The sequence below is a fragment of the Photorhabdus sp. S10-54 genome (genome assembly GCF_963878145.1).
GTDB classification, from domain to species: domain Bacteria; phylum Pseudomonadota; class Gammaproteobacteria; order Enterobacterales; family Enterobacteriaceae; genus Photorhabdus; species Photorhabdus kayaii.
The window spans coordinates 1-53,360 of the sequence record NZ_CAWNXG010000035.1; the positions used below are offsets into that span (position 1 = coordinate 1).

Genomic DNA, 53,360 nt, shown 5'->3' on the forward strand with positions numbered 1-53,360 from the left:
CGACATCGCAGAAGAGTTCAACTAGTTTATCCATGCCTGTTCCTAATAAGATCGTTTTTTTCTTGGTCGAAAATTTTGATCTTGGAACAGGCACTTAGTTCCATTTTTTTATCCAGAGTTCAGGTTATTTAATTCCTTCCATTTGAATCAAATACAGTATTGCGGATTCAATAAAATGTTACGAATAGTTTAATTCTGATGAATTCGGATATAACGCCATAACCGATTCAGGTCGAAATTGAATTAGCGTCAGGATAAATTTAGCCCTGCATAATATGATTACTATGGCTAAATACTCTGATGAACTCATAAGTGTCGCCCGTTCTTTATACCTGCGGCGATATACTCCGGCAGAAATTGCCCATGAATTAAATCTGCCGAATCGGCGGATCATTTATTATTGGGCGGAAAAATGGCATTGGGCGGATATGCTCAGCTATGAAAGTGTATCGAAGCCATTAACCGCCGGATTGCCGTGCTCAGTGAACGCAATAATAAAACCACACTGGAATTAGACGAACTCGACCGATTAATTGCCCATCATATAAAACTGATGACACAGGAAAATAAGCATAAAGAAAAGCTGGCCGAAATTAAGGTGCAAGAAAAATCAGGCGGTGATTATATCCTATCCAGTGATGGTGAACCCAAGAAAAAGAAACGCTATCGTAAAAATGATATTTCGACACTGACTAAAGAAGATTTACAGAAATTTGTCGATAAGACGCTTTTCGGCTATCAAAAACATTTGCGCAATAATCTGGCAAAACAGATTAGAAATATCCTCAAGAGTCGGCAAATTGGCGCGACCTGGTATTTCGCCTTTGAAGCATTCGAAAATGCCGTGTTAACTGGCGATCCTCAAATATTCTTATCCGCCTCAAAACCACAAGCAGAAGTTTTTCGCTCGTATATCGTCAATATCGCTGAACACTTCTTCGGTGTAACGCTGACAGGCAACCCTATTCGACTCAGCAACGGCGCCGAACTGCGTTTTCTGTCAACCAATAAAAACACGGCACAATCCTATTCCGGCCATCTGTATTGTGACGAATATTTTTGGGTTCCCGACTTCAAGCGGCTAAATGAAGTTGCCTCCGCAATGGCAACCCATGACAAATGGTGTACCACCTATTTTTCAACCCCTAGCGCCAAAACCCATCCCGCCTATCCATTTTGGATGGGTGACGAATGGCGCGGCAATGATCCCAAACGTAAGAACATTGAATTTCCCTCTTTTAATGAACTGCGTGACGGTGGTCGTGATTGCCCTGATGGTCAATGGCGCTACGTCATTACGCTGGAAGATGCCATTAAGGGCGGATTCAACCTGGCATCCATTGAAAAACTGCGGAACCGCTATAACCCAGATACATTTAACATGTTGTATATGTGTGTGTTTGTTGATAGTGGCGCCGCTGTTTTCAAATATCACCAACTGGAAAAATGCGGCACTGATATCCATCTCTGGGAAGACCATGATCCTAACGCACTGCGTCCCTTCGGGGATCGCGAAGTCTGGGGCGGCTTCGACCCGGCCCATTCTGGCGATACTTCCACCTTTGTCATTGTTGCCCCGCCCATGATGGCGCCCGAAGTTTTTCGGGTATTAGCAACGTTCTACTGGCAAGGCATGAACTGGAAACATCAGGCGAAACTGATCGAAGATCTCTTCAAGCGCTACAGATTCACCCACATCGGCATTGATACCACGGGGATTGGTCATGGTGTCTATGAAATGGTGCAAGACTTCGCCCCCCGACAAACCCACGCTATCCACTACAATCCGCAAAGCAAAAACCAACTGGTCATGAAAATGATTGATGTGGTCAGTGAGGAGCGTATCGAATGGGATGTGGAACAAAAAGAAATTCTCGCCTCATTTCTGGCTATTCGGCACACCACGACAAAAAAAGGCGGCAGCATGACCTTTGTCGCTGACCGTTCGCGGGAAACCGGACACGCTGACGTCTTCTGGGCAATCGCTCATGCCCTGATAAATGAGCCATTAAATTACGACAAGAAACGCACCTCTAAATACACATTTGCAAAGGTTGCATGATGAAGAAAAAGTTAAGGAAAACCCGTGCACATTCCCCACGCACAAACGACCGTCAACGGAAAATGAGTTTAATCACACTGGGCAAACCAGAACCAATACTCACCACTAGGACGGATTACCAGGAAATCTGGTATAACAATGATTATGACCACTACACACTACCGATTGATCGTTTAGCCCTAGCACAACTGGCTAACATGAACGGTCAACATGGCGGTGTACTCTATGCCCGCCACAATATGATTGCTTCAGACTATCTCGGAGTTCGCGGCGGAGTAAGCCATGAACAATTCAAATCCGCTGTGATTAACTTCCTGATTTTCGGTGACGTAGCGATCCTGAAAGTCCGTAACTTCTGGGGTGATGTAGTCACACTAGAGGTCTTACCCTCGCTATACCTGCGCCGCCGTAAGGATGGGGATTTTGTGGTATTACAGGAGGGAGAGCCGTTGGTTTACTCACCGGAAGAAGTCATTTTTATCAAGCAATATGACCCACAACAACAAGTTTACGGATTGCCGGATTATATCGGCGGAATTCATGCGGCACTGCTCAACTCAGAAGCCACCGTCTTCCGCCGTCGCTATTACCATAATGGCACCCACACTGGCGGTATCATTTACACCAATGACCCGAATATCTCTGATGAGACCGAAGAGGAAATTATCCGAAAATTGCAACTCAGCAAAGGGATCGGGAATTTCGAAACTATGTTTGTCAACATTCCCAACGGCGACCCTGACGGCATTAAATTTATTCCGGTGGGTGATATTTCAGCCAATGATGAATTTGCCAATGTGAAAAGTATCAGCTCGCAAGATGTGCTGACCGCTCACCGATTCCCGGCGGGACTGGCGGGGATTATCCCGACCAATGTCGGCGGGTTGGGTGATCCGGAAAAAGCCCGTGAGGTCTATCGCCAGGATGAAGTTATCCCCGTTCAAAATATGTTCATGAATGCGATAAATACCTATGATGTGCCCGAAATATTACATATCCGTTTTAAACAAGATCGCGTAAGTTCGTGTGCAAAACGCGCAAAAAACAGGTAAAATTACCGAAAATGGATACTTTGGGAATGAGGAATATGCGCGTATTAAAAATTATCTGCCCTGAGTGCGGCGCTAAGGCGGTTATTCGCAAGACGAATCGGAAGCACTGTGAAATTGCTGATCTGTACTGCGCGTGTTCCAGTGTTGAATGTGGTTATACATTTGTTATGAATTTGACGTTTTCGCACACGCTAAGTCCCAGTGCAAAAACAGGTGATAAACTGTTGCAGACCGTGATTAACAACCTCAACCCGCAACAGCGTCAAATGGCATTGGATCTATTAAAAGTCCGTCCTACTGCATAATTCTGAGCCACTACTTAGTGGCCTTTTAGTTTTTACATTTGAGATTATTTCTTTTCTGACCTGCTCAGCAAGTTCTGCAATCCAATCAAATGCCACTTGCCGTTCTCGACTATTACAAATACCTGAACTACCAACTTTAGCAATTAATTCAATCCGTTCCAGCACAGCCAGCTTATTCAGATAATCTGACATCATATTTTTACCGTCCCATTTACTGTATTTATATACAGTTTAATTTAATATAATTAACAAATGCATCAATTTCATTGAGAAATAATTAGTTATGTGACCTCAATCGGCCCTCGGTTAATTTTTCGCAACATAGTCAAATAATGACCTTTTGGATCACGGAATATCCCGGAAATATCACCCCCCAATTTTTCACTTAACCTACTCATTATCATTTTTATTGTTTCAGTATGCGTTTTTTTAACTTTATGTAGATGACCGAACATAGATAAACAATAACGCTGTCCATCTACGACTATGCGACTCCCCAGGGCAAGATCACGAACGTTTATTAACCACAAAATGATTAATTAACGCACTGACATTGATTGATTAATGAACTTTGTTAGTCATTAATGAGCCTTGAATGTTCAAAATTTAACCAAAATGAATGATAAATGCACACTTATGCTATCGCCCTGAATAACACACTCGTTGCCTTGATAAGATTTACTGCTCGAATCAGATTACACATTTCCTCATTGGTTAATTGATATAATTCCAGTTCATGCCGATCTATAGGAATGCGAGCAAGATAGAAGATAGCCGCTAACAAACGCTTGTGATCAACGTAGCGCTCATTACGTTTATCATGCATTTCATCAATAAAAATAGCCAACTCTTTATTATCAGAGTTAAAATGCTGCGCTCTTATCTGAGCAATTTTATTTAAACCATTAACGCGCATTTTAAAGGGCATTTCGAAAGCTCGCTGTTCTGTTGATTCAAATTGGTATTCCGTGTTCATATAAACCTCATCGAATCAGGAACAGAATAAAATAAGAAAAAGCAAACAAAACGATTGGATAGATAAATCTATCTTTTTTGGGTTTAAATGACTCACCAGTCAATTTATATTGGTGTTCTTGCTGCTCTAATGCATTCATGCTGACCTCACACTAACAATGCTCCCATACCTGCAACAACATCAACAGCCGAACTGGATGCAGGATTAGTATGCAATCTTGATGAAATGGTGATACCCGCGAAAGTTAATAATCTGATCGCGTTATTAACCGACTTCTTAAACTCAGCCACACGGGCATGGTTGAAATGACCACCAGAAACAACAGCACTTGCCAGTTTTCCCACTTCTGCCGTTGCACCTAACAAATAATTCGACATGTTGGAATCACAAATCTCATTCACCGGTACCGATGAGCTGACACTGCAATTGCTCCAGTAATCCATCCAAAATAGATGCGTCTTGCGTTGCATCGGTTAACTTCATTAAGTCAATACAAGTCAGTATGTGAGGCTGTTCAGGATTTAACTTGTTACGCAGCATTTGCGGATTCATTCCGATAACTCCCGAAATTTGAGCTAAGTTGCCCCTATGAACGTTGGCGAATGCCCGGCAAGCGTGATCAAAGTGTGCTTGTTTGGAAACTTGATAATCACACATTGCTATTTTTCTCCAAAAGCGAAGAATTATTACGCTTCAAGTGAAATATCATAGCCACTGAGAGCCTGGATAGTGAGTGCAGCCATGTTGACTTCAACAAGCCCCTTTTTCTGCTGTCCCTTGGGCTTGATTGGCAGTTTGCCATATCCAATCAAACGACGAGCAGTACCGATAGGTGTTCCAGTTCTACGGCAATACTCTGCCAATGGAAGGAAGGGTTCCGGGATAGTAATTGTAATGTTAGGGCGCATAAGGCAAAATCCTCTTGTTAAATATTTTGCAATATTAATAAATATTACTTATTTCTATAATACAGGATTAGATTATCTCGCATTTTGAGAACATCCAACAAATAAGTTGCATTTTGCCGAGATTAAACATGTGAACGATATGGCTAAATTCAACATTGATATGACTGGAGATAGTGCTCCCGTCTTAGACCGAATCATTGAAGCGTATGGATTTACAACAAAGCTGATGCTAGCAGATCATTTTGATATGGCGTCAAGTAGTCTATCCAGCCGGTACAAAAGAGGAGGATTTCCTGCTGATTTAGTTGTTAAATGTATGGCCGAAACAGATGTAAGGCTGGAATGGTTAGCAACTGGACAGGGTAAAAAATATGATGACGATGAATTAGGCATCATGAAGTTATCAAGCCACAAACTAATAGATAGGCAACTGCATCAGTCTGGCTATGTCATGTTTGATGAGGAGATGTTTACCTCTGGCATTCCTCTGCCTTCTGACCCTATTTGTGTCATAGATAACAAAACCCGCTACATTATTGACCGCAAATTTGCCGATGTTTATGACGGTGAATGGCTAGTTAAGATTGAGGGAAAAATCAGTATTCGCGAATTAACTCGAATTCCGGTTAAACGTGTCCGTGTTTCTGGTGTGGGTATGGCTTTTGACTGCGATCTAAATGACATCACAGTCATTGGCCGTGTTGTCACAACAATAAAAAATCACATCTAAGGAATAGTAATGAAAAAATTACTTATGGATTAACTATTTTTTCAGTTTCTACATTTGCTAAGTCAGAAAATTGCCAGAAGACAAAAATCTCATTTCACCAATCAAGGAATCACAAGATAATATGAGTAAAGCATATCAAAAGCTAGTAGAAGATTGTGGAAAATAAGACAATATCAATAAATTAACAAATTCAGGTAAAACTAATTCGTAGTCATGACTTGTATTCTAATTAATTGGAATTTTACTCATGCCAGTCAAAAAACTACCATCAGGTCAATGGGTATCTGATTTTTATATTGAAAACCGTGCCGAAGGCAAACGAGGTAAAAGAGTTCGTAAAAAGTTCGCAACTAAAGGCGAAACGTTGGCCTATGAGCGTTATGAACTTGATAAACTAGGTGGTAAACCATGGGTAGAAACTAATACTAAAGATACCCGTAAATTACGTGACTTGGTTGAAGCCTGGTATAAAGCGCATGGAATTACGTTAAGCGATGGCTCAAAGCGCCATACCACTATGCTCTGAGCGTGTGGGTGTATGGGTGATCCACTTGCTATTGAGTTCACTGCACAACTATTTTCCAAGTACAGAGAACAAAGGCTATCCGGCAAACTCTCCAGAACTAAGCGAGTGGAAAAAGTTTCCACTGGTACAGTCAACCTTGAACTATCCTATTTTCGGGCTGTTTTTAATGAACTAAAGCGATTAGGTGAATGGGAAAGAGCTAACCCTATTGAAAATGTTCGAGCATTCAGAACTGATGAATCCGAAATGGCGTTTTTAACCCATGAACAAATTGATACTTTATTCAAAGCCTGTGAAGAAAGTAGCTCTCAAGATTTATCTCTGATAGTCAAGATAGCGTTATCAACTGGCGCAAGATGGTCAGAAGCCGAAACCCTAACACGCTCACAAGTAACCCAACATAAAATCACATTCGTGAAAACCAAAGGTAAACGCAATCGTACCGTACCCATTAGTCAGGATTTATACAATGAGATTCCCAAGAAGAGAGGAAAGCTGTTTACACCTTGCTATTACGCATTCAAGTCAGCAATAAACAGAGCTAAGATTGAATTACCTGACGGCCAATTATCTCACGTTCTCAGACACACATTCTCATCACATTTTATGATGAATGGTGGCAATATTTTAGTACTACAAAGAATCCTAGGTCATACAGATATAAAAATGACAATGAGATATGCTCACTTTTCACCTGATCACCTTGATGATGCACTGAAACTCAACCCCCTGGCAAAAAGTGTCGCACGAAAAAATAAATATTGTATAATTTTGAGCTTTATTTACACCTAAGGCATTGTTTTTATTGTTAACTTATTATTTTTACAGTCCCTATCACAGTTCTCATAATCGCTTGGTCACTGGTTCAAGTCCAGTAGGGGCCACCAGATTTTTCCTGTAAAAACAGATGGATAGACCACTCAAGCAAGAGTGGTTTTTTTATATCTTTTAGTCAGTGTCTCCTTTTTGTCCCCTGAGAAAATTTTCATACCCCAGTTGTGCCATTGTTCATACACAAGGAAGATTATTTTTTGACCGAACGAACCAAACGCGAAAAAAATTTTCTGCCAATGAAAATATATTTACTTAACTTAGTTGATTTCAATTTTCTAATAGCCACGAGACCGCGCTATTACTGTGTTTTGAAATTTCCTTCGGCTTATCTTCGTGATCTTACTTCTTACGTAATATAGTTACCTGTTTTTCTAATTGCGGGCAAGACCTCGGTTGTTACCCATTTACGAATTCGATAAGGAACGGTTCCTTGTTTGATGGCATCACGGCAGCGGAGTATTAAGATGTACATTCCTGACTCATTGATAATATTGACTCTACCTTGACGACCTAGATTAAATCTAGCCCGTTCATCGTTATCTAAGACTTTCAGTGAATCGGAAGGATTTTTAATACTAAGAATATTACACACATCAATTGCAACAAACCATGCTTCACCGTCAATGTTCATTGCTCTAATTTTGTGAGATTCAAATGCAAATGGAACTACTGAATATTTAGTCATTGCTGATTCCTGTTTGTTTTCTTTGAGATTTTGGTAGACACAAAATGGTGTCGGAAGGCTCAAAACGGCAGTAAGAAACCGCGGATTTATTCCCCTTTTGGGTGTTGTATTAGTCGCCCTCCCGACTTTGAATCGGAGAAATGATAGCCGTACAGTTACCATTAAAAATTAGGCATAAAAAATCCAACACTGACGGGGTTGGTTCTAACCGTGTTTATTGAGGTTTTGAGTCCTCGTGCGACAAACGATAATGAATTGCTATCAGAAGGCCAACTACAATTTTCCATGTGCATTAAGATCTAGTCTCCAGTACGATTTGATCTTGGCTGTCGTACCACGTACGAATACCATATTTCCATATATAGGCAAGGATGTTTTTTATGGAATATCCGGTTGTTATCGAAACTCCCGTATTTAGTAGAGAACGAGTAGAACTGTTAACCGATGATGAATTTAGGCTATTACAGGAACACTTACTAATTTTCTGGATTACCTCCAAATTACAGGTGTGTAAAAGCCCAAAAACTGAAATTTATTAAAAACTTTTCAGTTGGCAATTTCTTCTTGCGCCATCCATGCTGGCGCGATCTGATGAGGCTACTCCGTAAAAAAGTGGCTTTTTTATTTCCAGGGATCAGTAACAACAAAACCGTGACAAAAATTTTCTTAACGGCCCTACTCTTCAACCAAGAAAACAAAGCTACTTTCTAAAGTCTCTGTGCAATAACACTATAAGTCGACACATAGTTTTTCACCTGAGCAACCGAAAAGTTTTCAGCCAGCACACGCAATTCTTCCAGAGGACCATTAACGCCTTCAGGAAAGTTTCGTTCGATGTTGGTCTTAACATCCAACAACCAATGCACCACATCAATATTAGACGGCAATACCCTCATATCCTTAATAACGAAGCCACTTTTCTCCAATACTTGTCTGAAATAACTGGGTGTTTTGCGGTTAGCACAAGCGAGACGATCAATGGTGTCAGGAATATCCGATTTATAGTTATCCAACCCCATATTATAGAGATTATCAGAAATAATCACCTGGCCACCAGCGCTCACCCGTTTGAACAATGCACTCATAGCCTTTTCATACAACAAGTTCGGAAAATGCGAAATGACACCACGAATAATCACCAAATCATAGAGCTCTTGTGGATCAGGTAAACGATCAATATCCTGGGCATTACACAGATACAAGTTAATACGCTCAGAAAGTCCATATTTTGCGTGAAACTTAGCACAATACTGTAACTGCTGCTCACTGATATTCACACCATCCAAACGTGTACATTCAGGAAAACGTTCAGCCAGATATTTTAGGATATAACCCCAGCCACAGCCGATATCCAAGATACGCCGAATTGATGGCCTTTCGGCCTTTGTTTCCAAGCCAGCCAATAACAGCTGACGATCAAAATAACGAATACCTGACTCATCCAATGAAATTGGTGGCTTTGAAGCAGGATCATCGTAAATACCAAACTGGAATAACAGTGTATCGCCAATCACCTTACGCCAGCGTTCTGGATCTTCACAATAAGTTTGTACCACTTTACTTTCGTAGTCGTTGGTGGTTTCCCCCGGGATGATGTGATAGGGCGAGACAGACTCAACATTAGTGCAAAACACATTATCAAAGCTACTCATTAGCTTTTCCTTATTAAACGGTTTTTAAAAGCGTCGCACCCTTAATTTGTCAGGATTTGCGGCGTATTGGTAAATTTCAATGAGATATTCATATCTAATTAATCCAATGCTATGGCTACCGATAAATTACATTGCTATCAAATCAGCCTTTGCCACCCCTCAATATCTTGATACGAAAGGCCATTAATGATTTTTTTGAACCAAACCGTATACACATCAGGAGCATTATTAATTAGCTCTCTCAATTTCAGAGGATTAACCCATTTATAATCGGACACTTCGTCAAGGTTAATTATCGGTTCTTTATCAAAGCGTCCAATAAAAATATGATCATACTCGTATTCAATCAAATCATTAGGAAGTATCGCGTGATAAATAAATGACGAAACCTTTTTCAATGGACAGTCAAAACCCATCTCTTCGCCAAGACGCCGATGTGCAGCGGCCTCCAGAGCTTCACCAACCCTAGGATGACCACAACAGCTATTGGTCCAAAGTCCGGCTGAATGATATTTGGTTGCCGCTCGCTTCTGTAAGAGTAAGTTTCCTTTATTATCAATAATAAAGATAGAAAAGGCCCGATGTAACATACCTTTCTGATGAATATCAGCTTTTCTCGCTGAACCAATGGGATTATCATGTTTATCAACAAGAACAAGCATCTCATCCATTATTAATGGCCTTTATGTGAATTGAATCATATATACCCGTTATCTTTCAAGTTGCCTCTTTGTTGGCTGCACTCACTCACCCCGGTCACATAGTTTTCTATACTCCCGGGGATTCGCTCCCTTGCCGTCGCGATGCATCTTAAAATCCATGGGCATAAAATCATAAATTTTAATTAACAATAAAGTATAATCCATATTCTGCAAGTCCCAAATTAACTTTGCAAGAATAAGGAAATTTTTTCATAATAACATGATATAAATCACAAAATAAAAATATTTTATCCATTCCATTCTGACATTAATGTAAAAACAAAACAAATTAATAGAATAATTATTAATGTTTTAATTAAATGGATTCAAAAAAGAATATATCCAACATTAATCATTTATCGCCGATACTCACCTACTAAATTTGTTACAGATCATGAGCTCGGGTATCACACCAAGTTATAGCCGTTTCTCTCATCTTTCTGGATGTGCTTTTACAACAAAAAACATCACAGAAAACTAAATGAATAATAAACGAATAATAAAAAAACACGAGAAAATCCCCTTAATAACTAAACATTCATTAAACAGCTGTTGATTTTTTATCTTAAAAAAACATAAATAAACATCCGTTGAAGTTTTGTTTAATATCGAAGGAGTATACTCACGGTTTGCAAGTCTTCATTCCCTCCAAGTATTTTTTAGAACTAGATAAAGAAATGAAATATATGTATCAACCTGCCAGTTCAGGAATTCGGCTGTTCACAGATTTAGTCGGAAAAAAAATTAGCCCTAGCCCTCATTGGTATTCTGCCCAGAATCGCACTAAATTTGCCTTACGTAGCGCTCTGATGCCAATATCGACACTAAAACTATTAAACCAGATAGTTAATACGCCGTTCTATCTGGATATTTTGAAGAAACAACCTTGTTTACCTTCTAAATTACATCGCCCTTATCTAAGCATTAACTTCAATAGAGGGCAGACGTTACGTGCAATAAATGAACATTACCAGCTATTATTTACTGGGTTAAATCAGTCTATTGTTAATAAAATATTTCGTTCCAATGCATATCCATTAGCGGTTATCAATGGTAAGAGTGGAACTTACACTATTTTTCTAGATTCTATGGACTGTTTTAATAAAGAAGGTGAGCTTACTCTATTTATTACAACAGAAGATAATAAAACCTTGGCAAGATGCGCTTTCACACTACTCACTATTGCTGGTAAAAAAACACTGTTCATCGGTGGACTACAAGGTTCCAAAGGCGATGCAACCCTTGAAATTATCCGCGATGCAACGAAAGATTGTTATGGATTATTTCCAAAACGCTTACTGATTGAATCCATTTGCCGTCTCGCAGCCCACTTTGAATGCCAGCAAATTCTGGCAGCTAGCAATGATACTCACATCTATAAGAGTCTACGCTATTGGCATAAAAAGAAAGACAAATTAGTCGCTGATTACGACTCTTTCTGGGAATCATTAGGTGGAGCAAAGAGAAAAAATAAGGATTTCCATCTCCCCTTATCCATTGAAAGAAAACCGCTTGAAGATATAGCCAGTAAGAAGCGGGCAGAATATCGCCGCCGCTATCAATTACTAGATGAACTGGATAATGGAATGCAGCATTCTCTGCCTTCAAATTAAATCAGAATCAGGCCGCAACCTTTCACAGGACGGCCTAATTTTTGAGATGACTCTTATCTCGGTTTAACCATCAGCCATTCAAGATGTATTTTAACCGCAGGCCATTCACCACTGATAATGCTGTAAACACAGGTATCCCTGATACTGCCATCTTTAGATACACCATGACTACGCAGAATTCCATCAAGTTTTGCACCCAGTCGTTCTATCGCTTTTCGACTCTGATGATTAAAAAAATGAGTGCGAAACTCCACTGCAATACACCCTAATTCTTCAAAAGCGTATTTCAATAGGAGATATTTCGCTTCCGTATTAACATGTGTCCGCTGAACAGAACATGCATACCAAGTATAGCCGATTTCCACCCGGCGGACATCAGAATCAATATTCATATACGTGGTCATGCCAACCGCTTTACTTGTTCGATGATCAACAATCGCAAAAGGCAGCATAGTACCTTTTTTATGTAGCAATAAACGACGCTCAATCTCGCTACTCAGCTCAGCCGGTGAAGGAACACGGGTGTACCACAATTTATGCAATTCACCCTCTTCAATTGCTTGTAAAAATTCATCGTGCCGTTGATGTGTCAGAGGTTCTAAAGTCACCCCTTTTCCTGCCAAAGTTACCCATTCAGTTATCTGTTTTTTCATAATAACCACTGATGTTATAAATTAAGTCAGAATAGAAGAACTCACCCTATTCCGGAATCAAAACCGGAATCGAATTAATATATGGAAAATCAACCCCCTATTAAAGCAAAATCCGCACTTTTAACATCTCAGGTGGCTGTCGCATCATTCAGAAAAAAATACTAAAACTGGGTAAACAAATCGCCTGACTGAATTAGCAAAAACCGCCGTAAACCCTTGCCCAGTGCAGACGGGGATATCAGGCGAAAAGCCCAAAGGGCTTTGAGGCCAGCGTAAATCCGTTGCATCGACGGTTGCGGCCTGAGAAGTGGGAAGCCTCACCGTTTTTTACGGCGGGGAACAGTCACTCTATTCTCTCCATGTAAGAATACAAAACCATGCTACGGACTATCTGGGAAAGTGAACGACTGAAATCGATTATGGCCCACAGTGTGATCTATTTAACCTTTCTAGAACCAATCAACAAAGAGTACATCAACAACTTTTGCATTCAGATTATTTTCACTAACTCTATGACAAAACCTGATTTCATGACCTTCATCACATTCATTTAACATTTTTTTCCCAATTGACCTTATTCCATCTAAATTTGAACCATTACTCATCCGACCACCTGGCGTTTTGTTCCGTGGTTTAAAACACAATAATAATCTGGTTATGATTGACAAACACCCGATGGAGATTGCAATGAGCCATTATCCTCACCTGTTCGCCCCTCTAGACTTGGGGTTCACCACACTAAAAAACCGCATTTTGATGGGATCAATGCACATTGGGCTAGAGGAACATCCCGACCGCGCCCAGAGGCTTGCCCGCTTTTACGCTGAACGGGCAGCCGGAGGCGTGGCATTGATTGTCACAGGCGGCATTTCGCCAAACAAACAAGGTGTTATAGGGAAAGGCACTGCATTCCTGGTAGATGAAAAAGATCTTATTCACCATAAAGTTATTACAGACGCAGTTCATCAGGCTGGTGGAAAAATTGCAATGCAAATCTTACATACCGGCCGTTACAGCTATCAACCTCACCTTGTCGCCCCTACTGCCATTCAAGCACCAATTAATCCATTCATGCCTCGTGAAATGACAGAAGAGGACATTCAGCAAACCATTGCTGACTTCGCTCATTGTGCACAACTGGCGCAACAAGCAGGTTATGATGGCGTAGAAATCATGGGTTCTGAAGGTTATCTGATTAACCAGTTCCTGACTACTCGCACCAACCACCGCCAAGATAAATGGGGAGGAAGTTTTGAAAATCGAATGCGCTTTGCCGTGGAGGTTGTTAAAGCCGTCCGTCAAGCAACAGGAAAAGAATTTATTCTAATCTACCGGCTTTCGATGTTGGATTTAGTCGAGGATGGTTCTAATTGGCAAGAAATCGAGCAACTCGCTGTTGCTATTGAGCAAGCGGGAGCATCTATTATCAATACCGGTATCGGCTGGCATGAAGCTCGAATTCCAACGATTGCCACTATGGTTCCCCGCGCCGGATTCAGTTGGGTAACGCAAAAGCTAATGGGGAAAGTTTCTATTCCACTGATCACAACAAACAGAATTAATGATCCCAACATTGCAGAGCAAGTGCTAGCACAAGGTTGTGCCGATATGGTTTCTATGGCACGACCTTTTCTGGCTGATGCTGAATTTGTTATGAAAGCCCAACAAGGACGGGCCGATGAGATTAACACTTGTATTGGCTGTAATCAGGCATGTCTGGATCAGATTTTTGTCGGTGAAATAGCCTCTTGTTTAGTTAATCCCCGCGCCTGCCACGAAACAGAAATGGCCGCCGAACCAATCACCACACCGAAAAAACTGGCGGTTGTCGGTGCCGGACCTGCCGGATTGTCATTCGCGGTGACCGCTGCCAGTCGTGGTCATCATGTCACTCTGTTTGAACGAGACGGACAGATTGGCGGACAATTTAATATTGCCAAACAGATCCCAGGTAAAGAAGAATTTCATGAAACACTGCGTTATTTTCAGCGTCAGTTAGCAATCCATCATGTTGATGTACGGTTGAACCAGACTGCCACAACCGAAGCACTCTCTGATTTCGATGAAGTAATTATCGCCAGCGGCATTGCGCCTCGCCAACTCACAATTGATGGTATCCATCACGAAAAGGTACTGAGCTACTTAGATGTATTAAGAGATAAGAAAAATGTCGGTCAACGTGTCGCTATCATTGGCGCAGGTGGCATCGGTTTTGATACCGCAGAATATCTGAGTCAACCAGGAAAAAGTTCTAGCCTTGATAGCACCGCTTTCAGTGAAGAGTGGGGTATTGACCATAATCTGACACATCGTGGTGGTTTATCCCCTCAAGGCCCCAAACCGGAATCTTCTCCCCGGAAAATTTATTTATTGCAACGTAAGCCGACAAAGGTTGGTGAAGGACTAGGTAAAACAACAGGTTGGATACACAGAACCAATCTACACCTGCGTGGTGTGAAAATGCTCAACAATATGCAATATTTGAAAATAGATGATCAGGGATTACATATTAGCAGCAATGGTGAACAGCGCTGCCTTGCCGTAGATAATATCGTTATTTGTGCCGGACAAGAGCCACTGAGAGAATTATATCAACCGTTACAGCAAGCGGGAAAAACAGTGCATCTTATTGGTGGGGCAGATGTTGCAACGGAATTGGATGCCCGACGGGCTATCGATCAAGGTACTCGGTTAGGCCTTAAAATTTGATGATAAATAATGACGGTCATAGACAGGCCGTAAAAACAGAGTAAATCCTCAAACCGCGCCTTCCTGGCGCGGATATTTTACTCTTTCTTACCTAATCTTTTTTTAAACCAAAATACTTCAATCAATTAATTACGTTGAGTTAGTTGATCCGATGCCAGACGATCATCCTCAGCCTGACAAACAGCGGCAGTGAACAATACATCGGTAGAAGAGTTCAGACTCGTTTCCGCGGAATCCTGTAATACACCAATAATCAAACCAACTGCCACAACCTGCATAGCCATCTCATTGGAAATCCCAAACATGCTACACGCTAAAGGGATCAACAATAACGATCCCCCAGCCACACCAGAAGCACCACAGGCACAAATTGCAGCAACCACACTCAGTAGAAATGCTGTAGGCAAATCAACCGATATACCTAGCGTATTGACCGCAGCCAGAGTCAATACCGTGATGGTCACCGCAGCGCCTTCCATATTGATAGTTGCGCCTAATGGAATAGAAACTGAATAAGTATCTTCATGCAGATTCATACGGCGGCACATCGCCATATTCACTGGAATATTTGCAGCCGAACTGCGAGTGAAAAATGCAGTTACACCACTTTCACGCAGGCAAGCAAATACCAGCGGATAAGGATTACGACGAATTTTCCAGTAAACAATCAACGGATTTACAATGAGTGCCATAACCAACATACAACCCAGTAATACAACCAGCAGTTGAACATATCCCAGTAAGGCACCAAATCCCGTTTCTGCAATTGTTGCAGACACCAGACCAAAAATACCAATCGGTGCAAGACGAATGACCACGCGAACAACCTGAGTAACCGCCTCAGACATGTCATGAATTAGAGACTTAGTTGAATCCGTTGCATGACGCAGGGCGATACCCAAACCAATAGCCCAAGCAAGGATACCGATATAGTTACCGTTCAGTAACGCGTTTACTGGATTAGCGACAACATTAACCAGTAACCCTTTAATCACCTCCATAATGTTTTCAGGCGGAGACATTTGAGCATCATTGACAGCTAGCACCAGTTGTAACGGGAACATAAAGCTACCGACTACGGCAACCAGAGCAGCAAAAAATGTACCCAAGATATAGAGGATAAGGATTGGACGAATATTGGTTTTTTGGCCTTTTTTATGGTTAGCAATAGAAGACATGACCAGAATCCATACCAATACCGGGGCTACTGCTTTCAAGGCGCCAACAAACAACGTCCCAAGTAAACTGACTGATTTGGCAACCGAAGGTGTCAACCACGCTAACAGTATCCCTGCAATTAAACCTATCAAAATTTGTTTAACCAGGCTCCCTTGTACAATGTAATGCACGAAGCCACGTTTTTGTTTTTCCATAGCTGATCCATTTTATTAACAGTTCTGTTAAGCCTATATTTTTTGTGTTTGTTTCTTCAGTATAGGGAAACCAAGAGTAGTGAAAAGCTACGATAGTTAAAATATACAACCTCGCCAGCACTTATTAACAATACATTCACATTTGTGTGATCAAAACGGCAATTTACACATTTACAAAACACAATTATTTGTTTTTATGTTTAACCATTTCGCAGCAATTTAAGACAATAAGAAACCATATCTCCCCATTCAAGAAAGATATGGTTATCTGTTAAAAAATAGTTATCTAATTACTGTATCTCTTTAGTTCTGTATTTATTTACCCAAACATTAATAATCATTGTTATTGTCAAAATACTCGCTACAGTTCCCAGAGAAATCCCCATAGGAATATGACAAAAATCCATTATTAGCATTTTCATACCGATAAATACCAGAATGACTGATAAACCATATTTCAGCATTGTAAATTTCTCTGCCACCCCTGCCAGCAGAAAATACATCGCACGTAATCCTAAGATAGCGAAAAGATTAGAGGTCAAAACAATAAAAGGATCTGTAGTCACAGCAAAAATAGCAGGAATACTGTCTACCGCAAAAATAACGTCACTAATTTCAACCAGAATCAGGACCAAGATTAGTGGAGTCGCATATAACAACCCCTTTTCTTTCACAAAGAAACGTTCTCCGTGAAGATTATCAGTGATGCGAATATGCGCTTTTAGCCAACGGACAAAAGGTTTATCGCCTATCGGGGAATCATCCTCTTTCGCCAACGCCATCTTAACGCCGGTAACCAGCAGAAAGATGCCGAACAAATAGAGTATCCAACTGAATTGAGAAACCAACCAGCTCCCTGCAAAGATCATCACGGTACGCAACACAATTGCGCCTAAGACACCGTAAATGAGCACCCGACGTTGCAAATTTGCCGGAATAGCAAAATAGCTAAATAACATCAGCCAAACAAACACATTATCAACAGCAAGTGCTTTCTCAAGTAAATACCCGGTAAGGAAAGCCATTGTCTGACTATTGGCAACAACTTCCCCTGCGGTTTCTCTGCAATACCACCATAATCCTAATGCAAATAAGAGCGATAAACTTATCCAGATCACACTCCAGACAGCAGCTTGACGAAATGACATTGCCTGCTCTTTCTTACGCCCCTGTAAGGATAGATCCAGCAACAACATAATCGTAATTAAGACAGCAAAACTTCCCCATAAAAGAGGGCTACCCACAGAGTTCATTTTCTTTCTCTCACAAACAAAAACGGCTGAAGTCTCAGAAGACGCCAGCCGCTGCTATATTTCTTCCCCACATCGTGGAGATGGATGTATTGCAAGCAACCCTCGCCTTCTGGCAAGGTCTCACTTACAACACAGAAAATGTACCATCAGGTATAAGTTCAAGGTTGCCCGGCTACCGGATGCTGTTGCATCGTAATGACGATAAACCGGCAAGGAAGTTACTCCCCTTTGCTGCGGTGAAAAATAAATCAAATTCAGACAAGAATCAATCTACCACTGAAAAAATAAAAAAATGACAATAAAAACAGTAGGAACAAACGCAATTCATCCAACCTCATAGACCCATTTCTTATCCTATTTTAATGAACGTTCAATTGATCACCAAAATTTTCTGTTTAGTCACCCCTGATTTTGTTACAGTGGCGCAGGCTGCGTCATTTGCCTTTTTCAACGGTGAAAAGGCATGAAAACCAACCAAATAACGTAAAATAGGATGTAATTTAATCGGTTTAGCCTCATGCTTTCAGGATGAACGAACAAAGGCATTTTAGGAACACCTGATGGAAATAGTAAAAGAACTTATATATGCACTTTGGTACCAGGATTATGAAACTCTGGCCAACCCATCCCTATTATGGGCCATTTACATCATGCTATTCTTGATTCTCTTCCTTGAAAATGGCCTCCTTCCTGCTGCATTTTTACCAGGAGACAGCCTGCTTATACTAGTTGGCGTATTGATTGCCAAAGGTGCAATGAGTTTCCCCCTAACGATTGTAGTATTAACTGCCGGAGCAAGCTTAGGTTGTTGGATTGGTTATCTCCAAGGAAAATGGTTAGGAAATACCAAGACAGTACAAGGCTGGCTATCTCACCTTCCAGCTTATTATCACCAAAGAGCTTACAATCTTTTTCACCGCCACGGCCTATCAGCTTTACTTCTTGGCCGCTTCCTCGCATTTGTCAGAACCCTCTTACCAACACTTGCAGGACTGACAGGTCTACAAAACAGTCGTTTCCAGTTTTTTAACTGGCTCAGCGGCTTCCTGTGGGTCATTATCCTTACTTCTTTAGGTTATGCATTTGGTAAGACCCCCATTTTCCGTCAATATGAAGACTTGGTAATGAATTTCCTGATATTACTGCCACTTGCTTTACTCATTATTGGTTTTAGCGGCAGTTTGTTAGTTGTATGGCGTAAAAAAACTTGCCAACCCCCTCAAAAAAAGTAATTAATTCCAATAAAATCCAATATCCCTCCCTGCTGCAGATGAAAGTATCGTTTGCAGCAGAATAGTGAAATAACGCTAATGTTTTTTATTCACCTTCCAAAATATAAGCTATATTTAGTGATAGTCTTTTCCGGCATTAGGAAAAGCAACTGACTAAGTCAAATACACACACCTTACATTGAGGAGTAATCTACATGTCAAAGATCAAAACTACTGAAGATCTACACGTTGAACTAAAATCACTCGCAGATACACTGGAAGAAGTAATCAAAAGCTCTGGTGATAAATCCAAAGTCGAGCTGGAAGAACTTCGCGGCAAAGTAGAGGAAGTCATCAAAGATACTCGTTTTAAACTCAGTAATGCCAGTGATATGGTTGTTAAGAAAACAAAAGATATGGCGGGTCGTGCTGATGTCTACGTTCACGATAAGCCCTGGGTAAGCATCGGTATTGGTACTGTTGTCGGTGCCATATTAGGTGTAGTGTTAGCTAAACGCTAATATGATCAACTCATCCAAATCTCAAGGCCCCGGTAAAGGGGTCCTTGACATTCTCCAACGCATTGCCGCTGTTGTTATCGAGATAGTAGAAACTCGTTTGCAATTGATCGTTCTAGAGTTGGAAAAAGAAAAAGCCACTTTGATACAGCTAATAGTCATAGCCAGTCTGACACTACTGCTTACCGCTTTCGGCCTCATGTGTCTGCTTGTTATGATTTTTTGGGCTATCGATCCTAGCTGGCGCTTTATTGTATTAGCTAGTACCACTAGCACACTACTCATTCTGGCGCTTATTGGCCTTATATGGACCATTAGGAAAGCGCGAAATTCAACATTACTTAGTGCAACTCGCGAGCAATTAAAGATAGATAGAGAAATGTTGGAGGATCACAGTAATGAGTAAACAACGTCAGGAAAAAAAGCTTAAAAAACAGCAACTACTCAGAAATATCCAGCTACAGCGACTTGAACTTTCCAACAATACACAGCTCTGGAAGAGCTTTACTGAACCTTATGACAAAAGCTGGCAAAAGCTTTTGTCATTAAAACCCTATCTGCGACCCGCAATCCACGCTATCTCTTTATATAGCCTGCGTCATCCTATGAAATTTTATCGTTTGTCGCGCCACATCATTCGAATATTGAAATGGAAATAATTCTTCATAATATATCTCATTGATGATAACTTTAGTTACCTACATTCAAAAACTTTGTATAAAATTGTTAATAATCCTTGCTTACAACTAAGCTCACCTACCTTTAGTATACATTCCATCCGTTAATGATTAGCAAATCGTGCTATTTCGAGTTAGTACAAGTTAATCATCAAAAAAACTATTATTATTTCTCTGCGTTTTAGGAGTTGTTAATGAAAAAATTTGAAGATAGTGCCCTACTACTGGCTCGCATTTTGATGCCGATTCTGTTTATCGTTGCAGGTTATGGAAAATTAGGTGATTCCTACGCGGGTACTCAACAATATATGAATGCTATGGGCGTCCCTGGCTTTCTATTACCACTGACAATCTTACTTGAATTGGGTGGTGGTCTGGCAGTTCTATTTGGTTTCTTAACTCGCACCACCGCGTTATTTACCTTTGGTTTCTGTGTCCTGACTGCCGTGCTCTTCCACAGCAATTTTGCTGAAGGGATGAACCAGACTATGTTTCTTAAGAACCTGACTATCGGAGGAGGTTATCTGTTACTGTCTATCACAGGTCCAGGTAAATTCAGTATCGATCGTCTGATGAAGAGAAACTGGTAATATTCTGCTGTGGCTGTTCTGAATCTGAAAAATAACAGTTTTCAGGTAGAAGGTGAAACGATCAAAACCTCACTCTCGCTCAAGGATTTTATCAGCCAGATATCCAATATTCAGCCTAAAGGTAAATAGCAAGCCGAAAGATCCCAAAGATCTTTCGGCTCACTTTAATCAATAAGCTAAACTTCTATTGAATCACAGTGACTCTGATAAAATAGTTATTTCATCAAAATAAATAATCATCTCACCTCTCGGCAAGAAATAATTAAATCCATGCTCGATAATAAATTAACACATTAAGATAACTCTTAATAATTTAATATAAAGAGTATAGAATTCGCAGTGTAAATTCTATTAACATCCACAATGCTAATTTAAATAAACAACAATTAACTTAAATATATTTAAAGATTATTTAATCCAATTAAATTTTTTAATCACAAAAATAAGATCATGTAAAATATAGTTAAAAACGCAAAAACGAATTATCATCACACCATAAATTAATAATAGCAACACTGTATTTATTGATTATATTAAGCTCTATCACAATATAATTATTTAAATTTATTTTACTAATAGATAATTTCGATGAAGACAAATACTCAAGCGATGGAATTGGGGTATTAGGAATACGTTGGAGACTACAAATAAAAGATTATAAAAGAAAGAGCAAAGACAATGCTAAACATAACACAACAATTAACATAAGTAGCTGTTCTGTCACATACGATAATACCGATGATCTTCTCAAACAATATCATATGGCAAAAAATCATTTTGGCTAAAAATAATAAATGGAGACAGATTCGGCTGATAAGTACAATTTTTCAGAAAGTCAGGTAGTTGCTATAATAGCATCTTTCTTGCCAAAGAAAAATGCACTATGGCCTGTCCTATTTGTTGCCATTGACTAAAGAAAAGATACACAATAATAGAGACAACAACCCTATAAGAATATATTGACATCAGGACAACCATTCTGACCTAGGGAAAAGCCGTTCTGGTGTTATTAATAAATACGAAAGTCTCCCTGTTTTTATCACTGTCTGGCACCAAAAAAATAGAACCATCAATATTCAGCGAATAGAGATCACAAAATTTACACCTACCAGTGATGACAACTCTGCTCAAAAAGAGCTTGGTAGCAAAGCCGCCAAGCTCTTTCGGCAATCAAATTAAGGGCACAGGAAGACACAGGTTAAGCAATCATCGAATCATGTTTTTTTCAGCCTGTCTTCTAATTTGATTGCTCACATCGCTTCTACTTACCGACTAACAAACAATTTAGGGATTTCCCGCAAACACCAAGACTTAGCTTCCCCCATGCTGTCTCGTCGCCATGCCATAATGACATTTGTGTCATGGCTATATTCAGAACTAATCACCCGTAAACGACCCTCTGCAATATCTTGTTCCACCATAGGATAAGGCATGGTAGCAACGCCCAACCCAGCCAAGAGAGCACGGCGTTTATCTTCCAGAGAACTGACTGTCAAACGCTGTTGTTTATCTAACAATTGAACCGTCAATACCGGGCGCTCCCTCGCTGTATCCGCCACAGCAATACCACGATACTTCACCCTCGTGACATCGGACAAAGGCTCTGGCTCCTGATGTATAGGGTGATCAGGGCTAGCGACATAAACATTGGTAATGCTGTAAAGCTGACGTGAATTAATTTCTGCCGATGCGCGAAAATGCATATCTGGTGCAATAACAATATCCGTCCGACCAGTTTCCAACCTCTCCCATGCACCAGCCAAAACCTCAGTCAATAAAGAGAGCTGAGTATTCGATTTTTGAGCAAGCTTACCTACTAACGGGAATAATGAAGAAGCAGGAACCAACGCTTCACAAACAATTGTCAGGTGAGTTTCCCAGCCTCTCGCTAACGCTTCTGCATCAGCCGTTAATTTATCAGCAGCTTCAAGCAATTGACGTCCACGCTCAAGCAACATGCGACCGACATTGGTGAATTTAGTTCTGTGACCCGAACGGTCAAACAGCACCACATCCAGCTCCTCTTCTAATTTTTGCATCGTATAGCTAAGTGCAGAAGGAACACGACCAAGCTCATCAGCGGCCGCAGCAAAACTTCCCCGCCGGTCAATCGCATCCATGACCCGGAGAGATTCCAGTGTAAGCGCTCGTTCTTTGCTCATATTTTTCTCAATCAGGAAATTTGAATATGCTGACCAGATTAACTGGCTAACATTTCGCCGTCCAGATAATTACTATCCTTAGTGTGTGTTTTTTTAAGGTAACCACCATCATGATTATAAATAGAACAGCAAAACAATGTGGGAAAGCTGACTATGGTTGGCTACAGGCTCGTTATACATTTTCATTTGGTCACTATTTTGACCCAAAGTTTTTAGGTTATGGCGCGCTACGTGTACTCAATCAAGAAGTCATCGCCCCCAAAGCCGCTTTCCAACCTAAATCCTATCCACACGTGGATATATTGAATATTATTCTACAAGGTGAAGCAGAATACCGTGACAGCGAAGGCAACTACATCAGAGCGCGCAAGGGAGAATGTTTGCTATTTTCTGCCCGTCAAGGCATCAGCTACAGTGAACATAATGCCAGTACTAATAAGCCACTGACGCGCTTGCAGCTTTGGCTGAATGCCTTTCCTCAGCAGGAAAGCTTACCATTGCAACGAATGGAATTACCAGAACAACCATTGGCTATGCTAGCTTCTCCAACCGCAGAAGATGGCAGTATGCAATTACGTCAGCAAGTGTGGGTAAATTATATTTTCCTTAATAAAAATCAATCTCATCATCTGCAATTGAAGGGAAAAAATGCCTATCTGCAATCCCTAAACGGAAATATAAAAATAAGAGGCAATTCTAAGGATAACAATTTAATTAAATGCGGAGATGGCGCTTTTATTCATGAAGAAAGTCGTCTGGTTTTAAAAGCAGATACGGAATTCCAGGGGCTGTTAATTGATCTGGCTGCTTAAAAAAGTGAAAGCCCCGTCAGATTCCAATCTAACGGGGCTAAATTTGTGAAGTTGACCGATAAGCCGGGTTCTGTCGTGGACAATCATTCATCTAGGCCAGCACTTACGCACTGGCTCAAGCAGCCTACCCGGGTTCGATACGGGCCGTACCTAATGAACCCCTATTTGGCCTTGCTCCGGGTGGAGTTTACCGTGCCACGGACTGTTACCAGCCGTGCGGTGCGCTCTTACCGCACCCTTTCACCCTTACCTGATCCTACATTAAATAGGCCATCGGCGGTTTGCTCTCTGTTGCACTGGTCGTGGGCTTTCACCCCCCAGACGTTATCTGGCACCCTGCCCTGTGGAGCCCGGACTTTCCTCTCCTCTACCCATCGTCCAAAGGATTAATGGTAAAGCAGCGACTGTCTAGTCAACTCCGCGGCGGATTATAAGAGGTTTGTCCAACGATGTATAGGCGTTTACTGATAATCTGCCCTGTTTATCAGCAATTGCCATTATTCTTCGTTCTGTCCCAACCCATGACGATAAAGCGCATTTTTCTTCACACCATGAATCTCTGCCGCCAATGCCGCTGCTTTTTTCAATGGCAGTTCTTGTTGAAGAAGCGCCAGTGTTCTTAATGCCTCTGGAGGCAAAACATCGTCATCCGGTTTTTTATAACCTTCAACGATCAATACCATTTCACCACGGCGACGGGTTTCATCTTCCTTAACCCACGCCAAAAGTTCACCTACTGGCATCCCTTGAATGGATTCCCAAGTTTTTGTTAATTCCCGTGCCAAAACGATGTAACGCTCAGTTCCCCACACCTCAACCATATCTTCTAAACTTTCGATCAGACGATGAGTGGATTCATAAAAAATTAATGTGCGTGGCTCCTGTTGCAAAGCCCGTAAAGTATCTGTCCGACTTTTACGCTTTGCGGGCAGAAATCCTTCGTAACAGAAACGATCTGATGGCAGACCAGCAGCAGACAAGGCGGTTATCGCCGCACAAGGCCCTGGAAGTGGGACAACATGAATACCAGCTTCACGGCAACGGCGAACCACATGATAACCAGGATCATTAATCAAGGGCGTTCCTGCATCAGAGACTAATGCAATACTTTGCCCTTGTTGGAGTTTTGTAATTAATTGATCTGCTTTCTGCTGTTCATTATGATCATGAAGTGCGAACATGCGTGCATTAATGGCAAAATGTTGAAGCAACAAGCCAGTATGTCGCGTATCTTCGGCTGCAATCAGATCGACATGCTCAAGAACTTCAAGCGCACGCTGAGTGATATCACCCAGGTTTCCAATGGGGGTTGGTACAACATATAGCGTGGATGTCGTAACCACTGCTCGATTAGGTTGATTCATTGTTTCATCCGAATGGCCGATTTAAAATTGAGCATCTTTGAAAAAAACATCGCTGGATACAGTATGCTTTCCTCAATTTTTGTGCGTATCAAAACTGGTTTAGTCTGTTCAGCTATGCTGGCAGTCATGATCATCGCAGGATGTACCGTACCTGATCAACAGGGGCGACAACCTTCGCAAACTCAGGACAAAATCAGTACAGAAATCGCCCGTTATCAATCCATCATTGATGCCGCCCATGGCGAACCTTCTCTTGATGTCATCCGTGCTTATATCGCTCAGGAACCACTTGTGAAAGAAAGTGCGGCTCGTCAAAAAAATATTGATGATACCTGGCAAATGCTGACCCGTCTTTCACCACAAGAGCGCCGTGGATTGGTCATCAACGCTGATGAAAATGTTCTGCAAGGCTGGCTGGACTTACTCAGTGCCTATCAGGATAACAAACAGGACTCCGACAAACTACAGGCAGCTATCCGTGACTGGAAAATTCGTTATCCACAAAACCCTGCCGCACAGTCACTCCCAACTCAGTTACAACAGGCAGCCATCCAACAGCAAGATACGAATATCCGTATTGCTCTGTTCCTGCCATTAAGTGGTCAAGCAAAAGTATTCGGTGAAGCCATTCGCCAAGGTTTTCTTGATGCTCAGGCCGGTTTACCCAGTCCATCATTACCAACAGAAAACCCGGAAAATTTATCTATAGCAGACAACGATAGCGCGTCAGATAGCATGGTTTCTACCGATATGTCCCCTAGTGAAGTGGCGATCATAGACTCAGCAAGACCAACCACTCAAACAACACCTGTCATAGCCAATGCACCAATTAACACACAACAGGTCAAAATCTATGACACAGCCAGCCAGCCATTGGAAAACTTATTCATTCAGGCTAAGCAGGATGGTGTGAATTTAGTTGTCGGGCCGTTACTTAAGCCAGATGTGGTTAAACTCGTTCAGATAGATACTGCATTAAACATGCTAGTACTAAACGAGTTAGACAATGCTCAACCACACTCTAATATCTGCTATTTTTCTTTGTCACCAGAAGATGAAGCGAAAAATGCTGCGGAACATATTTGGCAGCAACAGAAACAGAATCCTCTGATTTTGGTCCCCAGAGGGACTTTTGGTGATCGCATTGCCAAAGCCTTTGCACAGGAATGGCAAAAACAAGGGGGACATGCTGTTCTGCAACAAACTTTTGGCTCTTCCGCCGAACTGAAACAATTAATTAATAGAGGTACCGGTATTCGCTTGACCGGAACAGCCGTCAATGTCACAAGCAATCAACCTACATCAATCGCTATTGGTGATCTGGAAATCCCCCAGATAAACACCGATGTCGTTCCTACTTCTACTGGCGGCTCAGTGGATGCAGTTTATATTGTTTCTACCCTGGATGAACTGACGCTAATTAAGACAATGATTGATATGGCAATCAGCTCCCGCGATAAGCCCGCCCTTTACGCAAGTTCCCGCAGTAATCAGGCTGGCGTTGGTCCCGATTTCCGCCTGGAGATGGAGGGAATGCAATTCAGTGACATTCCCTTAATCGCCGGTGCTAACTTGTCACTGATGCAGCAAGCAGCCAGTAAATTTACAAATGATTACTCTTTGATGCGCCTTTATGCTATGGGTATTGATGCCTGGTCATTAGCAAATCAATTCAGTCAAGTTCAGCTTCAAAGTGATTTCCAACTCAATGGTGCTTCCGGGGTGCTGTCTGTTCAAGAAAACTGCACCATTTTCCGACAGCTCTCATGGATGCAATATCATCAAGGCCAAATCACGGCTATTTAGCAACTTGCCGCTTGCTACCAAGCGGCCTTTCAATTCAAATGACTCATTTCAGAATGAAAATAAAAAAGCAGGATGAAAATAAAAAAGCTGACAAGTTATCTGCTAGGACGCAACTATGAAGCGCAGGCAAAGTTGTTTTTACAAAAACAAGGATTATCTTTTATCGCCGCAAATGTGAAAGTTCACGGTGGTGAAATTGACCTGATTATGAAAGACAAGCAAACTTGGGTCTTTATTGAAGTCCGTTTTCGCAAATCAGGACAATATGGAGATGCATTGGTGACAATCACCCGTAGCAAGCGTAAAAAATTATTACACGCTGCCGCAGTATGGCTGTTTCAACGAGGTGAATGTTTTGAAACCTCTTCTTGTCGCTTTGATATTTGTGCTATTACTGGTCAACAATTTGAATGGTTGCAAAATGCCTTCAATCAAAATGAGTTTACTCGTTAAAATGATACTGAGTAGGTTATAAACGTGCTGGATAGAATTAAAGTCTGTTTTACAGAAAGTATTCAAACTCAGATTGCAGCCGCAGAAGCATTACCTGATGCTATCTCGCGAGCGGCAATGATGATGGTTCAGTCATTACTGAATGGTAATAAAATCCTTTGCTGTGGTAATGGAGGCTCAGCAGCGACTGCCCAACGGTTTGCTGCCAATATGATTAACCGGTTTGAAACTGAGCGCCCAAGCCTGCCCGCATTGTCACTTAATGCAGACAATGTGGTCATCACTGCGATTTCAAGCAATAAACAGCATGATGAAATTTATGCTAAACAGGTACGGGCATTAGGTCAGCCAGGCGATGTGTTATTAGCGATTTCTACACATGGTAATAGCCGTGATATTGTCAAAGCCGTTGAAGCCGCTGTAACCCGCGATATGACAATTGTCGCCCTTACTGGCTATGATGGTGGTGAGCTTGCCGGCTTACTCGGGCCACAAGACGTAGAGATTCGTATTCCATCTCATCGCAGTACCAGAATTCAAGAAGTTCATATGCTAACAGTTAACTGCTTATGTGACTTAATCGATAATACACTTTTTCCCCATCAGGATGACTAAGGAGCCAATAATGCGATTTTTCTCCCTATTAGCTACGATTTGTGCTGCTGTAATATTACAAGGATGTATTGGTGCGGTCGTGGTCAGTTCTGCTGCCGTAGCGACTAAAACCGCAACCGATCCCCGAACTATTGGTCAACAGGTTGACGATAGTACTCTCGAAGCCCGTGTTAGTAATGCGCTTAACAAAGATAAGCAGCTCAAAGAGCAAACCCGTATTATTACCACTGCCTATCAAGGAAAAGTTTTACTGACAGGTCAAAGCCCAGACTCAAGCCTTTCAGACCGTGCTAAACAGATAGCCTCGCGTGTTGATGGAACACACACCGTTTACAATGAAATTCGTCAGGGGAAACCTGTTGAATTAGGTACTGCTTCTAAGGATACCTGGGTTACAACTAAAGTACGCTCAAAAATCCTGGCTAGTGACTCGGTTAAGTCTTCTAACATAAAAGTCGTTACGGAAAACGGCGAAGTCTTTTTACTGGGCATTCTGACCAAACAAGAGGGTAACGCCGCAGCGAAAATTGCCAGCGAAACTAACGGTGTTAAACGGGTAACAACCGCATTTACTTATTTGAATTAAATATATTGATTGAAAGTGATGACACGATAAATCAGTCAAACATTCAGGTATCAGGCCGCGTCATTTTTTGGCGCTGGCGTTTTACCCTTTTCATCATCCCACGTCAAACTGAATAACCTCTCATTCTTCCTTCAATCATTTTTCTTTTCATTAACCCATTTTTTTCAAGATAACTTACCCCGCCCAACAACCGCATTTGCCGCAAAATCCATTGCTGACGCTGTAAGACATAAGCCGAAGGTGAGTTAACTTTATAGCGGTGTGGATTAGGCAATACAGCAGCAAGTAAAGCGGCTTCTGATGCCGTCAATTTACTGGCTGATTTATGAAAATAGCGTTTAGATGCCTCTTCAACACCAAAAATGCCATCACCAAATTCTGCTACGTTAAGGTAAACCGTCAGAATTCTACTTTTTGACCATCCCAGTTCAATAGCAAAGGTCATCCCGGCTTCCAACCCTTTTCTTACCCAGCTACGTCCGTCCCACAAAAATAAATTTTTGGCCGTTTGCTGAGAAATCGTTGAAGCTCCTCTGAGTCTTCCAGAATTATTTTGGTTACGCGCAAGTACACTTTCGATAGCATCAAAGTCAAATCCCCAATGCTGTGGAAATTTTTGATCTTCCGCAGCAATAACAGCCAATGCGATATTTGGCGATATTTGTCCTTGCCCTACCCAGTTAGAATGAGACACATAAGAAAAATTAACTGATAACCAAGCACTAATCTGGCGTTCAACCATAACCATAGAAAAAGGCACTGGCAAAAATGAAAATGCAACAACAGAAACTATCCATAAGATAGTAACTGAGATTACGATTTTTTTAAGCCAGTACCATAAAAATTGAAAAGGATTTCGCATCCAGTTACTCAGTCATTTCCAATACTTTTCTGACAAGTTTATCAATTCCCACTTCTGCCTGAGAAATAGATTCAGCAAGCATGTAGGCTGGTGTTGTCACAATTTTGTTTTCTAAATCAACAACAACATCATTTACCTCACAAACTATATGGACACCCCCCATTGCTTCTACTTGAGCAACCGTTTCAGGATCATTGCCGACCGTTAGTTTCACCGGTTTATTAAGTAATTTTGGCAACATAACAGGCGCAATGCACATAAATCCCATCGGTTTATGTTGCTTATGCATAGCCCTTACCAAACTTAATAAATCCTTATTTATTTCGCAATCAACTGTCTTAACGGCAAAGTCACATAAATTCTTTGCAACACCAAATCCCCCAGGAATTATCAGGGCATCAAATTCATCGGCATTTGCTTGTGATAAAGGCTTAATTTTTCCCCTTGAAATACGGGCAGATTCCTGTAGAACGTTACGTTCTTCGCCAATTTCTTCACCGTTAATATGATTAATAACATGAAGTTGTGGTTCGTCAGGCGCAAAAAAGCTCGTTTTAACACCTAAACGGTCTAAAGAAAGCAGAGTTAATACTGACTCATGAATTTCGCTACCATCGAATACACCACATCCACTTAAGACAACCGCAACTGATTTCATACCTCACTCCATTTGTAGTAGATTATTGCTTAACCCTTTAGGGGGTTAAACACCAATCTTCATCACAGATTTTAATGAATCTTGTAACAAAAAATCTTATCTTTGCTATGTTGGTACTTGTATGATGTATGGAGAATTCCTCATTTACTCGCCGCAACCAAATATTAGATAGGCGTGTAAAAAGTTTTCCCTGGTGTTGGCGCAGTATTCGCGCACCCCAACCTCGGTTGGGGTTATTTTTTTTCAGCGTCCGTCAACCATTCTCCCAAAATTTCCGTATCGTTTCTCCATTCTTGCTTTAACTCATCAACCCATTCCTGAACATTATCCCACCATGCAGGTAAATCAGGTGATTGAATCTGCTGGGCCAGTTGCTGTAAATGACGCAATCCAACCGATCCCGCAGCACCTTTTATCTTATGCGCTTCCTCCGTAATGCCTTTCTGGTCTTTAGCTGTCATGTTTGAATCCAGAACAGATAAGTAACCCGGCATCATCTTTTCAAACACACTCAGACTATTGCGAATCAATTGAGGCCCAACGAGCTCGATGTATTGGTTAAGCATTTCTGTATCAAGTAAATCTTCACCTTTTTTCACCAATCCTGACTCCTCTTCTTCCGGCTGCATATGATGCACAGACTGTTCCCCCCAATATTGTTCAATAATGGCGGTTAACGCATTCACAGAAAGCGGCTTACTCAACACACCATTCATACCTGCATCCAGATACTCTTTTTTGTCTTTTAAGACATTTGCTGTCAGTGCAATCAGCGGGGGCAGATCCTTTTTGTCATATCGCTGACTTAATTCCCGGGAGATATCTAACCCGGTCATATCGGGTAGCTGAATATCAAGCAGTACCAGATCGAACTCTCCTGGCTTAAACACTTCTAGCGCATCTTTACCATTCATAGCGACTTCCACGCTGTTACCCAATTTCTCCAATACAGAGCGAGCAACAATCACATTCAGCTCAATATCTTCTACCAATAAGATATGCAACGCTGGAAGTGGATAATCTTCTGTATCTTCTTTGCATAAAAGATTCTCCTCCATAGCCGGTGCAATGATAGACAGTGTAAATCGAGAACCTTGTCCCGGCTCACTTTCCACCACAATATCCCCTCCCATACTTTGAGCCAAACGTTTGGATACCGCCAATCCAATACCGGTTCCCGTTGCTGGACAACCACCATGACTGCCTTTCACTTGATAATACATCGCAAAAATCTTCTCCAGCTCATCATGTGGGATACCAATCCCCGTATCTGTGACTTCAAACAGCAAACGTTCTCCCTCTTCGTACCAGATTCGAACAGTAATCTCACCTTTTTGCGTAAATTTCACCGCATTGCCAATCAAGTTCCACAGAATTTGGCGCAAACGAGTACCATCTGTCATGATTCTGGCAGGCAGTGGCAGTTCTGGGTTCATTACAAATTTAATATCTTTCGGTTGCACCAGCAGCCCAGAGAGGTTTTCCAGATCGGATATAAAACCGGTAAAATCAATTGGCTGATTATCAATTTGCACTTTACGCCGTTCAATTTTATCCATTTCAATAATGTCATTGAAAATATTACCAAGCGTGATGGCACTGACATGAATCGTTTTCAGATAGTCATTTTGCTCAGATGTCAACTCAGTATCGAGCAGAATACGGCTCAAACCAACAATGCCATTTAAAGGCGTACGAAGCTCATGGCTAATCGTTGAGATAAAAGTGGTCTTATCCCTACTTGCATTCTCCAAAGCGTCCTGATAACGCTTACGTTCCGTTATATCGCGCCCAAATCCCATAAGCCCATGTCTTTTTCCTACCCGATCATAAAAAGGGACTTTCCGAAGCTCAAAACAGGCTTTTCGACCATCGGGATAAACTAGCCATTGTTCATAAGTGAGCGCAACATTATGACGGAACACTTTTTCATCGGTTTTCATTACCTTGCGAGCAACCTCTTTGTCATAAACATCATTTGGCGTCAGCCCGACAAGTTGTTTCTGGCTTTTACCCGTCAGCAATTCCATCGCCCGGTTACAACCAGAAAACTCATTATTTTCATTACGGTAATAGACCAAATCAGGAGAAGCATCGAGAAAAGATTTCAACAATACAGATTGTTGTTCCAATTCAATCTGCGTCTGCTCACGGTGTTTCATCTCTTCTTTGAGTTTATCCAACAATATCAGATGAGCCTGCTCAGCTTTTTCTCTTTCTGAGATCTCCTGATTAAGCTTAATAATGTTGTCTTTTAATTGCTGATTAAGTTCCCGATCACGCTGACGCATAACTTCCAACTTTTCAACTAATTTAGATAATCGCTGACGGGACTCTTCGAGCTGTTCAACAACAACCGAAAGAAAATAGACAGCCCAAGGTGTAATCAACAAACCAAAAAATATTGAGCGAACTAAATCAATACTTTGCACTCCTCCCTGAAGCAGAAAAGTGACTACCATCTGTACACCCATAGCAAGAACGACCAGTGCAGATGCAAGCAGTAATGAAAAGCGCACTAGCCCCAATTTCATCATTAAATCAACATAATATTGGGCCAGGCCCCTGAGCAGCTTCATTTCATAAAGACTCCCGTTAAATATGACCATTCCGGATCATACCGTAAAAAACCGGCCACTTCGTTGAAGGAATAACAGAAATTGTTGACCTGGTAAAACAATAGTATTATTTAATAGTTTTAGTTATGACTTCCCAAACATTATTCTGGCTTTTTACTCCTGCCGGTCTTTCCGCACAATCTAAGCATGAATAAATAATCAAACACATTGATAAAATAAGCATAAAATTCTTTTTTACTCTTTTAATACCCCAAAAAGATAAAACTTTATTCTCATAAAGAAACAAAAATACATATTAATTCCATAAAGTTAGCATTAGTAAGATTTTAAATCTAATAAATAAAAGTTTAACAGCATATACAAAACAGATATTACACTAATATTAGTGATATAAATCACATTAAAATCCTAACATGATCTATATCACACAACACTAATGTTAATTTTTCTACTTATAAATCATAGCATTAACTTTATTTATCACCTGTCCTGACCTTATCCCGGTGATATTTGACCTGATTTATATTTCTAGTTAACTTGGAAAGTCACTGGAAATCATCTGTCAGATTCTCATCTGAACCATAATTATGCAGTGACACAATATCATTTAAGTCACCACCTGTTTATCACAAATAAACAAGTGGTGGTTGATTGAGGGCGCAATTCAGACGCCAGTAAAAAATATTAATCTCACAAATGTCTGTGAGTTTCTGTGAGAGTCGGACAGAACCTCGGGAGGTTCACACTATGCTATATAACAAATCTCAAGAAAAGGATAACTGTGGCTTTGGACTGATAGCCCATATTGAAGGGGAGCCAAGCCACAAAGTAGTACGTACCGCTATCCATGCCCTGGCCAGAATGCAACATCGTGGGGCAATCCTGGCAGATGGCAAAACCGGTGACGGTTGTGGTTTATTGTTGCAAAAACCTGACCGCTTTTTTCGGATGGTCGCACAGGAGCAAGAGTGGCATTTAGCCCGCAATTACGCCGTCGGTATGCTATTTCTCAGCCAAGATCCTCAGATTGCACAACACTGCCGGGCAATCATCGAACAAGAGCTACAAAATGAAACCCTGTCAGTCGTTGGCTGGCGTGAAGTCCCCATCAACAGTGATATTCTGGGCGAAATAGCCCTTTCAAGCCTCCCTCATATTGAACAGATTTTTGTTAATGCTCCGGCTGGCTGGCGTGCACGTGATTTAGAACGCCGCTTGTTCGTTGCTCGCCGCCGAATAGAAAAACGCATCAATGACAGCGACTTTTATGTTTGCAGTTTGTCTAACCTAGTGACTATCTATAAAGGGCTGTGCATGGCGGCAGATTTGCCCCGTTTCTATCCCGATCTGGCTGATTTACGTTTGGAATCGGCAATTTGCCTATTCCATCAACGCTTTTCAACCAATACCGTCCCGCGCTGGCCATTGGCACAACCTTTCCGCTATCTTGCCCATAACGGTGAAATAAACACCATCACCGGTAACCGCCAGTGGGCACGAGCAAGATCCTATAAATTCAAGACACCGCTTATTCCCGATCTGCACACTGCGGCCCCTTTTGTCAATGAAACAGGGTCAGATTCCAGCTCGCTGGATAATATGCTGGAACTGTTTCTCAACGGCGGAATGGATTTAATCCGTGCTATGCGATTGCTGGTTCCTCCCGCATGGCAAAACAATCCTGATATGGATGAAGATCTGCGGGCTTTTTTTGATTTCAACTCTATGCACATGGAACCGTGGGATGGCCCCGCGGGTATCGTTATGTCAGATGGACGCTACGCTGCCTGTAATCTGGATCGTAATGGCTTGCGCCCAGCCCGTTATGTTATCACCAAAGATAAGTTGATCACCTGTGCTTCCGAAGTCGGTATCTGGGATTATCAACCGGATGAAGTGGTGGAAAAAGGGCGAGTTGGTCCCGGTGAACTTATCGTGATTGATACCCGCCAAGGCCGTATCCTTCATGCAGAAGAAACAGACAATGACTTGAAAAGCCGCCATCCCTATAAAGAATGGATGGATAAAAACGTCAAGCGTCTGACTCCATTCGAAGAATTACTGGAAGATCAAGCGGGTCATCGGGATCTGAACGATCAATCCTTAGCGGTCTATCACAAACAATTTGCCTACAGCAACGAAGAGCTAGATCAAATCATCCGTGTCCTGGGAGAGAATGGTCAGGAAGCAACCGGTTCAATGGGAGATGATACGCCGTTAGCCGTCCTTTCCAGCCGCCCACGGATTATTTATGACTATTTCCGCCAGCAATTTGCTCAAGTCACTAATCCGCCAATCGACCCACTACGCGAAGCACATGTTATGTCTCTCACCACCTGCATCGGGCGGGAGATGAACGTATTTTGTGAAGCAGAGGGACAGGCACACCGATTAAGTTTTAAATCTCCTATTCTGCTCTACTCTGACTTTCATCAATTAATAACGCAGCAAAGTCCACACTATCGCGCAGAACAATTAGACTTAACTTTCAATCCACAAGAAACCAATCTGCAAAATGCCTTGTTTGCATTGTGTGATCAGGCTGAACAACTCGCCAGAGATGGTGCGGTATTATTGGTATTATCTGACCGCAACATTACGTCGGAGAAGTTACCTATACCAGCTCCTATGGCTGTTGGCGCTATTCAACACCGTTTGGTAGAAAAAAGCCTACGCTGTGATACCAACTTGATAGTAGAAACAGCGAGTGCCCGTGATCCACACCATTTCACTGTACTACTGGGATTTGGTGCAACAGCGATTTATCCCTACCTGGCTTATGAATCCCTCGCCAAAATGGTCGATAATGGCACAATTAATAAACCTTATGCTGATGTCATGCTTAACTACCGCAATGGTATCAATAAAGGGTTATATAAAATCATGTCAAAAATGGGCATCTCGACTATCGCCTCCTATCGCTGCTCTAAACTATTTGAAGCTGTCGGCTTACATTTCGAATTAACTGAATTCTGCTTCAATGGCGTCGTCAGCCGAATTGGCGGTGCTAATTTCAGCGATTTCGAGCAAGATCTGCAAAACTTATCTAAACGTGCATGGCTTGCTCGTCAACCACTCGATCAGGGCGGATTGCTGAAATATGTTCATAACGGCGAATATCACGCTTATAACCCAGATGTTATAAGCACTTTACAGTCTGCGGTTCATAGTGGCGAATATAACGATTACTTGAAATATTCTCGTCTGGTTAATCAGCGTCCAATTACCACAATCCGTGATTTGCTGGCGATAAAAACAAAAGGTGAACCTCTACCTATTGAAGAAGTAGAACCTGCCGAAGAGCTGTTTAAACGCTTTGATACCGCAGCGATGTCGATTGGAGCATTAAGCCCGGAAGCACACGAAGCTCTGGCTGAAGCTATGAATACGCTAGGTGGTTTTTCCAACTCCGGCGAAGGTGGAGAAGATCCTGCACGTTATGGAACAAAAAAGGTTTCCCGTATCAAACAAGTTGCTTCCGGTCGGTTTGGTGTGACACCTGCTTATCTGGTCAACGCTGATGTGATTCAGATTAAAGTCGCGCAAGGTGCTAAACCCGGAGAAGGTGGGCAATTACCGGGTGATAAGGTAACACCGTACATTGCAAAACTGCGTTATTCCGTACCCGGCGTAACACTTATTTCTCCACCACCACATCACGATATTTACTCTATTGAAGATTTGGCTCAGTTGATTTTCGATCTAAAACAGATCAACCCCAATGCGCTGATCTCAGTAAAACTGGTTTCAGAACCCGGTGTTGGTACTGTTGCCACTGGCGTTGCCAAAGCTTATGCCGATTTAATTACTATCGCAGGCTATGACGGCGGTACCGGCGCCAGTCCATTATCATCAGTGAAATATGCAGGATGCCCGTGGGAATTGGGGCTGGTGGAAACCCAACAAGCGCTAGTTGCTAACGGATTACGTCATAAGATCCGCTTACAAGTTGACGGCGGGTTGAAAACAGGCGTAGATATTATTAAAGCGGCCATTCTTGGCGCTGAAAGTTTCGGTTTCGGTACTGGGCCAATGGTTGCCCTTGGATGCAAATATCTGCGTATTTGCCATCTTAATAATTGTGCAACCGGGGTTGCCACTCAGGATGAGAAATTACGTCGCGACCACTACCACGGATTACCTGAACGGGTAATGAATTATTTCCGCTTCATCGCCCGTGAAACCAGAGAAATCATGGCTACATTGGGTGTCAAAAATCTAACTGATTTAATAGGCCGAACTGACCTGTTGAAAGTACTGGAAGGTATTTCAGCAAAACAGAGCAAACTCAATCTTGATCCGCTCTTGGCAACCGCAGACCCCCATCAGGGCAAAGCCTTATATTGCACTGAAAGCAATCCGCCATTTGACGACGGAACAATGAATAAAAACTTACTGGCTCAAGCTTCCAGCTATATTGAGAAGCAACAAAGTAAAACTTTCTATTTCGATATCCGTAATACCGATCGTTCAGTGGGCGCTTCCCTTTCCGGTTTTATCGCTGCTCGATATGGTAATCAGGGGATCGCCGCGGCGCCCATAAAAATTCATTTCAATGGTACTGCCGGTCAAAGTTTTGGCGTCTGGAATGCCGGCGGTCTGGAGCTGACACTCATCGGTGATGCCAATGATTATGTCGGTAAAGGTATGGCTGGCGGTCGCATTGTCATACACCCTCCTGTAGGTTCTGCTTTCAAAAGCCATCAGGCAACCCTCATTGGCAACACATGTCTCTACGGTGCAACCGGAGGCAAGCTGTTTGCAGCCGGGCGAGCAGGAGAACGCTTCGCCGTTCGTAATTCAGGTGCTATCACGGTTGTGGAAGGTATCGGAGATAACGGCTGTGAATATATGACAGGAGGTATCGTCTGTATTCTCGGACGCACTGGAATAAATTTTGGTGCAGGAATGACCGGCGGCTTTGCTTATGTCCTGGATGAAAATGATGATTTCCGCAAACGGGTTAACCTAGAGTTGGTTGAAGTACTGGCAGTAGATGCCTTAGCTATCCACGAAGAGCACTTGAGAGGGCTTATCACTGAACACGTCCACCTGACAGGCTCCCAACGCGGTGAAGATATTCTTGCTAACTGGCAACAGTGGCTGAGCAAATTTGCGCTTGTGAAACCAAAATCCAGTGATGTGAAAGCCCTATTGGGACATCGCAGTCGTTCTTCCGCAGAGTTGCGAATTCAAGCGCAATAAGGAGCCAAGATGAGCCAGAATGTATATCAGTTTATCGACTTACAACGCGTCGATCCGCCTAAAAAGCCGCTAAAAATCCGTAAAATAGAATTTGTGGAAATCTATGAACCATTTTCAGCAAATCAGGCACAGACACAGGCTGATCGCTGCCTTTCTTGTGGTAACCCTTATTGCGAATGGAAATGTCCTGTTCATAACTACATTCCCAATTGGCTTAAACTTGCCAATGAAGGACGTATTATGGAAGCGGCTGATTTATCTCATCAAACAAACAGCCTGCCGGAAGTTTGTGGTCGTGTTTGTCCACAGGATCGCCTTTGTGAAGGCGCTTGCACTCTGAATGATGAGTTCGGTGCAGTAACCATTGGTAATATTGAACGCTACATCAATGATAAAGCGATTGCTATGGGCTGGAAGCCCGATATGTCACAAGTTCAGCCAACGGGCAAACAGGTTGCGATTATTGGTGCTGGCCCTGCTGGGCTAGCTTGTGCTGATGTATTGACTCGTAATGGCGTACAAGCCGTTGTTTTTGATCGTCACCCGGAAATCGGTGGATTACTCACCTTTGGCATACCGGCGTTTAAACTGGAAAAAGAGGTCATGATACGCCGCCGTGAAATTTTCTCTGAGATGGGAATTGAATTCCGGCTCAATACTGAAATAGGCAAAGATATTGCCTTATCTGAACTGACTGAGCAGTTTGATGCGGTATTTCTTGGTGTAGGAACCTATCAGTCAATACGTGGGGGGCTGGCAAATGAAGATGCTGATGGTGTTTATGATGCTCTGCCATTTCTGACTGCCAATACCCGGCATTTGATGGGTTATCCCGCCCTACAATCGCAACCTTTCATCAATATGCAAGGTAAGCGGGTCGTGGTGCTTGGTGGCGGCGATACTGCAATGGATTGTGTCAGAACGGCTATTCGCCAAAAAGCAGCTTCAGTTACCTGTGCTTATCGTCGTGACGAAATCAACATGCCAGGCTCTCAGCGTGAAGTCAAAAATTCCAAGGAAGAAGGTGTAGAATTTCTGTTTAATCTGCAACCGGTCAGGATTGAAATCAACCATTCAGGTCAAGTTTGTGGCATAAAAATGGTACGGACTCAATTAGGTCAACCTGATGAGAATGGACGCCGCCAAGCTGAAATTATCGCAGGTTCGGAACACCTGCTTAAGGCCGATGCAGTGATCATGGCATTTGGCTTTAAACCACATACCATGAACTGGCTAAGTGATCACCAAGTAACCTTGGATAAACAAGGACGCATTGTCGCACCAGAGTACTCAGACACTCCCTTTCAAACTAGCAATCCGCAGATATTTGCTGGTGGAGATGCTGTTCGTGGCTCAGATCTCGTTGTAACCGCAATTGCCGAGGGGCGTAAAGCCGCGCAAGGCATTCTTGATTATCTCAATATCTAATCAACCAAGGGAGCTTTTCAGCTCCCAACTCTTTCTATCATCAGTTCGATAATTTATATTAATTGAATTACTCTTACACAAAAAACAAGTGTATTTAATGAACATTCCACACTTATTACTGTCATACATAATATTTTGGAATATTCATTCTCATTAGTGTGGGTTTTAAATAAAATATTCTAATTAACCGACACAAATATCACGATGCTTATTCAACTATAAATACTGGAAATATTAATGAAGCTAATAAAAACCTTAACTTTATTATCTCCAATGCTGTTTATCAGTCATACAGCACTTGCTTTATCACAGCCCTTAACATCTGAAAATATTAATAAAGAAATTATGAATAGAGGTACCAATTCTGTAGTGGCAGAATTAGGTGAAATAGGAGCCAAACAAGAAATCACTCACAACATTTCTACTGGTGATAGTAAATGGATAAAACTGGCTTTTAAATTAACGCAAAGCATACACCTAGGTTTTGCCAAAGAAGTTCGCTACGCATTATCCCTAGCATTAATTAATAATCCTGTTGAAGTCCTTGCTAACGTAGATAAAGAAAACAATATATCATTGGCTGATATCTGCACAATCCCACCAGAACTGGGGACCAGAGAGAATAAAATAGAATTTGTAGATAAGGTTAAAAAGAGCTTAGGCGCTATCACAGATTCCAAAGCTAAAAACGGAGCAGAAGATTGTTTTTGGGAATTAGAAAAAGCCTACAATACAGAATTCTAATCAATGAATTTGAAAAAATAAGGAGGCAAACCGCCCCCTCTTTTAACGCTTATTTTACTACCCGTAAAGCAGGGCGCCCTCTTGTCGGTTTTGGTGGCTCATCATCAGGTGAAGCTCCACTATCATCTCCAGCACCGGGCAATGCATCCGTAACTAATACCAGATTATCTGTCGCGGATGCAGAGGTATCAGCCTTATCCTGATCTGAAGCGGATTTAAAAAGATATTCATCTTTATAAGCTGCTTCAGGCTCAAACATCATTCCCGCCCCATTTTCACGGCCATAAATCGCAATAACTGCCGCCATCGGTACATTAACCCGACGGGGAACACCACCAAAACGGGCATTGAAGCGTACTTCATCATTGGTTAACTCAAGATTACCAACAGCTCTCGGCGCTATATTCAGCACAATTTGCCCATCACGGGCATATTCCATTGGTACATTAACTCCACGTAAAGTCACGTCTATAACTAGATGCGGAGTCATATCATTATCGAGTAACCACTCATAGTGAGCACGCAACAAATAAGGACGACGGGGAGACATTTGAGACAGCTCCATAAATCAGCTCCTGGATTGCAAGCGCATTTCACGTTCAGCTTCGGTTAATGAAGCCAAGAATGCATCACGCTCAAAGACACGCTGCATGTAAATTTGTAAATCTTTAGTACCAGAACTCGGTAATTCTATACCCAATACCGGCAAACGCCACAGTAAAGGAGCAAGATAACAATCAACCAAACTGAATTCTTCGCTCATAAAGAATGGCATCTCTTTAAATATTGGCGCCACTGCTAGCAACTCTTCTGCTAATCGTTTACGGGCAGTATTGGCCTCTTGAGAATTGCCTTCCTCAATAGTATGCATCAGGGAATACCAGTCTTTTTCGATGCGGTGCATCATCAAACGGCTGGAACCACGGGCAACTGGATATACAGGCATTAATGGTGGATGAGGAAAGCGTTCATCCAGATATTCCATAATGATGCGGGAATCATATAGCGTCAGCTCACGATCAACCAAAGTCGGAACTGTCTGATAAGGGTTCAGATCGATAAGGTCCTGTGGCAAGTTACCTGCCTCAACCTGCTCAACTTCAACACTGACACCTTTTTCCGCCAATACAATTCGCACTTGATGGCTAAAAATGTCGGCCGGGCCTGAAAACAGAGTCATTACCGAACGTTTGTTGGCAGCGACAGCCATGAAAACCTCCAAGTTTATCTAAAAAGGGAATGAATAGCCCCACACGACCACGACTATTCTTACTCATTCATTCTCATCCCTTATGTTTCTACGCCACAACGGTGAATACGGAATGCGCTACTCAACACAATTACTTTCGTTTCAACGCAATCATTACCGTTTCAACGCAATTACTACCGTTCAGATAGTAGGCAGACAAATGGATGAGGCAAAAATTGGCACTAGTTTACCAGATTTTGTACATTTTGGGGGAAGTGTGTGGATAATTAAGTAAAAAACCCGCCACAAAGACGGGTTTGCACATTAAATAATTGCCATAAAGACAAAAAATTAACGTTTGGAGAACTGTGGACGACGACGTGCTTTACGCAGACCAACTTTCTTACGTTCAACTTCACGAGCATCGCGGGTAACGAAGCCAGCTTTACGAAGATCAGAACGCAGAGTTTCGTCATACGCCATCAGTGCGCGGGTGATACCGTGACGGATTGCACCTGCTTGACCAGAAATACCACCACCTTTAACAGTGATGTACAGATCCAGTTTACCCAACATATCAACCAACTCCAGCGGCTGACGAACAACCATGCGCGCTGTTTCACGGCCGAAGTAAACTTCAAGGCTGCGTTTGTTGATGACGATATTACCGCTACCTGGCTTAATAAAGACACGTGCGGAAGAGCTTTTGCGGCGACCAGTGCCGTAGTATTGATTTTCAGCCATTGCCTATAATCCCGATTAAATGTCCAGAACTTGCGGTTGCTGTGCCGCATGGTTGTGCTCGCTACCTGCATAAACTTTCAGTTTACGGTACATTGCACGGCCCAGCGGCCCTTTTGGCAGCATGCCTTTAACCGCGATTTCAATTACACGCTCAGGGCGGCGGGCAATCATCTCTTCAAAGGTCGCTTGCTTAATACCACCGATATGACCGGTGTGGTGATAGTAGATTTTATCAGAACGCTTGTTGCCGGTGACTGCAACTTTTTCTGCATTAACGATGATGATGTAATCACCGGTATCAACATGCGGAGTGTATTCCGCTTTATGCTTGCCGCGCAGACGGCTAGCCACTTCAGTTGCAAGACGGCCTAAAGTTTTGCCATCTGCGTCAACAACATACCAGTCGCGTTTTACGGTTTCTGGTTTAGCTGTAAAAGTTTTCATTAAAGCTTACCCAATAATAAGTTACACGTTGGTGAACACTCAAGGTTCAGAAACTTGCTGAGGTTCACACGACTCTTGTCCAGCAAACCTACCCCTTCGAATAGCCTATGCCGGCACTATTGCAAGTTTTTGGGAAAAAAACATTGCCGTAACGTGGGGTTGCAAGATTATAGAGAAGTCAAAAATAAAAATCGACCCCAATTTGAATATTTAAAATCAGTTTTGAGTCTGAAATATACGGGTGAACACAAAATTAAGGTAAATGAGGTAATTTCAGATACTCTTCACTTTGCATCTCTTGCAAACGGGATAAGCAACGCTGGTATTCGAAAACCAACAACACCCCTTGGTAAATTTGCTCCATCGGCACCGCCGCATTAATTATCAATTTTACCCGGCGTTCGTAAAATTCATCAACCAGTGCCAGGAAACGGCGAGCAGCATTTTCATTACCCGGCATTATCGCTGGAACCTGATATAACAAAACCGTGTGATAAAGTTTTGATAAAACAATATAATCCATCTGACTACGCGCATCTTCACACAAAACTTTAAATCCAATTGCCAATACACCGTCAGCATGACGAATCGCGGGCATCTGCCGGTGGTTAATTTCCAATACAGCGGCTTGTTCACCGCTATTACCGGCTAAAAGAGTAAACATTCGATCCATCGCGCGTTCATTATCTTCATTCAGCGGTGTGAAATAGAGATGAGCTTGAGTCAACGTGCGCAACCGATAGTCAATACCCGAATCCACATTCATCACGTCACAATATTTTTTGATCTGCTCAATAGCAGGCAAAAAGCGAGCTCTCTGTAAACCATTACGATAGAGTTCATCAGGAGGAATATTTGACGTTGCAATCAAGGTAATCCCCCTGACAAACAGCGCTTCCAACAATGTACCAAGAATCATAGCATCAGTAATATCGGAGACAAAAAATTCATCAAAGCAAAGTACATCTGTTTCCGTTTTAAAACCATCAGCCACAATATCCAGCGGATTTTCATGCCCTTGCAATACCTTTAATTCTTCATGTACCCGCAGCATAAAACGATGGAAATGCAAACGTAGTTTTCTTTCACCGGGTAAACTCTGGTAAAACATATCCATTAACCAAGTTTTCCCTCTACCAACGCCCCCCCACATATAAAGCCCTTGAACAGGCGCACAGCTCATTGAAGCCTGCTTTCCTAACAGTTTACTCAGACGCCTTTTCAAGCTTTGTCGCCTTACGGGATTGCCGGGAGAAGCATTAATCAGAGTATTGTGAATGGTATCCAATTGCGCTACAACTTGGCGCTGAACATCATCTGGTTGGTATTTACCCTTAGAAAGGGCTTCTTGATAGTATGATGAAGGGGTAATCAATGATGGCATAACAATAACAATCCTTAAAATAATCGCCCGTTTTTTATCGTTTTTATGATTCAGATTGACCTTATTACCGGATCAATTGTCTACAATAAGGTCCACAATAAGATCTACAAGCAAATGTAAATCATGATCAATATTCCACTCTAACTAGATTAACGGTTATAGTGACGATAATTAAGTGAAACATTCTGCGGAACAACGATGTCGATGAAGGAGTAGCTATGACTTGGGAGTATGCACTGATTGGCTTGGTGGTTGGTTTTGCTATCGGAGCGCTAGTTATGCGTTTTGGTAACACTAAGCTGCGCCAGCAAAAAGCCTTACAAACTGAACTGGAGAATAATAAATCAGAACTGGAAGAGTACCGTAAAGAATTAGTTGGTCATTTTGCCCGTAGTGCAGAATTACTCGACAATATGGCTCGCGATTATCGTCAGTTATATCAACATATGGCTAAAAGCTCTCATGAACTGATGCCGAATATGCCAGCACAAGAAAATCCATTTAATTATCGATTGACTGAGTCAGAAGCGGATAATGATCAATCTCCGGTTAAAATGCCACCAAGAGATTATTCCGATGGCGCTTCCGGCCTGTTTCGTCCGATGAATGAAAAAAACCAGTAAATACCCTGCTGTGGCACATCGTGTGCCACAGCATTAATTCAAATGTAAAATCTATTATCTACCTACAAGTTTTGTTTTTTTGTTTTTCAATCATGTAAATACCTGTAAAGAATCATGCTAAATCTGTTTGCCCGATGAACTTTATTTAATAATTAACAGTCATAGAGTAATCATGGCAGCTTGCCAGAATTAACTCAATTAGCCTTCGGCTTAGGTATACAAGAGAACAAAATTAGATGAAAAGAAAACACTTATTCCTTAGTGCATTAGCCATCAGTATCGGATTGTCTACAATTTCTGTCCCTACGATTAGCAATGCTGCTTTGCCTGCTGCTATCGCCGGTCAGGCGTTGCCAAGCCTCGCACCGATGCTTGAAAAAGTCCTGCCTGCGGTTGTCAGCGTGCATGTCTCTGGTACGCAGGTACAACAGGAACAGAGTATACCTGAAGAATTCAGGTTCTTCTTTGGCCCAAATCTCCCAATGGGCCGTGAAAGTACCCGCCCATTCCAAGGGCTTGGTTCAGGTGTCATCATTGACGCTGCCAAAGGTTATATATTAACCAACAATCACGTTATTGAGAATGCAGATAAAATCCGTGTGCAATTGAATGATGGCCGTGAATATGAAGCCAAATTATTAGGCCGCGATCCTCAGACAGATATTGCCTTGCTGCAACTGAAAGATGCTAAGAATTTAACTGCAATTACTATGGCCGATTCTGATAAGCTCCGAGTTGGCGATTTCGCTGTTGCAGTTGGTAATCCATTCGGCCTTGGTCAAACTGCAACTTCCGGCATTATCTCTGCGTTAGGGCGTAGCGGTTTGAATCTGGAAGGATTGGAAAACTTCATCCAAACAGATGCCTCTATTAACCGTGGCAACTCCGGTGGCGCACTGGTTAATTTGAATGGTGAATTAATCGGTATCAATACTGCTATTCTGGCCCCAGGCGGCGGTAACATCGGTATCGGCTTTGCAATCCCAAGTAATATGGCAAAAACCCTGAGCGAGCAGCTTATCGCGCATGGTGAAGTAAAACGCGGTATCCTCGGTATTAAAGGTACTGAAATGAATTCCGATATCGCTAAGGCATTCAATATTGACGCCCAGCGCGGAGCATTTGTCAGTGAAGTATTACCAAAATCCGCAGCAGCGAAAGCAGGTATTAAATCTGGCGATATTCTTATTTCCGTTGAGGGTAAGAAGATTAGTAGCTTTGCTGAACTGAAAGCCAAAATCGGCACAACGATACCAGGTAAAGAAATTAAAATTGGTTTATTGCGTAAAGGTAAGCCAATGGAGGTTTCTGTTACGCTGGAAAACAGTGAAGGTCAAACAACCAAAGCCGGAAATCTAACCCTTGCCCTGCAAGGTGCAACCCTAAGCAATGGTGAAGTGAAAGGGACTTACGGTGTGAAAATCGATAGTGTTGCTCAAAACTCACCGGCGGTGTTATCTGGCTTACAGAAAAATGACCTGATTGTTGGGATCAATAATGAACGGGTACAGAACATTAATGAACTGCGCAAAGTTATTGATTCTAAACCACCCGTCATAGCTCTGAACATTCTTCGCGGAGAAGAGAGTATCTATCTGTTACTGAGAAATTAATACTTTTAGTAAAAATCGATCCAATTCCATTTAAGGCACAGCGTAACGCTGTGTCTTATGGTGCTGATCAACCTATTTAAAATAATGAGGTTTGTTTTTCCATTAGTAAAAATGTTTTATACTTGGCTATCTCAATTTCTAAGGAGTGAATGTATTGGAAATTATTCGTGAAGGCGATACCATTATTTTTCAACCAGCTAAACCCAGTTGGAATTCCTTTTTGCAACAAGAAAAAGCTGACTTTGATTTTTTCATCGAACGACTGGATATTGTGGAAGAAGGACGCATTAAGTTATGAAAAAATATAAACCATTGTTTTAACCGCTGCTTTTAATCGGCATCAGGTGTTAAACGTTGTTTTTACCACTTTTAACACCTGATTTTTATTAAGTTTAATCATCATGGCATATCGTATTTTACATTTAACCAACGTTAATCATATCCGCTTTTTTATCTTTTCTGATACTGTTTACTCTCAATTCTGAAAGTTTTTTATAGGCCGTAACCCTTTATTTTCCGCATAAATTATGACAGTAAATAACTTGATAATGTTAAAGATATCCCTTTATATTTTTTCCGATAATTAACTTTCTGTTTAGCAGTTAAATCCTACCACATTAACCGTTTTATCCCTCTTTTTATTGCGTTATGTTTATAATTTTCTCAGTAAAATAACGGTTAGAAAACACTTTAATATCAACATGCTGAATAATATTCTTTTACCTGCTGATTTCTTTTCAACTTTCTGTTAATGGTTAATAGCATTTAATTAAATGTAATTAAATGCCCTTATAAAAAGGCATCTATTAAGTTAAACCTGCCTTCTCCTTTTATATAAAATCTCTAATTTCTCTGTATACTCACTTTTAAATGATCATAGCAAGGAATAAACCATCTTTAATTCACTCTATACCTTTTAAAAAGCTGGCATTAAATAACGTTTCATAATTCTGCCACACATAGACCTATCCCCCCTAAAAAAGCGCCTACGATTGCTAAAAACGAGAAATACAAGTAAAAATAGCGAGTTAATCATGTTAAAAAAATGTAACCTGTAAAACGATTCTTATGTTTAGAGTTTTCCTATTTTTTTAATCAAAAGTGCATCCAATAAATGGTTATCATTAAGCAGATTTTATAAACCTAATGTTCTTTCGTTTCCTTCCAAAGATTTAACTTCCTCTTTTCCATTAAACTGATTATGAGGTTTTCTCTTTTTCCTGTATTTAATTCTTTAGTTTTAAAACCAGAGCAGATAACAGATATGCTAATAATATTAAGATCAATGCCTATTTCTTTAATCATTTTTAATACTGCTAATCTAGTCAACCTAAAAATTTATCGGCCCTCTTTAATGATTGCCTCTGATTTTTCGTAAACTTCTTACAAACCATGTAAAATCTCTTATTTAAGAAAATTAGTTTAGTGCGGTTAATAATATTAAACATTTTCATTCTGATTATTGGATTAATACTGTCACTTTGTTAATCAATTCAAGACCGGTTTTTCCTGATGTTTTCTCTTCCAATGTCAGTATGGCATTGAATTTTTTACCCGTTTTAAAAAAGCCTTAATCACTTATTTTTACCTTTATTGACTAAAGCTTTCACCTATTTTTTCCAGATTTTAAAACTACACTGACAGACCATAAACGGCTTTTTAACCACTGTTTTATCATATACCCTATGGATTTCAAGATGCATCGCTACGGCAAGGGAGTGAATCCCCGGGAGCATAGGTAACTATGTGACCGGGCTAAATGAGTGAAAGTTTCTGTCACTCCTTGCTTTCAGATCACATAAAAAACGACACCTCACATGATTTAATCTGAGTAAATCTTAACATTACGAAGTAAATAAAAAGCGCTAAAACGAAAAGTTAAAGACAGTGAAAACAGCGTTAAAACCCCTCCGGTTGTAGCAAAATGCGATAAAAAAAGTTTAATACCCATGTAAACTGTCAGTACAAATTTTTTCGTTTTATTATTAATGAAAACTCAATAGTGATAATCGAAGCGCTAAAAGTAGATACAGCATAATGCGGTGTCTGTTAATTTCTATGTTATCCTGCCATGACTCATTAACTCACACTGAATAATACCCATGATTGCCAAGTTGCTGCGCTCTGCTTTTTTAGGATTACTTGTCGCTGTAATTTTACTGATTACCATTCCATCGCTGCGCCCTAGCGGGCTGATATCTGCAATTACCAGCAATAGTAATGACGAAGTTCCATTCAGCTTTAATAAAGGTGTCCGCAGGGCGGCGCCCGCCGTGGTTAACGTCTACAGCAGCAACATGGGGAGTTTTTCTCATCAAGGTCGGGAAAACCATACCCTTGGTTCTGGCGTCATCATGAGCGATAAGGGCTACATCCTTACCAATAAACACGTCATTAATAATGCAGGACAAATTATTGTTGCACTGCAAGACGGTCATTTTTATGAAGCTCTGGTCATAGGTTCTGATAGCTTAACGGATCTTGCTGTCCTGAAAATTAATGCCGAGAACCTGCCTGTCATAACGATTAATCCAAATAGAGTCGCGCATGTGGGAGATGTCGTTCTCGCCATTGGTAACCCTTACAACTTGGGGCAAACCATTACTCAAGGGATTATTAGCGCTACCGGTCGCGTTGGATTAAGCCCTACCCGCCGCCAAAACTTTCTCCAAACTGATGCTTCCATTAATCAAGGTAACTCCGGCGGTGCACTGATTAACACCCTTGGTGAGCTGGTAGGTATCAATACATTATCATTCGATAAAAGTGAAAATGGTGAAACGCCAGAAGGATTGGGGTTTGCTATTCCGACTGAACTCGCCACTAAAATTATGCAGAAACTTATCCGTGACGGACGGGTTATCCGGGGTTTTATCGGCATAACGTCACAAGAGCTGCCACATATTCGCTCTTCTAACGGCAATATTAACCAGATTCAAGGGCTACGAGTATTTCAGGTGACTGCAAACGGGCCAGCGCAGAAAGCCGGTATCAAAGTGGGTGATATCATTACCAGTGTCAATAATAAACCCGCTATTTCTGCGGTTGAAACAATGGATCAAGTGGCTGAAATACGCCCCGGCAGCGTTGTTCCTGTCACTTTATTACGCGATGGGAAAATATTATCGTTGCAAGTAACTATTGAAGAATTTGAAAGTTAACGATAATTCATGATACTTCAATGAATAACCGGTCAATTAAAATAGTTAATTATCAGAGTGAATCTGTATCACCAATAACTTAACGAGCAATCATATGGACAGAAAGCAAAGTTTGCGCCAGCGTCGTCGATTTTCTCCTCTGCCTCGCTACTTGGTTTTCTATACACAATCTTGTACATCAATAGCAAAGCGTTTTAACTTGAAGATTGACATTTTACCAAGACATCAAGCACATTAGCTTGTTTACTGATGCTTGATTAAATGGGACAACACTGTAGGACTTACATTAGCTAAGTACTATTTACTACTACTTACAGTTTTCATTAGGAATTATGATGCTTTCTCAATAAAGAATTTACACTACCAAAACTCTGGTCCAACAATAAACTTCACTCTCTTTTAGTCAACAAGCCCCAACTCACCTATCGGTTAAATAAAGTATATAAAACATAATTTATGTGACATTTACCTCATATCTTAGAGGTCATCATTGACCAAAAACATCAAAATAATTTACTAACACTCTCTTGGAGTACTATGCAAAACCACGTATTCTTTTTTATTCCAATGAACTAGGCAACATCATCGATTAAAAGAGAAAAATATGAGTGATAAAGAAAAAGTTAAATTAATACGTTTACTTAAACAAGTAAAAGGAAAGAAAAACTCCAAAAGTCAGACTTCAAAATCTGACGCTATCGCTGCTTACCACTATTAATTTTTAGGTTAACAGCAACCTACACAGGTTGCTGTTTTGCCATATATGGAGTGATGTATGCAATTAACATTTGTCGGTCATCAAAGTTGGCTAATCTCTCACAAAAATACAAATATTTTGATTGTTCCTGTCTTAGGTTCAACAATGGGGAACACCCGATATATAAAATTCGAAATATACCCTCCAAGAAACGTTGATGTAAGTAATATGCCATCAATCGATGCTGTATTTATATCACATGAACATGTTGATCATTTCGACATCGATACTCTGTCAATACTGCCAAAGGGAACAACTATTTATATATCACTACTTATGCCAATCTGTATAAAAACAGCTTTAGAGCACCTAGGGCATAATGTCATATTACATTCATTTAAAGAAGAAATAAGAGTAAAAGATATCAAAATAAAGCCATTCTCTGCTCCATATGAAACAATATTATGGGAGTCAAGGGTAACTCAATACTTAGTATCAGATGTTGATGAAGAAAAATGTAACGGTTTTATAGCAGTGGATGCAATAATCAGCGAGGAGTACATTGAAGGGATCGGTGATCAATACCCAAATCCACAGTGGATCATAGTAGCAAATAATTCACAGTGTACACCAAAACAAGCTCAAGGAGCATATACAAATTTGCTACCACTAGAATCGTCAAGACTTAGCGGCAAGAATTATAGAGGAGTCAAATTACTTAACTCTATATTAATAGACTATCTTGATGGCATCCCTGAGGAAACTAAGATATTGATTTGTGGCAATGGATTTATAAATCCAAGAGAGAATTATGGCCCATTCCTATTCTCATATAATAAGGTATTGTCTGAAATTGCCAACCAATTATCAATTAAAGAAAATGTTTGTGGACCATATCCAGGTGAAGTAATAGAAGTTATAGATTGAAAGCTTTCAATCAGTTTGTCTGGCTGGATAGAACTAAATAAAAACAAACATTTAAATCTAAAAAATAAGCTAATTAAGTACAGGGATGAAGAATCTGGCGTTGAGCTCAGCCCATTTATTCCTGTACTCGGTGAACTTAGTGAAACAGAAGAAAAAAATGGGTTAGCTACGATTGAAAATGAACTAACTGACATGGCTCGAGCTCTAGCTATTGATCCTTTGGTTGGCCGATTAGCAATTTCAATGAATAACTATGTAAATGGTGAATTGAGTGATAACCGGATTCTAATAAAGTTTAAAGATAAAGATTTTGGATATGTTTATTCTGTATCATCCTGTCAATTTACCAAGACTTACACACATGATAACTATTTAAGTGAATATCCATTTGGTGTTGAAATATATATTCAAGATTTCGTTGGCCTATGTTTAGGTAAAATACAAATTTGGGACTTAGCAGGGACGAGTATACGTAGCTGGTATCTTGGTGGAATATATGAGAACATTATTGTGTTTTTCTATAAATACTTTGGAGAACAAAGAAGGCCTGATTTAGCACTTAAAGTATACGAAGAATATATCTCACAAAAATAAGGTAGAAAATGAATATCTCTGCAATTAAGAATGATTTAAGAAAGCAATATAGTACTTTTATCTTGTTTCCTATTGAAACAGGAATTAATTTATTATCTTCTTTTTTTTTCATTTTCCATATTAATTTACATAATAACACTGCCTTTGACTAATGGTTTAGAGGCAAGTAATGTTGGCCTGATTATCTTCTTAATTGTAATATTGAGACCTACCTTAAGTGTAATTAATAACATAAGCCTGTTCCTTATTACTAAAAAACAGGCTTATATTCTCTCAACATTTGATGACTGTTTTACAAGCAAAAAAGATGCTCAGCAGAATGAACACGACATTGTAAATTACTCCTCGTATGACACTAGTGTTGTTTTGATTATATCTAGGGTAATTTGCTTTATCTATCTTTCCATTCTCATGGTTGTTAATATTGAAGAGGGTACAGTTGGCTTACTATCATTGTGTTCTATATTGATACCATTATCATTTTTTCTATTTAAAAAACGAGTCCATCTTTCTAAGAAACTAGCAAAGATAAGGAAGCTAAGATATGGATTTATTGGAGATAACTTTGAGGCCCTGACTGCTATATTGTTAACTGGGTACCAAGGGGGAAAATTTCTAAGCTTGAATAGAATTATTGATACTGAAGAAAAAATAAAACGCATTGATTCATTATGGCGAGCTGTAGATATTGCATCAAATGCGTTTTTAAAAGTTATTCCTGTCCTTTTTATAATCCTGATTGGTAAAGAAATAGACAATAGTGACAAATTACTCATTCTTTTATATTCTCTAATTCTGGTTGGCGAATATCTTGGTTTAATTAGATTACTAACACCATTTTATGATGGTTATCTGGCCAAATTATCAATTATCAATTATCAATTATCAATTATCAATTATCAATTATCAGTAGACATAAGAATTACCAATACAAGCCAGAGGAATACTATAACCTGGATGGCACACAAGGTTTTATTGAAAAAACCATTCTGGGGAATATATTTTTATCAAAAGAGTTAATCAATAGGAGCATATTAAATAAGCTATGTTATGAAATCTTCCAAATTAATAAGTATATTAATATGAGTTCAAACATTAACGAACTGTCAAGAGGACAATTAAATCTTATTTTTGCCGCAAGGAATGTATATATGGCTATAATTAATAATTATAAAGGCCATATTTATTTCGATGTAAATAGGACTGGCTGGGATTCTAAGTTATTACTTGATTTAGAAGATATAATTTCAAAATTAAAAATAGAATATCAAATTGATATTCTACTATCACATCTTCATGAAACTAAAGATATAGAATTGGAAACAAAAAATGAAACCATAAAATACACGTTAGATAGTAAAGTTAGATCAGAGGAAGATCATACCAAAATTTCCAGATTTTTGTCTATTTTTAGCTATAATTCTTTAATTGGGATTATACTATTGTTCATTGCCAGTTTTTCATTATTCGAATTGGGAAGAATTACATATAACGAATATAACAGTGAGACCTATAAGATAACATTCACATCTCTATTAGGCCTAATTTCATTTATCCGTCATTCCGCACCGTATTTCTGATTTAAAAATAGTGTGATCTTACACAGGTTTTTTGTATTGATGACATCGGTGGGGTTGACGGTAATCGCCAATTTTGATCTATTACTTTTATTTGCCGGAAAG

At 40.9% G+C, this 53,360-nt stretch carries 46 protein-coding genes, 1 other RNA gene and 4 pseudogenes; 29 read left to right on the forward strand and 22 right to left on the reverse strand.

The window, feature by feature from the left end:
- Window positions 1-284 precede the first annotated feature (284 nt).
- The 3 genes and pseudogenes from AACQ83_RS17135 to AACQ83_RS17145 all read left to right on the forward strand — a co-directional run bounded on the left by AACQ83_RS17135 (window position 285) and on the right by AACQ83_RS17145 (window position 3,419).
- Window positions 285-2,062: pseudogene (locus AACQ83_RS17135) on the forward strand (terminase large subunit domain-containing protein).
- A complete protein-coding gene (locus AACQ83_RS17140; RefSeq protein ID WP_112878853.1) occupies window positions 2,059-3,114 on the forward strand; it encodes a phage portal protein in 1,056 nt (351 codons plus the stop codon). The pseudogene AACQ83_RS17135 and the gene AACQ83_RS17140 overlap by 4 nt, the downstream one beginning before the upstream one ends.
- 35 nt (window positions 3,115-3,149) lie before the next feature.
- Window positions 3,150-3,419, forward strand: coding sequence for an ogr/Delta-like zinc finger family protein (locus tag AACQ83_RS17145; RefSeq protein ID WP_112878854.1), 270 nt, complete (start codon window positions 3,150-3,152; stop codon window positions 3,417-3,419).
- On the opposite strand, the gene AACQ83_RS17150 is transcribed toward AACQ83_RS17145, so the two are convergent.
- The 4 genes and pseudogenes from AACQ83_RS17150 to AACQ83_RS17165 form a co-directional block, all read right to left on the reverse strand.
- Window positions 3,396-3,614 carry a hypothetical protein gene (locus AACQ83_RS17150; protein ID WP_146747913.1) on the reverse strand — a complete coding sequence of 73 codons (219 nt, stop codon included), beginning with the start codon at window positions 3,612-3,614 and terminating at the stop codon, window positions 3,396-3,398. The genes AACQ83_RS17145 and AACQ83_RS17150 overlap by 24 nt on opposite strands.
- 439 nt (window positions 3,615-4,053) lie before the next feature.
- Window positions 4,054-4,395, reverse strand: coding sequence for a DUF5347 family protein (locus tag AACQ83_RS17155; protein WP_112878856.1), 342 nt, complete (start codon window positions 4,393-4,395; stop codon window positions 4,054-4,056).
- Window positions 4,396-4,541: 146 nt separating this feature from the next.
- Window positions 4,542-5,052, reverse strand: a pseudogene (locus tag AACQ83_RS17160) (phage regulatory CII family protein).
- A gap of 29 nt (window positions 5,053-5,081) precedes the next feature.
- Entirely contained in the window at window positions 5,082-5,303 is a 222-nt protein-coding gene (locus AACQ83_RS17165; protein ID WP_112878857.1) for a regulator, read from the reverse strand.
- 139 nt (window positions 5,304-5,442) lie between these two features.
- Here AACQ83_RS17165 and AACQ83_RS17170 point away from each other — a divergent pair, with 139 nt between their 5' ends.
- Both AACQ83_RS17170 and AACQ83_RS17175 read left to right on the forward strand, forming a co-directional pair.
- Complete coding sequence (locus AACQ83_RS17170) at window positions 5,443-6,033, forward strand: phage repressor protein CI (protein ID WP_112878858.1); 591 nt, start codon at window positions 5,443-5,445, stop codon at window positions 6,031-6,033.
- Between the two features lie 247 nt (window positions 6,034-6,280).
- Window positions 6,281-7,351 (forward strand): annotated as a pseudogene (locus AACQ83_RS17175) (phage integrase).
- Window positions 7,352-7,739: 388 nt separating this feature from the next.
- Here AACQ83_RS17175 and AACQ83_RS17180 read toward each other — a convergent pair.
- The 3 genes from AACQ83_RS17180 to idi form a co-directional block, all read right to left on the reverse strand.
- Window positions 7,740-8,078 (reverse strand): BRO-N domain-containing protein, encoded by a 339-nt coding sequence (locus AACQ83_RS17180; protein ID WP_112878859.1) that lies wholly within the window; start codon window positions 8,076-8,078, stop codon window positions 7,740-7,742.
- A gap of 707 nt (window positions 8,079-8,785) precedes the next feature.
- Window positions 8,786-9,730 carry an SAM-dependent methyltransferase gene (locus AACQ83_RS17185; protein ID WP_112878860.1) on the reverse strand — a complete coding sequence of 315 codons (945 nt, stop codon included), beginning with the start codon at window positions 9,728-9,730 and terminating at the stop codon, window positions 8,786-8,788.
- A gap of 137 nt (window positions 9,731-9,867) precedes the next feature.
- Window positions 9,868-10,401, reverse strand: a complete 534-nt coding sequence (idi, locus tag AACQ83_RS17190) for an isopentenyl-diphosphate Delta-isomerase (RefSeq protein ID WP_112878861.1) — start codon at window positions 10,399-10,401, stop codon at window positions 9,868-9,870.
- Between the two features lie 707 nt (window positions 10,402-11,108).
- Here idi and AACQ83_RS17195 point away from each other — a divergent pair.
- The gene (locus tag AACQ83_RS17195; RefSeq protein WP_112878893.1) at window positions 11,109-12,044 is read left to right on the forward strand and encodes a VirK/YbjX family protein; all 936 of its coding nucleotides are present in this window, start codon (window positions 11,109-11,111) and stop codon (window positions 12,042-12,044) included.
- 53 nt (window positions 12,045-12,097) lie between these two features.
- Here the strand turns inward: AACQ83_RS17195 and AACQ83_RS17200 are convergent, their stop codons facing one another.
- A complete protein-coding gene (locus tag AACQ83_RS17200) occupies window positions 12,098-12,697 on the reverse strand; it encodes a GNAT family N-acetyltransferase (RefSeq protein WP_112878862.1) in 600 nt (199 codons plus the stop codon).
- A 449-nt stretch (window positions 12,698-13,146) separates the two neighbouring features.
- A complete protein-coding gene (locus AACQ83_RS17205) occupies window positions 13,147-13,302 on the reverse strand; it encodes a hypothetical protein (RefSeq protein ID WP_158537793.1) in 156 nt (51 codons plus the stop codon).
- Window positions 13,303-13,384: 82 nt separating this feature from the next.
- On the opposite strand from AACQ83_RS17205, the gene AACQ83_RS17210 reads away from it, so the two are divergent.
- Window positions 13,385-15,406, forward strand: coding sequence for an oxidoreductase (locus AACQ83_RS17210; RefSeq protein ID WP_112878863.1), 2,022 nt, complete (start codon window positions 13,385-13,387; stop codon window positions 15,404-15,406).
- A 125-nt stretch (window positions 15,407-15,531) separates the two neighbouring features.
- On the opposite strand, the gene sstT is transcribed toward AACQ83_RS17210, so the two are convergent.
- Both sstT and AACQ83_RS17220 read right to left on the reverse strand, forming a co-directional pair.
- Window positions 15,532-16,779 carry a serine/threonine transporter SstT gene (sstT, locus tag AACQ83_RS17215; protein WP_112878864.1) on the reverse strand — a complete coding sequence of 416 codons (1,248 nt, stop codon included), beginning with the start codon at window positions 16,777-16,779 and terminating at the stop codon, window positions 15,532-15,534.
- A 290-nt stretch (window positions 16,780-17,069) separates the two neighbouring features.
- Entirely contained in the window at window positions 17,070-18,032 is a 963-nt protein-coding gene (locus tag AACQ83_RS17220; RefSeq protein ID WP_112878865.1) for a TerC family protein, read from the reverse strand.
- A gap of 89 nt (window positions 18,033-18,121) precedes the next feature.
- Between AACQ83_RS17220 and AACQ83_RS17225 the strand changes: the two genes are divergently transcribed.
- The 6 genes from AACQ83_RS17225 (at window position 18,122) to AACQ83_RS17250 (ending at window position 21,028) form a co-directional block, all read left to right on the forward strand.
- Complete coding sequence (locus tag AACQ83_RS17225) at window positions 18,122-18,328, forward strand: hypothetical protein (protein WP_112895522.1); 207 nt, start codon at window positions 18,122-18,124, stop codon at window positions 18,326-18,328.
- Window positions 18,329-18,592: 264 nt separating this feature from the next.
- On the forward strand, window positions 18,593-19,264 hold the full coding sequence (locus AACQ83_RS17230; protein WP_112878867.1) for a DedA family protein: 672 nt from the start codon (window positions 18,593-18,595) through the stop codon (window positions 19,262-19,264).
- Window positions 19,265-19,458: 194 nt separating this feature from the next.
- Entirely contained in the window at window positions 19,459-19,764 is a 306-nt protein-coding gene (locus AACQ83_RS17235) for a DUF883 family protein (protein WP_112878868.1), read from the forward strand.
- 1 nt (window position 19,765) lies between these two features.
- Window positions 19,766-20,167 carry a phage holin family protein gene (locus tag AACQ83_RS17240; RefSeq protein WP_112878869.1) on the forward strand — a complete coding sequence of 134 codons (402 nt, stop codon included), beginning with the start codon at window positions 19,766-19,768 and terminating at the stop codon, window positions 20,165-20,167.
- Window positions 20,160-20,420: a YqjK-like family protein gene (locus tag AACQ83_RS17245; protein ID WP_112878870.1), complete on the forward strand. Its 261-nt coding sequence runs from the start codon at window positions 20,160-20,162 to the stop codon at window positions 20,418-20,420. The genes AACQ83_RS17240 and AACQ83_RS17245 overlap by 8 nt, the downstream gene beginning before the upstream one ends.
- Before the next feature lie 212 nt (window positions 20,421-20,632).
- Window positions 20,633-21,028, forward strand: a complete 396-nt coding sequence (locus AACQ83_RS17250; RefSeq protein ID WP_112878871.1) for a DoxX family protein — start codon at window positions 20,633-20,635, stop codon at window positions 21,026-21,028.
- A 1,265-nt stretch (window positions 21,029-22,293) separates the two neighbouring features.
- On the opposite strand, the gene AACQ83_RS17255 is transcribed toward AACQ83_RS17250, so the two are convergent.
- Window positions 22,294-23,190: a LysR family transcriptional regulator gene (locus AACQ83_RS17255; RefSeq protein WP_112878872.1), complete on the reverse strand. Its 897-nt coding sequence runs from the start codon at window positions 23,188-23,190 to the stop codon at window positions 22,294-22,296.
- A gap of 110 nt (window positions 23,191-23,300) precedes the next feature.
- Between AACQ83_RS17255 and AACQ83_RS17260 the strand changes: the two genes are divergently transcribed.
- A complete protein-coding gene (locus AACQ83_RS17260; RefSeq protein ID WP_112878873.1) occupies window positions 23,301-24,002 on the forward strand; it encodes a pirin family protein in 702 nt (233 codons plus the stop codon).
- A gap of 43 nt (window positions 24,003-24,045) precedes the next feature.
- Here the strand turns inward: AACQ83_RS17260 and rnpB are convergent.
- Both rnpB and rsmI read right to left on the reverse strand, forming a co-directional pair.
- An RNA gene (gene rnpB, locus AACQ83_RS17265) (RNase P RNA component class A) lies at window positions 24,046-24,422 on the reverse strand.
- A gap of 77 nt (window positions 24,423-24,499) precedes the next feature.
- Complete coding sequence (gene rsmI / locus AACQ83_RS17270; protein ID WP_112878874.1) at window positions 24,500-25,366, reverse strand: 16S rRNA (cytidine(1402)-2'-O)-methyltransferase; 867 nt, start codon at window positions 25,364-25,366, stop codon at window positions 24,500-24,502.
- A 63-nt stretch (window positions 25,367-25,429) separates the two neighbouring features.
- Between rsmI and AACQ83_RS17275 the strand changes: the two genes are divergently transcribed.
- The 4 genes from AACQ83_RS17275 to dolP all read left to right on the forward strand — a co-directional run bounded on the left by AACQ83_RS17275 (window position 25,430) and on the right by dolP (window position 28,826).
- Window positions 25,430-27,172 (forward strand): penicillin-binding protein activator, encoded by a 1,743-nt coding sequence (locus tag AACQ83_RS17275; protein WP_112878894.1) that lies wholly within the window; start codon window positions 25,430-25,432, stop codon window positions 27,170-27,172.
- Between the two features lie 72 nt (window positions 27,173-27,244).
- A complete protein-coding gene (locus AACQ83_RS17280) occupies window positions 27,245-27,625 on the forward strand; it encodes a YraN family protein (protein ID WP_112878875.1) in 381 nt (126 codons plus the stop codon).
- 24 nt (window positions 27,626-27,649) lie between these two features.
- On the forward strand, window positions 27,650-28,240 hold the full coding sequence (gene diaA / locus AACQ83_RS17285) for a DnaA initiator-associating protein DiaA (RefSeq protein ID WP_112878876.1): 591 nt from the start codon (window positions 27,650-27,652) through the stop codon (window positions 28,238-28,240).
- Window positions 28,241-28,250: 10 nt separating this feature from the next.
- Entirely contained in the window at window positions 28,251-28,826 is a 576-nt protein-coding gene (dolP, locus tag AACQ83_RS17290; RefSeq protein WP_112878877.1) for a division/outer membrane stress-associated lipid-binding lipoprotein, read from the forward strand.
- A 103-nt stretch (window positions 28,827-28,929) separates the two neighbouring features.
- On the opposite strand, the gene mtgA is transcribed toward dolP, so the two are convergent.
- From mtgA to arcB, 3 genes are all read right to left on the reverse strand, one after another.
- A complete protein-coding gene (gene mtgA / locus AACQ83_RS17295) occupies window positions 28,930-29,688 on the reverse strand; it encodes a monofunctional biosynthetic peptidoglycan transglycosylase (protein ID WP_112878878.1) in 759 nt (252 codons plus the stop codon).
- Between the two features lie 4 nt (window positions 29,689-29,692).
- Entirely contained in the window at window positions 29,693-30,346 is a 654-nt protein-coding gene (elbB, locus tag AACQ83_RS17300) for an isoprenoid biosynthesis glyoxalase ElbB (RefSeq protein WP_112878879.1), read from the reverse strand.
- A gap of 233 nt (window positions 30,347-30,579) precedes the next feature.
- Complete coding sequence (gene arcB / locus AACQ83_RS17305; protein ID WP_112878880.1) at window positions 30,580-32,925, reverse strand: aerobic respiration two-component sensor histidine kinase ArcB; 2,346 nt, start codon at window positions 32,923-32,925, stop codon at window positions 30,580-30,582.
- Between the two features lie 747 nt (window positions 32,926-33,672).
- Between arcB and gltB the strand changes: the two genes are divergently transcribed.
- The 3 genes from gltB to AACQ83_RS17320 all read left to right on the forward strand — a co-directional run bounded on the left by gltB (window position 33,673) and on the right by AACQ83_RS17320 (window position 40,302).
- On the forward strand, window positions 33,673-38,130 hold the full coding sequence (gltB, locus tag AACQ83_RS17310) for a glutamate synthase large subunit (protein ID WP_112878881.1): 4,458 nt from the start codon (window positions 33,673-33,675) through the stop codon (window positions 38,128-38,130).
- A gap of 9 nt (window positions 38,131-38,139) precedes the next feature.
- The gene (locus AACQ83_RS17315; RefSeq protein ID WP_112878882.1) at window positions 38,140-39,558 is read left to right on the forward strand and encodes a glutamate synthase small subunit; all 1,419 of its coding nucleotides are present in this window, start codon (window positions 38,140-38,142) and stop codon (window positions 39,556-39,558) included.
- Between the two features lie 237 nt (window positions 39,559-39,795).
- Window positions 39,796-40,302 (forward strand): hypothetical protein, encoded by a 507-nt coding sequence (locus tag AACQ83_RS17320; protein ID WP_112878883.1) that lies wholly within the window; start codon window positions 39,796-39,798, stop codon window positions 40,300-40,302.
- Between the two features lie 49 nt (window positions 40,303-40,351).
- Here the strand turns inward: AACQ83_RS17320 and sspB are convergent, their stop codons facing one another.
- From sspB to zapE, 5 genes are all read right to left on the reverse strand, one after another.
- Window positions 40,352-40,867, reverse strand: a complete 516-nt coding sequence (sspB, locus tag AACQ83_RS17325) for a ClpXP protease specificity-enhancing factor (protein WP_112878884.1) — start codon at window positions 40,865-40,867, stop codon at window positions 40,352-40,354.
- Window positions 40,868-40,870: 3 nt separating this feature from the next.
- Window positions 40,871-41,512 (reverse strand): stringent starvation protein SspA, encoded by a 642-nt coding sequence (gene sspA, locus AACQ83_RS17330; protein ID WP_058589205.1) that lies wholly within the window; start codon window positions 41,510-41,512, stop codon window positions 40,871-40,873.
- A gap of 330 nt (window positions 41,513-41,842) precedes the next feature.
- On the reverse strand, window positions 41,843-42,235 hold the full coding sequence (gene rpsI, locus AACQ83_RS17335) for a 30S ribosomal protein S9 (RefSeq protein WP_011148146.1): 393 nt from the start codon (window positions 42,233-42,235) through the stop codon (window positions 41,843-41,845).
- A 15-nt stretch (window positions 42,236-42,250) separates the two neighbouring features.
- Window positions 42,251-42,679, reverse strand: a complete 429-nt coding sequence (gene rplM / locus AACQ83_RS17340) for a 50S ribosomal protein L13 (RefSeq protein WP_112878885.1) — start codon at window positions 42,677-42,679, stop codon at window positions 42,251-42,253.
- 253 nt (window positions 42,680-42,932) lie between these two features.
- The gene (gene zapE / locus AACQ83_RS17345) at window positions 42,933-44,063 is read right to left on the reverse strand and encodes a cell division protein ZapE (RefSeq protein WP_112878886.1); all 1,131 of its coding nucleotides are present in this window, start codon (window positions 44,061-44,063) and stop codon (window positions 42,933-42,935) included.
- Between the two features lie 218 nt (window positions 44,064-44,281).
- Here zapE and zapG point away from each other — a divergent pair, with 218 nt between their 5' ends.
- The 8 genes and pseudogenes from zapG to AACQ83_RS17385 all read left to right on the forward strand — a co-directional run bounded on the left by zapG (window position 44,282) and on the right by AACQ83_RS17385 (window position 53,258).
- Window positions 44,282-44,686, forward strand: a complete 405-nt coding sequence (zapG, locus tag AACQ83_RS17350) for a Z-ring associated protein ZapG (protein ID WP_011148149.1) — start codon at window positions 44,282-44,284, stop codon at window positions 44,684-44,686.
- Window positions 44,687-44,922: 236 nt separating this feature from the next.
- Window positions 44,923-46,299, forward strand: coding sequence for a serine endoprotease DegQ (degQ, locus tag AACQ83_RS17355; RefSeq protein WP_112878887.1), 1,377 nt, complete (start codon window positions 44,923-44,925; stop codon window positions 46,297-46,299).
- A gap of 142 nt (window positions 46,300-46,441) precedes the next feature.
- A pseudogene (locus tag AACQ83_RS17360) lies at window positions 46,442-46,597 on the forward strand (type II toxin-antitoxin system VapB family antitoxin); the annotation flags it as partial.
- Window positions 46,598-48,401: 1,804 nt separating this feature from the next.
- Window positions 48,402-49,460 carry an outer membrane-stress sensor serine endopeptidase DegS gene (gene degS, locus AACQ83_RS17365; protein ID WP_112878888.1) on the forward strand — a complete coding sequence of 353 codons (1,059 nt, stop codon included), beginning with the start codon at window positions 48,402-48,404 and terminating at the stop codon, window positions 49,458-49,460.
- Between the two features lie 775 nt (window positions 49,461-50,235).
- Entirely contained in the window at window positions 50,236-51,084 is an 849-nt protein-coding gene (locus tag AACQ83_RS17370) for an MBL fold metallo-hydrolase (RefSeq protein WP_112878889.1), read from the forward strand.
- A 15-nt stretch (window positions 51,085-51,099) separates the two neighbouring features.
- Complete coding sequence (locus AACQ83_RS17375) at window positions 51,100-51,678, forward strand: hypothetical protein (RefSeq protein WP_112878890.1); 579 nt, start codon at window positions 51,100-51,102, stop codon at window positions 51,676-51,678.
- A gap of 144 nt (window positions 51,679-51,822) precedes the next feature.
- On the forward strand, window positions 51,823-52,698 hold the full coding sequence (locus AACQ83_RS17380; protein WP_146747914.1) for a hypothetical protein: 876 nt from the start codon (window positions 51,823-51,825) through the stop codon (window positions 52,696-52,698).
- A 131-nt stretch (window positions 52,699-52,829) separates the two neighbouring features.
- Window positions 52,830-53,258, forward strand: a complete 429-nt coding sequence (locus tag AACQ83_RS17385; protein ID WP_112878892.1) for a hypothetical protein — start codon at window positions 52,830-52,832, stop codon at window positions 53,256-53,258.
- Window positions 53,259-53,360: the final 102 nt, after the last annotated feature.

Bases quoted from the DNA above. Each gene is read 5' to 3' on its own strand.
- AACQ83_RS17195 (WP_112878893.1), top strand. From the start codon at position 11,109: ATGAAATATATGTATCAACCTGCCAGTTCAGGAATTCGGCTGTTCACA.
- AACQ83_RS17185 (WP_112878860.1), bottom strand. From the start codon at position 9,730: ATGAGTAGCTTTGATAATGTGTTTTGCACTAATGTTGAGTCTGTCTCG.
- AACQ83_RS17180 (WP_112878859.1), bottom strand. From the start codon at position 8,078: ATGACTAAATATTCAGTAGTTCCATTTGCATTTGAATCTCACAAAATT.
- degS (WP_112878888.1), top strand. From the start codon at position 48,402: ATGATTGCCAAGTTGCTGCGCTCTGCTTTTTTAGGATTACTTGTCGCT.
- rpsI (WP_011148146.1), bottom strand. From the start codon at position 42,235: ATGGCTGAAAATCAATACTACGGCACTGGTCGCCGCAAAAGCTCTTCC.
- AACQ83_RS17320 (WP_112878883.1), top strand. From the start codon at position 39,796: ATGAAGCTAATAAAAACCTTAACTTTATTATCTCCAATGCTGTTTATC.
- sspB (WP_112878884.1), bottom strand. From the start codon at position 40,867: ATGGAGCTGTCTCAAATGTCTCCCCGTCGTCCTTATTTGTTGCGTGCT.
- AACQ83_RS17240 (WP_112878869.1), top strand. From the start codon at position 19,766: ATGATCAACTCATCCAAATCTCAAGGCCCCGGTAAAGGGGTCCTTGAC.
- AACQ83_RS17230 (WP_112878867.1), top strand. From the start codon at position 18,593: ATGGAAATAGTAAAAGAACTTATATATGCACTTTGGTACCAGGATTAT.
- idi (WP_112878861.1), bottom strand. From the start codon at position 10,401: ATGGATGAGATGCTTGTTCTTGTTGATAAACATGATAATCCCATTGGT.
- sstT (WP_112878864.1), bottom strand. From the start codon at position 16,779: ATGGAAAAACAAAAACGTGGCTTCGTGCATTACATTGTACAAGGGAGC.
- AACQ83_RS17145 (WP_112878854.1), top strand. From the start codon at position 3,150: ATGCGCGTATTAAAAATTATCTGCCCTGAGTGCGGCGCTAAGGCGGTT.
- AACQ83_RS17235 (WP_112878868.1), top strand. From the start codon at position 19,459: ATGTCAAAGATCAAAACTACTGAAGATCTACACGTTGAACTAAAATCA.
- zapG (WP_011148149.1), top strand. From the start codon at position 44,282: ATGACTTGGGAGTATGCACTGATTGGCTTGGTGGTTGGTTTTGCTATC.
- AACQ83_RS17220 (WP_112878865.1), bottom strand. From the start codon at position 18,032: ATGAACTCTGTGGGTAGCCCTCTTTTATGGGGAAGTTTTGCTGTCTTA.
- elbB (WP_112878879.1), bottom strand. From the start codon at position 30,346: ATGAAATCAGTTGCGGTTGTCTTAAGTGGATGTGGTGTATTCGATGGT.
- AACQ83_RS17210 (WP_112878863.1), top strand. From the start codon at position 13,385: ATGAGCCATTATCCTCACCTGTTCGCCCCTCTAGACTTGGGGTTCACC.
- zapE (WP_112878886.1), bottom strand. From the start codon at position 44,063: ATGCCATCATTGATTACCCCTTCATCATACTATCAAGAAGCCCTTTCT.
- AACQ83_RS17255 (WP_112878872.1), bottom strand. From the start codon at position 23,190: ATGAGCAAAGAACGAGCGCTTACACTGGAATCTCTCCGGGTCATGGAT.
- AACQ83_RS17250 (WP_112878871.1), top strand. From the start codon at position 20,633: ATGAAAAAATTTGAAGATAGTGCCCTACTACTGGCTCGCATTTTGATG.
- AACQ83_RS17370 (WP_112878889.1), top strand. From the start codon at position 50,236: ATGCAATTAACATTTGTCGGTCATCAAAGTTGGCTAATCTCTCACAAA.
- arcB (WP_112878880.1), bottom strand. From the start codon at position 32,925: ATGAAGCTGCTCAGGGGCCTGGCCCAATATTATGTTGATTTAATGATG.
- AACQ83_RS17165 (WP_112878857.1), bottom strand. From the start codon at position 5,303: ATGCGCCCTAACATTACAATTACTATCCCGGAACCCTTCCTTCCATTG.
- AACQ83_RS17155 (WP_112878856.1), bottom strand. From the start codon at position 4,395: ATGAACACGGAATACCAATTTGAATCAACAGAACAGCGAGCTTTCGAA.
- rsmI (WP_112878874.1), bottom strand. From the start codon at position 25,366: ATGAATCAACCTAATCGAGCAGTGGTTACGACATCCACGCTATATGTT.
- AACQ83_RS17260 (WP_112878873.1), top strand. From the start codon at position 23,301: ATGATTATAAATAGAACAGCAAAACAATGTGGGAAAGCTGACTATGGT.
- AACQ83_RS17150 (WP_146747913.1), bottom strand. From the start codon at position 3,614: ATGATGTCAGATTATCTGAATAAGCTGGCTGTGCTGGAACGGATTGAA.
- AACQ83_RS17170 (WP_112878858.1), top strand. From the start codon at position 5,443: ATGGCTAAATTCAACATTGATATGACTGGAGATAGTGCTCCCGTCTTA.
- sspA (WP_058589205.1), bottom strand. From the start codon at position 41,512: ATGGCTGTCGCTGCCAACAAACGTTCGGTAATGACTCTGTTTTCAGGC.
- AACQ83_RS17315 (WP_112878882.1), top strand. From the start codon at position 38,140: ATGAGCCAGAATGTATATCAGTTTATCGACTTACAACGCGTCGATCCG.
- AACQ83_RS17385 (WP_112878892.1), top strand. From the start codon at position 52,830: ATGGCTATAATTAATAATTATAAAGGCCATATTTATTTCGATGTAAAT.
- AACQ83_RS17275 (WP_112878894.1), top strand. From the start codon at position 25,430: ATGCTTTCCTCAATTTTTGTGCGTATCAAAACTGGTTTAGTCTGTTCA.
- AACQ83_RS17200 (WP_112878862.1), bottom strand. From the start codon at position 12,697: ATGAAAAAACAGATAACTGAATGGGTAACTTTGGCAGGAAAAGGGGTG.
- AACQ83_RS17245 (WP_112878870.1), top strand. From the start codon at position 20,160: ATGAGTAAACAACGTCAGGAAAAAAAGCTTAAAAAACAGCAACTACTC.
- mtgA (WP_112878878.1), bottom strand. From the start codon at position 29,688: ATGCGAAATCCTTTTCAATTTTTATGGTACTGGCTTAAAAAAATCGTA.
- degQ (WP_112878887.1), top strand. From the start codon at position 44,923: ATGAAAAGAAAACACTTATTCCTTAGTGCATTAGCCATCAGTATCGGA.
- rplM (WP_112878885.1), bottom strand. From the start codon at position 42,679: ATGAAAACTTTTACAGCTAAACCAGAAACCGTAAAACGCGACTGGTAT.
- AACQ83_RS17205 (WP_158537793.1), bottom strand. From the start codon at position 13,302: ATGAGTAATGGTTCAAATTTAGATGGAATAAGGTCAATTGGGAAAAAA.
- gltB (WP_112878881.1), top strand. From the start codon at position 33,673: ATGCTATATAACAAATCTCAAGAAAAGGATAACTGTGGCTTTGGACTG.
- AACQ83_RS17140 (WP_112878853.1), top strand. From the start codon at position 2,059: ATGATGAAGAAAAAGTTAAGGAAAACCCGTGCACATTCCCCACGCACA.
- dolP (WP_112878877.1), top strand. From the start codon at position 28,251: ATGCGATTTTTCTCCCTATTAGCTACGATTTGTGCTGCTGTAATATTA.
- AACQ83_RS17280 (WP_112878875.1), top strand. From the start codon at position 27,245: ATGAAAATAAAAAAGCTGACAAGTTATCTGCTAGGACGCAACTATGAA.